The sequence below is a fragment of the Paraburkholderia sediminicola genome, from assembly GCF_902859805.1.
Taxonomy (GTDB): Bacteria; Pseudomonadota; Gammaproteobacteria; order Burkholderiales; family Burkholderiaceae; genus Paraburkholderia; species Paraburkholderia sediminicola.
Genome location: NZ_CADIKC010000012.1, coordinates 172,222 through 229,892 on the forward strand (window position 1 = coordinate 172,222; position 57,671 = coordinate 229,892).

A 57,671-nucleotide genomic window follows, 5' to 3' on the forward strand; every position below is an offset into this window, starting at 1 on the left:
GCAGCAACGTGCCCTGGAACACCATTGCACCGGTGATGTTGCCGAACGCCAGCGTGTCCTTGCCACGGCGAATCCACAGGATGCTGTTGACCTTCTCCGGCAACTCGGTGGCAATCGGAATGATCAGCAGCGACAGCAGCAACGGCGAGATGCCGAGTACCTGCGACACGCCCCGCACACCGTGGATGAAGCCTTCCGCGCCCCACACCAGCAAGGCAACCGCCAGCACCAGTTGCACCGCGATGGTCGCGAGATTGGTGGGCAAGCCAAGACGCGACAGCAGCATCCTGCCCGGCGCTTCGGTGCCGTGACCGGCGTCGACCAGTTCGTTCGATGCACGGAACGTCATCACCACATACGTGATGTACACACCGACCAGCGCCGCGCTGAACAGCCCCCGCACGATCATCTGTTCGTGCGGCACATACATTGCCGCAGCCGCCAGCACAAAGGCACACAGGAAGTAATTCAGATCGCGCGTGAAACCCGTGCGTTCCGGCGTAACCCAGCCGCCGGCGCCGCGCGAACCGAGAATCGCGAGCGTCATCAGGAAGGTGGAGAGGGTGGAGAGCATGAGCGGCGCGCCGAGAATCGCCCCGACGCCGATCTCCTGGTTGACCGCGCTATCGGTCGTGCCGCCCGCAATCGCGAGCAGCGGGACGAGGGTTTCGGGCAAGGCGGTGCCGACCGCAGCGAACAGCGAACCTGTCACACCTTCGGAGATTTTCAGACGCTCGCCGAGATGTTCGAGTGCATTGGTGAAGAGCTCGGCCGCCACCAGAATGACGACCAGCATGATCGCGAGTTCGAACAGAAGACCGGTCATGCGTGGCTCCCCGCAAATGCAAAGGGGAAGCGGCACAACGGACGGACAGGTGGGGAGACTGGCAGGGCACAACGATGTTTCACAGGGCAACTCCGCGGTCGGACGTAAATAACGAACCAATGACGCACCGCGACCCGTCCGACCAGAACGAAGCAGTGCGCCAATGGTCTCGCCAAACCGACCCGGTCGAACGCGCCATGACCCGCAGGCCAAGTATGTTGACGCGCTCTCCTTCAATGGATGAAGGAAGGCTACTCCCCAATGACCCGAGGATTCTAACGGGACGCACGGCTTTCAACAAGCTTGGGATCTGGCGCATGCGATGCTCCCGGTTTCACCGCGCCCGTCCGGCGCTGCGACGTCAGCCGGCGAGCGCGTGATCGCCCCACTGGTAAGATCACTCACCGTATACGACAGCAGTGAGTCCTCACATGAACTACCAGAATCGCCAGTGGTTTTACGTCAAGCGTCCCGAAGGGCGAGTTGGCGACGAGCATTACGAGTTGCGCGAAAGCGAGCTTGACGACAATTTGTCATCGAATGAAGTGTTGATCCGGGCGCGTATCGTCAGCGTCGATCCGTACATCCGGATCCAGCAGCACGAGCGCAATACTTACGACGTGCCGCATCCGCTCGGGATCGTGCAGCGGGCGGGCGTGGTGGGAGAAGTGGTGGCGTCGGCGAGTCCGCTTTTCAAGCAGGGCGACTGGGTGTCGGCCTATAGCGGCTGGCAACTTTACGCCAAGTGTCATCACAGCGAGCTGACCAAACTGAACCCCGACGCAGCGCCGGTTTCGACCGCGCTCGGCGTGCTCGGCATGCCCGGACGCACCGCGTGGTTCGGTTTGATGGAAGCAGGCAAGCCGCGTCCAGGCGACACGCTGGTCGTGTCCGGTGCGGCGGGTGCGGTCGGTTCGTTGGTCGCGCAGTTCGGCAAGCGTGCCGGGTGCCGCGTCATCGGGATCGCGGGCGGCCCGGACAAGTGCGCGTTTCTGACCGACACGCTGAAGCTCGACGGTGCGGTCGACTACCGGGCGCATCCCACACTTGAAGGCTTGCAATCAGCGCTGCAGGCAGCGACCGGTGGCGTCGACGTCTATTTCGACAACGTGGGCGGCATGGTCACCGATGCGGTGATCCCGCTCATCAAGCGCCGCGCGCGAATCGTCATCTGCGGCGCGATCGCTCAGTACAACGGCGGTCTCGACACGCCGGACCTCGCGCCGCGCTTCCTGCAGCACATGCTGTTTCAGCGCGCGACGATCCAGGGCATTCTCGCGCGCGACTTCACGCATCGGATGGACGAGATGCTGCAGATCGTCTCGCCGTGGGTGAAGAACGGCGAAATCGTGTACCAGGAGACGTACGTCGATGGTTTCGACGCGTTGCCGAACGCGCTCAATAGCCTGTTTGAAGGGAAGAACCTTGGGAAGCTGCTGGTCAGGGTGTGACCGGATGAAACTCGCCGGTGGGAGGCACCGCGGCGGCGCCCCAACGCAAATCGAGCCAGCGGGTCACATACCCCGCTGGCTCGACCTGTTCGATGAGTCAATCGCTGTGTGAAGCGATTGACATCACGGATCGCAGTGGATAACGCTGCTTACTTAACGGGCGCCAGGTAGGAGCCCGACAAGAACCGCTGCGAACGCGGAATCGTCGCGCTATACGCTTGAATGGCAGCGGCGAGCTGAGGGCGGATCAGGTTTCGGTTGGTATCGTAAATCGAATAGCCGTCGCCTTCGCCATTGCTCGGATCGCCGTTGCGCACGACATACCAGAACGCTTTCTGCACGGAGCCGTTGTTCATCAGCACTTTCAACTGGTTGAAGGCCGCGAGTTGTCCAGCGTCGGTGCCATCAGTCCCATTGTTGGTTTCCGTCAGCCAAAGCTTTTTAGGTCCGTTCGGAACAACGCTCGACATCGTATCGATAAACGCTTGCACCAGCATGACGTATTCGCTGCTGTTGAAGTAGGGATGGATATCGACCACGTCAACGGAAGCATTCAAGGGGCTGGCGGCACTCGCCGTGTTGTTTCCGATGGCTTTGATGTCATCGGTGGCCTGGATCAACATGCTCGAAGCAGGCGGTTTCCAACCATTGTTCGGGTAGGCCGAGTTGTAGAAGTAAGAGATTCCCTGAGTATGCAGGACGGTCCGGTAGCCGGACTGCGCCTTGGTGTTCAGGATTTTCCTGGTGTTCGTATAGAGCGTTTTCTCACGCGCCAGCATGTAGCCGGTGATGCCCTTCGCGTTCCCGTACGACGGATTGGACGCCGAGAAGCCCCAGTTGACTTCATTGAACAGCTCGATATCGGCGGTGAACGGCAAGACCACGTCCATCAGCGAGCTCATGTATTTCGAAAAGGCAGCATCACAGAAGTCGAGCCGCGGCGAAGATCCGCTCGGCGGACTCTGAGTAGCGGCACATTTGTAGGCGCTGGCAGGCGCGTACATGCCCACCTGGAAGAGAATCTTCATGCCGCGCGTCCGGGCGGCATTGAGAAGCGATTTGAGGAAGGCCACCTTGTTCGGATCCAGCGTGCTGCCATCGGCGAGCACCATGAAGTCCCAGGAAACACCAAGGCGAACCGTGCCGACGCCCAATCCGGTGATCAGGTCGAGGTCTTTCGAGCATTCGCTCAGCGCCGTTTGGTCCGCGCTCCACAGGTTGCAATTCACGTCCATGGCAAACCGGTCGGCGCCAGTGCCGTTCACCGGCGGTTGGAGCGCGACGAGTTGTGCGATGGGTGTAGTCGTCTGTGCGAGGGCCGACAGCGGCTGTCCACACAATATTGTAAGGAAGGCGAATAGTGCGAGTAGCTTGAGTTTCATTTCTCTACTATAAAAAATGCTCGTGCCCGGATTGAGTCCACCAACGTCAACCTCCCTAGCGAGGATGGAGACACCCATGCCCGATTCGCTATCGTGCGGGTTGTCGCAGGTGGAGTTCAGTTCCTTGCTCCCGTCAATGTACGGGCTTTCGAGCGTGACATTCTGCACTGCCCAAATCTGCCTATCGCGTGGTCCGTCGAGTCGCGTGTGAACAGCTTGTTCGACGCACCGCTCGTAAGGCAGATGTGGGTATTCGTGTGCAGCGTGAGATCCGTTAAATCGATATGGCTCTGATCAGCGATCTGCAGAACGTTACCGACCGTTCCGTCAATCGCCTTGCCCAGCCTTTCGCAGCACGACGCGGCCGTGGTTCGGGCTGTCGCCGTTCCCGGAGGTGCTGTCTCCGCTGACGCCGGCGGGGGTGTCGTTGGTGACCTCGCCCATGCCAGCGACGTTGGTGGCCGCATTGGCGACAGCACCAGGAGCGACGGCATCAGCGGCTACTGCAGGTGAATTGACGTCACCCGAGCCCTCGCCCCCGCAACCTGCGAGGGCCAGCGCTCCCGCAGCGAGTGCGAGGACGGTCAGAAATTTTCTGCGTCGAGACGGTTGATCGAATGAAATGTCGAGGTTTGGAAAGTATTCGCTGGAATTGGGCATCTCTGTATCAAGGCCGATCGAGCCCGGCCATTAAAACGAACAACGTTCGCGTCTTGAGGACGTCGCTACGCGAGGCACGCAACAACAGGAAGTACACCTAACGAGTGTTCCGCGCTTAAGGGACAGAGGGTCTGCCGGCAGAATGAACTGGGAGTGGCCAGGTCACATATAATCGTCTGACTTAATGTGACGTGACGTTAGTTCGATTGCATCCTTGAGTTCAGGCCAATAAATGGCGGCGGATCAACAGGTAAATTATGGTGACGGAATGGATTATCATTCCGAAAAAAGCATCTTTTACCGGTCTGGCCTGACGAAAAGCAATGATACATAAATGAAACAAAATTTTAAGCGCGAGTCGTAACCAAGCGTAACTAGCCGATTTGTGATATGGGAATTGTCGGCAATAATTTCCTGCCACCCGCTTATCGCCGCTCAGCAAGGGTTTACGGCTCTTAAGCGCAATCCGACAAAATGCTTCCCAGCATATTAAAAATAATTACCTAGCGGCTCTGAGAGCGTTCTTGACCTATATTAAAACATCACCAAATACATCAGACAAATACGATATAGTCCGACTATATTTAATTGGTGCCGCATCTTATTAAACCTCAGACAAATGCATCTGATCTACTTTTAATAGTTAAGGGTCGCATGCATTTAATCGGATCAACGGCTCACAATCGCGATGGAGTTAATCGATGCGTAAGACGTGTGTCAGGATTTTGATGGGATAGATTTTCAATAATTAATCTGCGATCCTAAATACAAGGCGCCAGACTCGCGCGATCGTGTTTGGATTCTTCGACTATCCGGCAGTTGAGATCCTCATGCCGAAACCAACAGAACAGAATGGAACGGAAGTCAGGCGACGGCGAGAAAGTTCGCGATGATGCGCGCGTTCGAAACGATGCGAAAAGCAGGAAATGTAGCGCGGGAGGTGACGGGGACATTCAGGGACAAAACTGGCGCCCCTGACAGGGGATTTTGTACTGAAGTATTCGGATTTGATGCAGACAGGTCATTAATTCATAACGACCTAAGTTGGTGCGCCCGGCTGGGATCGAACCAGCAACCCCTGCCTTCGGAGGGCAGTACTCTATCCATTGAGCTACGGGCGCTTCAACACGAAAGCGCGGCAACCTGAACAGGAGCGACGCCAAAGCGAGACCGAAAGGATACCCGGTTTCGGCCAAACCGTCCACCGGGCGGCCTATATGGCGGGATTGAGCGCCTCCTGCCCGCCATCCCGCCGACGCCGGCCGCAGCCCGCGATGCGGGTAAACGCCTGCTGAACACCTCGCCGCGCCCCTCGCCGCCGCCGAAATGTTGCGTCTATAATCGTCCGTGCCTGATTAAAGAACAAGAAGTTGCCGTCACGCTGTACCGCTCACATACCCACGGAGACGAGACAAGCATGAGCGAAGCACCACACGGAGCCCCAATCAAAACCCCCGGGCAGCTCATCGCCGCGATCATTGCCAGCTTTGCGGTACCGATCGTCATCATCGTTCTGCTAGTGATCTACGTCGATAATTCGACGCGCACGGGCGCAGGCACCGACAGTCTTTCCGACGCTGAGGTCAGCGCGCGCATCAAGCCGTTCGCGCAAGTCGACATTCGCGACGCCAATGCGCCGCGCGTCTACAAGACCGGCGAAGAGGTCTACAAGGCCGTTTGCTCCGCGTGTCACGCGTCGGGTGCGGCAGGCGCGCCGAAATTCACCAATACCGCCGACTGGGCGCCGCGCATCGCGCAGGGCTTCGACACGTTGTTGCACACGGCGCTGACCGGCAAGGGCGCGATGCCCGCGCGTGGCGGCACCAGCCCGGACGACTACAGCGACTTCGAAATCGCCCGCGCGGTGGCTTACATGGCGAACAATTCCGGCGCGAGCTTCCCTGAACCGGCACAGCCGGCAGCAGGTGCGGCAGCCGCCGCGTCTGGCGCTGCTGCCGCGGCGCCGGCAGGTGCTTCGGACGCTGGCGCCGCCCAAGCCGCTGCAGCAATGGCGGCCATGGCAAGCGTGCCGCAGGCGGCTGCGCCGGCTGCAGGCGGGGCACAAAGCGCGGACGCCTCGCAAGCCGGCAAGGCGTTGTATCAGCAGGTTTGCCAGGCGTGTCACGCGGCTGGCGTGCTGAACGCACCGAAGTTCGGCGACAAGGACGCATGGGCGCCGCGTCTGAAAGACTCGATGGACACGGTCTACAACTACGCGCTGCACGGCAAGGGTGCGATGCCGCCGAAAGGTGGCTCGACTGCCTCCGACGCGGACGTGAAAGCCGCGGTCGACTACATGGTGAGCGCCGTGAAATAAGGCGCCTCCGGCGGTTGCCGCAGGACAAAAAAATCCCTGCACCGTGGCAACACGGGCAGGGATTTTTTATGCGAAATGCGTTTTACGCGTCTTCGGGTCAGGCGTCTGCCGATACAGCCGCAGGGCGGCTGAACGCTTCGACAAATGCCAACGCCGGGGTGCTACGCGCCAGTGACGTCAAATGCGTGTGCAGGTCGGCAGGAGCGAGCCATGGATAGCTCAGCCCATCTTGCAACGCTTCGAGCAATTTGCCGTCGACGTCCGGCATGACGTCCATGCGCGCTATGTGGATATGGAACGCCGTGACGGCCGGCGTTGCGTCGAAAGTCCACCGATACACCCCGTGGCCGACGCGCAATGCGCCGGTTGCCCGTTCGCGCATCACCACCAGCCAGGGTAAGGCGTCGATCATGCCGTTGTCCACCGCGAGCGAATCGCACACGTAATAGGTACGGCACTTCGCGTACTGGGCGCCGAAATCGGTGACGAGCGTTTTGGCAATCGCATCGGTACCGACTGTGCGTGCCGGAAACGCGATATTCGAAGTAGCGAGCGAAATGGTGAGAACCGCATCCGGCGCGAAAGCCTCGGCGATGCGACTAGCACGCGTGTTGTCTTTCGCGTCGATGTAGGTTTCGAGCGCGCGGCGATAGTGCGCGAATGGGGGCGTGGGCATGCGAGCGGTCTCCGATTGACGGGCCGTGCCACTGTAGCGTGCGTGCGTCAAAAAACCCCCATGCACCTGCCGCGCACGGGGTCTTGCATCCACATCCACGCTCAAGGCTTCTGCAACAGCGCCTTCAAACTTGCAAGCCGGTCTTTCGGCGACATCGGCGCTTCTTCGGGCGTCGGCGGCGGGGCGTCGTCGAGCAGCATCTCGGGGATAAAGCGCGACGGCTCGCACACTACGGTTTCGCGCGCGCGCTTGCGCTTCTTGCACCAGTTCAGATGCAGGCTGCGCTGCGCCCGCGTGATCGCGACGTACATCAGACGACGCTCTTCCTCGATGCGTGCGTCGTCGATCGGCTCGTCGTCCGGGCCGCCACGGTGCGGCATGATGCCTTCTTCGACGCCCACCAGAAACACGTGCGGGTACTCCAGCCCTTTCGACGCGTGCACCGTCGAAAGCCGCACAGCGTCCGGATCTTCCTCGCGGCCTTCGAGCATCGACATCAGCGCGACGGTCTGGATCAGGCCGAGCAGGCTCTTGCCGGTATCGCCGAAGCCGTCGGCGGTGTCGTAGCCGGTTGCCTCGCTCTTCTCCGAACCTTCGGGCTCGGCCTTGGTGCCCTTGCGCTTCAACCATTCCATGAACTCGAGCACGTTCTGCCACTTGGACTGCGCCTGACGTTCGTCGAATGCGTCGTACAGATAGGCTTCGTAGTGAATCGCGTCCATCAGTTCGTCGAGCAAGGTCCCTGCGGCATCCTTCTCGGCGCGATCGGTGAGACGCTGCATGAAATCGCAGAACACGCGCATCGGTTCGATCTGACGCGGCGACAGGCGTGCCTCGATGCCGCCCATGTACACCGCTTCGAATAGCGACACCTTCGCCTGGCCCGCGAACGAACCGAGCGCTTCGAGCGTGGTATTACCGACGCCGCGGCGCGGCGTAGTGATCGCGCGGATGAACGCGGGGTCGTCGTTCGCGTTGGCGATCAGGCGCAGATACGCGCAGATATCCTTGATCTCGGCTTTGTCGAAAAACGACTGCCCGCCCGACAGCACATACGGAATCCGTTCACGACGCAGCACCTGTTCGAAGATGCGCGCCTGGAAGTTGCCGCGGTACAGGATCGCGTAGTCGCGGAAATTCGCACGCCGCTCGAACTTGTGCGCGGACAGGCGAAACACCACAGACTCCGCCTCGTGCTCTTCGTCGTTGCAAGGTGTGACGGTAATCGTGTCGCCCATGCCGTGTTCGGACCACAGCTTCTTTTCGAACAGCTTTGGGTTGTTCGCGATCACGTTGTTCGCGGCAGTCAGAATACGCACCGTCGAACGGTAGTTCTGCTCGAGTTTGATCAGATGCAGCTTCGGAAAATCCTTGCTGAGCTGCCCGAGGTTTTCGAGCGTCGCACCGCGCCAGCCGTAGATTGCCTGATCGTCGTCGCCGACCGCCGTAAACGCTGCGCGTTTGCCGGCCAGCAGTTTCACCAGCTCATACTGGCACGCGTTGGTGTCCTGATACTCGTCGATCAGCAGATAGCGCAGCTTGTTCTGCCAGCGGTCGCGCACCTGCTCGTTCTTCTCGAAGAGTTCGGCCGGCAGACGGATCAGATCGTCGAAATCGACCGCCTGATAGGCGTGCAGCGTCGCGACGTAATTGCGGTAGACGATTGCGGCCTGATGCTCGTCTTCGTTCGCGGCAATCGAAATCGCCTGTTCCGGCATGATCATGCCGTTCTTCCACAGCGAGATGATCGACTGAATCTTGCGGATGAAGCCTTTGTCCGTCGAGCCGACCTGCTCCTGGATCATGCCGAAGCAGTCGTCCGAATCCATGATCGAGAACTGCGGCTTCAAGCCGACGTGTTCCGCTTCCTGCCGCAGAATCTGCACGCCGAGCGAGTGAAAGGTGCAGACCGTCAACTGGTTGACGGGCACTTTGCGGCCTTCCTTGCCGGGCGTGGTGAGCGTCTTGCCCTCGAGCAGCTTGCCCACGCGCTCGCGCATTTCCAGCGCGGCCTTGTTCGTGAACGTGACGGCGGCAATGTGGCGCGGCTCGAAGCCTTTGGCCTCGATCAGGTGAGCGATTTTCTGCGTGATCACGCGCGTCTTGCCGCTTCCAGCGCCGGCGAGCACGAGACACGGGCCGTCAAGATAACGGACCGCTTCATTTTGAGCGGGGTTCAGGCCTGCGGACATCGTCAGTGGATGGGTAATGCGGTTGAGGGCGCTTGGGTGCGGAATCGCGAGACCGAAGGCCCGGGGGCATGCTGCGCGGGGCGGGCGGCTGGGACGCTCGCCTCGGTGTGAGGGGCATTCCGGCTCGCTGCGATCCGCGCGAGAGGAGCGATGTTAACACGGATGCCCCAAGCGGATGCCGTGACAGATTCGCTGTCGGTCCGCCGAGAAAGGGGCCGCGATCACAGCTCGTCCGCCGACAAAAACGGACGCTCGACCGGGCCGCCCCGAACGCCACGGCAATCGCCTTCCGGGCGCGCCCCAATGGGCACCGCCAGCAAGCGCCTGCGACGATGCCGACAGTCCGCCTTCGGGACATGCCACAATTACACCGTTGCGCGCCGTCGCCGCGGTGGCAAAGCGGCGCGCCGTTTTTGCAGGAAGACACGCATGTCCGCATCGCTGAAGATTGGATTGATGGGTTACGGTTTTGCTGGCGCGACCTTTCATGCGCCGGTGATCGAGCACTGCGGGCGAGCGAGCATCGCTGCCATCGCGACGAGCCAGCCCGAGCACGCGCTGGCCGATTACCCGCACGCGAAGGTGGTGGCCGATCTCGACGCCCTGCTCGCGCTCGAAGAAATCGACTGCGTCGTCATCGCGACGCCCAATGACACGCACTTCGACCTGGCGCGCCGCGCGCTGGAAGCGGGCAAGCACGTGGTGGTCGACAAACCGGTCACGCTCACCGCCGCCGACGCCCACACGCTCGCCAACATTGCGCTGGCTCGCAGCAAGCGGTTCATCCCCTTTCATAACCGCCGCTGGGACGGTGATTTTCTGACCGTGCGGGATCTGCTTGCCAGCAGAGAATTGGGACGCATCACGCAATACGAATCGCACTTCGACCGTTTCCGGCCGGAAGTTCGGCAGCGTTGGCGCGAGGAGGCTTCGCGCGGCGGCGGCTTGCTCTTCGATCTTGGACCGCACCTGATCGATCAGGCGCTGGCGCTGTTTGGCGCACCGCAGACCGTGTCCGCGACGGTTCGAACGCATCGCGATCAAGCCAGTGCGCCGGACTACGTCCATATCCAGCTGGGCTACGGCGAGTTCGAGGTCGTGTTGCATGCTAGCGCGTTGACTGCGCACGTCGCGCCGAGGTTTACGATTCACGGCACGCAGGGGAGCTACGTGAAATACGGGCTCGATACCCAGGAGGATCAGTTGAAGGCCGGCTTGCGGCCGGGCGATGACGGGTTCGGCGCCGGCAATGCGCCCGGTGTGCTGCGTGTGCTCGAAGAGGGTCAGGAAGTCGAGCGGGAGGTGCCCACGCGCAACGGCGACTACGTCGGCTTTTATATTGCCTTGGCTGATGCCATTCAGAACGGCACGAAATTTCCCGTCAGCGCTCAGGATGCCGTCGACGTGATGACGATCATCGAGCTTGCAGCCCGGAGCTCAGAAGAAGGTGTCCGGCTGCCGTTTGAACGTATTCGCTGACTTTTTCCTTTGCTACGGGGCGCTTTCCGGCCATTGGCGGCAGCGCGCGAACCATGCCGCCGCCAATGGCAAAAAGCCTGACAACCTCGAAAGGAACATAACGTTACAAATAACCCCGCCTCCGCGGTCAGCGTGAATCCCCGACAATCCGTTGCTACCCCAGTAGCACCACAAAACGACAACGACCTCCCGGAGAGTCCATGCCCCGAATCGTCCGCGCACTAGCAGCATGCGCATTGCTCAGTTCTCTCGCCGCCTGCGTGGTGGCTCCCCAGCAACCCGCGCCGGCGCCGCGCCCTAACCCGCAACAGATCGCGGATCAGCGCTTCAACCAGGTCAACGGCCGTATCGACAACCTGAGCCGTCGCATCGACGCTCGCGTCAACCAAGGCTACTACCCGCCTCCGCAAGGCGGCGCCCTGCATCACCGTCTGGACGTGATCCGTCAGGAAGCGCATGACATGGCAGCGCAACACGGCGGCGGCCTGTCCGGCGACGAACAGCGCGTGCTGAATCAGGAACTGGACAACGCGGCACACGCCATCGGCGAATAAGTCAGCGAATAAGTCGGCGCTTAATCGCGTCGGTTAGTCGGGCCGGTTCAGGCACCGAAGCAAAGAAGCGCGGGCATTACGTCCCGCGCTTTTTTTTGACTTTCGCGAACCCGCAGCGTCAACCCCCATGCCCCTTGCGGGCCTTTATTTGACAAGCCCCCGGCCCTCGCGTACATTCGCCGCACGCGTCGGGAGAGCGTGCTGGCCGCAGGAAATCGCAGGCCGCGCCGCCGAAGGGGCACACCCGCAAACTCTCAGGCAAAAGGACCGACTGCGTCGAAGAACCCGCGCCCAGGCAACATCAAGGCACCGGTTTTTCGCACTCTGGAGAGCGGCAGTAGCCGTCTGTGTCGCGTACGTCGAACGTACATCGAGCAGATTCTGGCAAGCTGCCCACCGAAGGGGCGCGCGTTTCACCGTAGCGATCACAGCTTCACCATCGCACGGCGGCGCAATCTCTCAGGTATCGAGGACAGAGGGGCCATGCAACGCAATCGCTCGCAGCCAGCAGGCCGCGAGGCGTAGCGCCGCGTGGCCTTTTTTGTTTCGCGAGACGCCTGAGGCCCCATGACCGAACTCAAACACACCCCGCTCAACGCCACCCATCGTGCGCTCAACGCCCGCATGGTCGATTTCGGCGGCTGGGACATGCCCGTCAACTACGGCTCGCAAATCGACGAACACCGCGCCGTGCGCACCGACGCCGGCATGTTCGACGTCTCGCATATGTGCGTCGTCGATTTCACCGGCGAACGCGTGCGCGCCTTCTTCGAACACGCGCTGGCCAATAACGTCGCCAAGCTGCAAACGCCGGGCCGTGCGCTCTATTCCTGTCTGCTGAACCCGAACGGCGGCGTGATCGACGATCTGATCGTCTATTACTTCAGCGAGACGCACTTCCGCCTGGTCGTCAACGCCGGCACCGCCGAGAAAGATGTCGACTGGTTCACCAAGCTCAATGCCGAAGGCAGCTACGGCCTGACCATCACGCCGCGCCGCGATCTGGCGATCGTCGCCGTGCAGGGCCCGAACGCCCGCAACAAAGTCTGGCAGGTCGCGCCGTCCAGCCGCACCTCGACCGAACTCCTCAAGCCGTTTAATGCAGCGATCGTCGACAACACGCCGTTTGGCGAATTGATGATTGCCCGCACCGGCTACACCGGCGAAGACGGCTTCGAAATCGTCCTGCCGGCCACGTCCGTCTGCGAATTCTGGGACGCATTGGTGCGTCAAGGCGTGCGCCCCGCAGGTCTTGGCGCGCGCGACACGCTGCGTCTCGAAGCCGGCATGAACCTGTACGGCCAGGATATGGACGACAACGTCTCGCCGCTCGACGCCGGTCTCGCATGGACCGTCGATCTGACCTCGCCGCGTGAATTTGTCGGCAAGGACAAACTCGAAGCCAACGGCTCGCAGGCCTCGTTCGTCGGTCTGATCCTGCTGAAGGAAAACGGCAAGGCGGCAGGCGTGCTGCGTGCTCACCAGAAAGTCGTCACGCCTCATGGCGAAGGCGAAATCACCAGCGGCACTTTTTCACCCACGATGCAGGAATCGATCGCCTTTGCGCGCGTGCCGAAAGGCGTGCAGCCGGGCGACACCGTTCACGTCCAGATTCGTGACAAAAACGTACCCGCAAGCGTGGTAAAACTGCCGTTCGTACGCAACGGCAAAGTGCTCGCAGTTTAAGCAGCCGGCGCGTGCGTCATATCTTTTAAGTTCATACCGAATAACACCGCATAGGAGCATCCGATGAGCATCCCGGCCGATCTGAAATACACCGAATCGCACGAGTGGGTCCGCACCGAAGCGGACGGCACGCTGACGGTCGGCATCACCGACCACGCGCAGGAAGCGCTCGGCGACATCGTCTTCTTCGAAGTCCAGGAACTGGGCAAGACCGTCAACGCCGGCGACACCGTCGCCGTGATCGAATCGGTGAAAGCCGCTTCCGATATCTACGCGCCGGTCTCGGGCGAAATCATCGAAGCGAACCCGGCCGTCGCGGACACGCCGGATGGCGTCAACAGCGCGCCGTACGAGAACTGGCTCTTCAAGATCAAGCCGGCTGCGGACGCATCGCAGGATCGCCTGATCGACGCGGACGCGTACGCCAAGTCCGTCGGCGCCTGATTCACCGCAAGTTGCACCATTACGTTTAAACCCGACAGGCGCGGCGCGTCCGATTCGACAGTCGAACGGACGCCCGCACCGCCAGGAACACCTCATGAAGCTCGAACACCCGGATCGTCTGATGAACCGCACTCCTCTCTCGCTCGCCGCGCTCGAAGTGCATGACGCCTTCGCTGAACGGCACATCGGCCCGGATTCGGCCGACCAGCAAGCGATGCTCGAAGCCCTCGGCTTCGCGTCGCGCGCCGCGCTGATCGACGCGGTCATTCCGAAGACGATCCGCCGCACCGAAACGCTGCCGCTCGGCCCCTTCGCCCAGCCGAAGAGCGAAGCCGAAGCGCTTGCCGCGCTGCGTGAGCTGGCGGACAAGAACCAGGTGTTCCGCTCGTATATCGGGCAGGGCTATTACAACGCGCATACGCCGACGGTGATCCTGCGTAACGTGCTGGAAAATCCGGCGTGGTACACAGCGTACACGCCGTATCAGCCGGAAATCTCGCAGGGTCGTCTGGAAGCGCTGCTGAACTTCCAGCAAATGATCGTCGACCTGACGGGTCTCGCGATCTCGAACGCCTCGCTGCTCGACGAAGCGACTGCCGCCGCCGAAGCGATGACGCTGCTGCAACGCGTCGGCAAGCCGAAGTCGAACGTGTTTTACGTCGCTGACGACGTGCTGCCGCAAACCATCGAAGTGGTGAAGACGCGCGCCACGCCGGTCGGCATCGAAGTGAAAGTGGGCCCGGCAGCGGACGCCGCGAACGCGAATGCGTTCGGCGTGCTGCTGCAATACCCGGGCGTAAACGGCGACGTGCGCGACTACCGCGCACTCGCTGAAGCAATCCATGCAGCAGGCGGCCACGTGGTGGTCGCTGCCGATCTGCTCGCGCTGACCGTTCTCACGCCGCCGGGCGAATGGGGCGCGGACGTGGCCGTCGGCAACACACAGCGTTTTGGCGTGCCGGTTGGTTTCGGCGGCCCGCACGCGGCTTACCTCGCCGTGCGCGATGAATTCAAGCGTCAGATGCCGGGCCGTCTGGTCGGCGTGACCGTCGATGCGCAAGGCAATCCGGCGCTGCGTCTCGCGCTGCAAACGCGTGAACAACATATCCGCCGCGAGAAGGCGACCTCGAACGTGTGTACCGCGCAAGCGCTGCTCGCGATCATGGCCAGCATGTACGCCGTCTATCACGGCCCGCACGGTCTGAAGACGATCGCGCTGCGCGTGAACCGTATCGCGGCGTTGCTCGCAGCCGGCGCGAAGAAGCTCGGTTACACGCTCGTCAACGATACGTTCTTCGACACGCTCACGTTCGAAACCGGCGCGCGCACCCAGGCGCTGCACGACGCGGCAACGGCGCGGCGCATCAATCTGCGCCGCGTGAGCGACTCGCGCGTCGGCATCTCGATCGACGAAACCACCACGCGCAGCGATCTGGCCGATCTGCTCGCAGCGTTCGCGCAAGCGGCGTTTGTCGACGAAGTCCCGCAGATCGACACCCTCGACGCGGAACTCCCCGCGGAAAACACGGTGCCTGCCGCGCTCGAGCGCACCAGCGCGTACCTCACGCACCACGTGTTCAACCGTCATCATTCTGAAACGGAAATGCTGCGCTACCTGCGCAGCCTCTCCGACAAGGATCTGGCACTCGACCGCTCGATGATCCCGCTCGGCTCCTGCACGATGAAGCTGAACGCGACCTCGGAAATGCTGCCGGTCACGTGGCCTGAATTCGGTCAGATTCACCCGTTCGCTCCGGCTGAGCAAACGGTCGGCTACCGCGAAATGATCGATCAGCTCGAACAGATGCTGGTCGCTGCCACCGGCTACGCAGCGGTGTCGTTGCAGCCGAACGCGGGCTCGCAAGGCGAGTACGCGGGTCTGTTGATCATTCACGCGTACCACGCATCGCGCGGCGAAGGTCATCGCAATGTCTGCCTGATTCCCGCTTCGGCGCACGGCACGAACCCGGCGTCCGCGCAGATGGCCGGCATGCAGGTGGTCGTGGTTGCTTGCGACGCGCAAGGCAACGTCGATATCGAAGACCTGAAACAGAAAGCCGAGCAACACGCCGACAAACTCGCGGCGATCATGATCACGTATCCGTCCACACATGGCGTGTTCGAAGCGAACGTCCGCGAAATCTGCGAGATCGTGCACGCTCACGGCGGCCAGGTTTATGTGGACGGCGCCAACATGAACGCCATGGTCGGCCTCTGTGCGCCAGGTCAGTTCGGCGGCGACGTCTCGCACCTGAACCTGCACAAGACCTTCTGTATTCCGCACGGCGGCGGTGGACCGGGCGTCGGTCCGGTTGCGGTCGGCGCGCATCTCGCGCAATTCCTGCCGAACCAGATTTCGTCGGGCTATGAGCGTGCGCCGAACGGGATCGGCGCTGTGTCGGGCGCACCGTACGGTTCCGCTTCGATCCTGCCGATTTCGTGGATGTACATCGCGATGATGGGCGCGAAGAACCTCACGGCTGCCACCGAAACCGCGATCCTCAACGCCAACTACGTCGCGAACAAACTCGCGCCGCATTACCCGGTGCTGTACTCGGGTCCGGGCGGACTGGTCGCGCACGAATGCATTCTCGATCTGCGTCCGATCAAGGACACCAGCGGCATCTCCGTCGACGACGTCGCCAAGCGCCTCGCCGACTACGGCTTCCACGCACCGACCATGAGCTTCCCGGTGCCGGGCACGCTGATGGTCGAGCCGACCGAATCGGAATCGAAGGAAGAACTCGACCGCTTTATCGAAGCGATGATCGCAATCCGCGAGGAAATCCGCGCTGTCGAAGACGGCCGCTCGGACCGCGAAGACAATCCGCTCAAGCATGCGCCGCATACGGCAGCGGTAGTCATCGCCAACGACTGGAAGCATGCGTATGCGCGCGAAACCGCGGCGTATCCGCTGCCCACGCTGATCGCGAAGAAGTACTGGCCGCCGGTCGGCCGTGCGGACAACGTGTACGGCGACCGCAATCTGTTCTGCTCCTGCGTGCCGATCGCCGACTACGAGTAAGCCGGCCCCCAAACCGCGCAGCGCCTGAAGGTTGTAAGCAGGCGTTGCGCGGTTCTGTCGCTTGTGTCCGCAAACGGCTAACATCACACACCGAATCAGCCTAACGAGGAGTTTCGCATGGCGCGAAAGGTGCGATTGATGCAAAGCCGGACCGAAATCAGGCGAACCCAAACATGGCAACAGGCTTGCACGCTATTGCTGGCTGGCGCAGCGGTGCTGCTGCCGCTACGGCAGGCGCAGGCCGCAATGAATTTTTGCGCGGCACCCGCGCTGCAAACCAGCGAGCGCACGAATGCCGATCCAGGCGTCAAGGCGCTGGTGAGCAATGTACTGGCACATCTGAACGACCCGCCGCATGCGCTGGCGAAACTGCATACCGAAGGCACGCTGCCGCACGAGGGTATTTACGATCAAAGCGTCGAGGCGGAGAAGGATCTGGATCTGCTGCGCGACGCTGCGCTCGCCTGGCGCGCAACCAGCGACGACCGTTATCTGAAGCTGGTCGACCGCTTGCTATATGCGTGGGTCACAACTTATCAACCCAGTTTCAATCCGATCGACGAAACCCATTTCGAAGGCCTGATTCTCGCCTACGACATGACCGCGAGCGCGTTGCCGGTGAAGACGCGCAATGCATCGATGGCGTTCCTGACGAAGCTCGCGAGCGGCTATATCGCGCAGATCGACGCGCAGCCGCGGCCGCTCAAGGGCACGTTCAGGAACAATTGGCAAAGCCACCGGATCAAGCTGATCTCGATGGCCGCGTTCACGCTGGATAACCGCAAGATGATCAACGCAGCGCAGCGCCTGTTCGACGAGCATATCGGCGACAACATTGCGCCGGACGGATCGACGTTCGACTTCGGCGAGCGCGACGCGCTGCACTACGTCACCTATGATCTGCAGCCGCTCGTGACCGCCGCGCTCGCCGCGCGCCGCCACAACCGTAACTGGTTGCCGGAGAAGGGGGCGAACGGCGCATCGCTGCAAGCCGCGCTGAACTGGCTCACGCCGTACGCGGATGGCAGCAAAACGCATGAAGAATTCGTGCATTCGAACGTTCCGTTCGATGCCAAACGTCGTGAGGCCGGTTTGCCCGGCTATTCGGGTCAATGGGATCCGAAAAACGCGACGGAACTGTTTCACCTGGCGGCGCGTCTTGACGGACGCTATACGCCGATCGCGCTGCAGCTCGCACCGACGCCGCCCGCATGGCTCGCCGTGTGCTTACCGCTGCCGGCGCGCTAAACTAACTTTTATCAGCAGGGAGCAGTAAATGGCAGTCAGCGTGTTCGACCTCTTTAAAATCGGCATTGGTCCGTCCAGTTCGCATACGGTCGGGCCGATGCGTGCGGCGCTGATGTTCGCGCAAGGGCTCGAACGCGACGGGCTGCTTGGCGCGACGGCATCGGTGAAAGTGGATCTGTATGGGTCGCTCGGTGCGACCGGCAAAGGTCACGGCACCGATCGCGGCGTGATGCTCGGCTTGATGGGCGATGCACCCGACACCGTCGATCCGGACACGATCGCGCAGCGGCTCGAAGCGGTAAAGGCGTCGCGCAAGCTCGCGTTGCTCGGCACGCACGACGTGCCGTTCGTCCAGAAAGATCACATTTCGTTTCTTCGCCAGGCGCTGTCCGAGCATCCGAACGGCCTGAAACTGCGCGCGTTCGATGCAGCAGGCGAGACGCTGCGCGAGTCGACGTATCTGTCGGTTGGCGGCGGTTTTGTCGTCACGGCGGGCGCGCCGAACACGAAGGTGCTGAGCGCCGTCGAACAATTGCCGCATTCGTTCCGCAGCGGCAACGAATTGCTCGCGCTGTGCAAATCGACCGGCAAGAGCATCGCGCAATTGATGTGGGAAAACGAACGCGTCTGGCACACCGAAGAAGAGACGCGTGCGGGCTTGCTGAAGATCTGGAACGTGATGCAATCGTGCGTGTCGCGCGGTTGCGGTATCAACAATCCGGATGCCGACGGTCATCTGCCCGGTCCGTTCCAGGTGAAGCGCCGCGCGCCGCAGTTGTATCGCGCGTTGTCGGGCAATCCTGAGCTGGCGCTGCGCGATCCGCTGTCCATGGTCGACTGGATCAATCTCTACGCCATCGCCGTGAATGAAGAAAACGCTGCGGGCGGCCGCGTGGTCACGGCGCCGACCAACGGCGCGGCCGGCATCATCCCGGCCGTGCTGCATTACTACACGCGCTTCATGCCAGGCTCGAACGAGCAGGGTGTGATCGACTTCCTGATGACGGCGGCGGCAATCGGCATTCTGTACAAGCTGAACGCGTCGATTTCAGGCGCGGAAGTGGGATGCCAGGGTGAAGTAGGCGTGGCCTGCTCGATGGCTGCGGGTGGGCTTGCTGCGGTGATGGGCGGCACGCCTGAGCAAGTCGAGAATGCGGCCGAGATCGGCATGGAACATAACCTCGGCCTGACCTGCGATCCGGTCGGCGGGATGGTGCAGATTCCGTGTATCGAGCGCAATGCCATGGGCTCGGTGAAAGCCGTGAATGCGGCGCGAATGGCGCTGCGCGGTGACGGCACCCATTACGTGTCGCTGGACTCTGTGATCAAGACGATGATGCAGACCGGCGCGGATATGAAGACGAAGTACAAGGAAACGTCTCGCGGTGGGTTGGCGGTGAATATTGTGGAGTGTTGAGAGCACAACGACCCGACCGCGCCGATCGAACCCATCGCAACACCTGGAGGCTTCATCGCAATGCCGCTCGCTTCTGAATCTCCTTCCACCGCCCAGACTACCGGCGCACGTCTTGTCGTCGACGCCTTGCTGACGCACGGCGTCGAGCGTGTTTTCTGCGTACCCGGCGAGAGCTTTCTCGCCGTGCTCGATTCGCTGCACGACGAAACAGACCGCATTCAGACCATCGTCTGCCGGCACGAAGCGGCGGCCGCGAACATGGCCGAAGCCGTCGGCAAATTGACGGGGCGTCCGGGCGTCGCGATCGTCACGCGCGGACCCGGCGCAACGCATGCATCGATCGGCGTGCACACCGCGTTTCAGGACTCCACGCCGATGATCCTGCTGATCGGCCAATGCGCGCGCGAGCATCTCGATCGCGAGGCCTTTCAGGAAATCGACTACCGGCGCATGTTTGGGCAGATGGCGAAATGGGTCGCGCAAATCGACGATCCGAAACGCATTCCCGAGTATCTGAGTCATGCGTTTCACACGGCGACGTCGGGACGCCCGGGGCCGGTCGTGTTGTCGTTACCGGAAGATGTGTTGAGCGACGCGTGCGACCTTGTGGCCGGCGCGCCCGCGTACAAGCGTGTGGCGGCGTCGCCGTCTGCGGCTCAGATGGACGAGTTGCGTCGATTGCTGGAAGGCGCGCAACGGCCGATGGTGATTGCCGGCGGCAGCGGTTGGACGCCTTCGGCTTGTGCCGACCTGCAACGCTTCGTCGAAAATTGGCAATTGCCGATCGGCCTCGCGTTCCGCTTTCAGGACACGCTCGATAATGAGCATCCGAACTACGCCGGTGATGTCGGCCTCGGTATCAATCCGGCGCTTGCACAACGTATCCGCGATGCAGACCTGCTGCTCACGCTCGGCCCGCGGCTAGGTGAAGCAACAACCAACGGCTACATGCTGCTCGACATCCCGAAGACAAAGCAAACGCTGGTGCACGTACATCAAGGCGCTGAAGAACTCGGCCGCGTCTACGCCGCGGATCTGCCGATCGTCTCCGGCATGCCGGAACTGGCAGCGTTGCTTGCGGCGTTGAAGCCTTCTTCCGACAAGCTCGCATGGGCCGGCGCCGCGGAAGAAGCGCATCGCGCGTATCTCGACTGGCGCAAGCCGCGCCCGATTCCCGGCGACGTGCAAATGGGTGAAGTGATCCAGCAATTGCGCGCGCATTTGCCGGAAGACGCGATCCTCACGAACGGCGCGGGCAACTACGCAACGTGGCTGCATCGGCATTTTTCGTATCGGCATTTCCGCTCGCAACTCGCGCCGACCAGTGGCGCGATGGGCTACGGTGTCCCAGCGGCGATTGCGGCGAAGTCGATGTATCCGCGACGGGCCGTCGTCGCATTAGCTGGCGACGGCTGCTTCATGATGTCCGCGCAGGAACTCGCGACGGCTATGCAGTACGACCTGCATGTGATTTTCATCGTCGTGAATAACAGTCACTTTGGCACGATCCGGATGCATCAGGAACGGCACTATCCGAATCGTGTGCATGGTACGGGTCTCACGAATCCGGACTTCGCGGCGTTCGCGAGGTCGTTCGGCGCGCATGGGGAGATCGTTGAGCGGACTGAAGATTTTCTGCCTGCACTGCAACGCTCGATCGAAGCCAAGCGTGCGGCAGTAATCGAGATCCGCATGCCGCAGGAGGCAAGCACGCCGGGCGCAACGTTGGAACAGATTCGCGAGCAGGGAAGGAAACTGCGAGGCGAGTGACGACATTGCGTTGTGACCTGCACGCATAGCGAAGCAACAAAGAAAAAGCCCTGCACCTCAAAAGAGCTGCAGGGCTTTTTTGTGCAGCGAGCGCCACGCGAAAACCGCGCGCGACGCTCAAATGCACATGCGAAAAACCGCTTACTTCCCGCCCACGCTTTGCAGCGTCGTCCACTTGCCGTCGACAACCTTGTACAGCGTGATGCCGCCGTTCTTCAGGTCGCCCTTGCCGTCGTACGCGAGGTTCGCTGCCGTCACTGCCGGCATCGAGGTCTTCGCGAGCAGCGGCAGGTACTTGGCCGGATCGGTCGAGTTAGCCTTCTTCATTGCGTCGAACATCGCCATTGCGCCGTCATAAGCGTACGGCGAGTACGTTTGCACGTCTTCGTTGAAGCGCTTCTTGTACTTCGCGACGTAGTCCTTGCCGCCCGGCATTTCTTCCAGCGGCAGGCCGGCGAGCGATGCCACCGTGCCGTTCGCTGCATCACCCGCGATCTGGATGAACGTCGGCGTGTGGACCATTTCGCCGCCCATCAGCGGTGCCTTGATGCCCAGTGCCTTCATCTGCTTGACCATCGGTGCCGCTTGCGAATCCGCGCCGCCGTAATAGATCAGGTCCGGGTTGACCGACTTCAGCTTGGTCAGGATCGACTTGAAGTCGACAGCCTTGTCGTTCGTGTATTCACGATCGACGATCGAGCCGCCCGCTGCCTTCGCTGCCTTTTCGAACTGATCAGCCAGACCCTGGCCGTAAGCCGTGCGGTCGTCGACGATCGCGATCTTCTTCACGCCCAGCGTCTTCACCGCGAACGTGCCGGCGACCGAACCTTGCTGCGTGTCGGACGTCATCATGCGGAACGTGGTCTTGAAGCCTTGTTGCGTGTACTCAGGCGCCGTCGCCATGGCGATTTCCGGGATGCCCGCGTTCGCGTAAATGCGCGAAGCCGGAATCGTGGTGCCCGAGTTGAAGTGGCCCAGCATGCCCTTGATGCCGTCATCCACGAGCTTTTGTGCAACGGTCGTGCCGGTGCGCGGGTCAGCCTGGTCGTCGGCCGAATCCAGCACGAAGCGAACCGGCTTGCCGCCGATCACCGGCTTGGTGGCGTTCATGTCTTCCACAGCCAGCGTGATGCCGTTCTGGAAGTCCTTACCGTAGTGCGCCTGTGCGCCCGTCATCGGACCGGCAAAGCCGATCTTCACGTCTTCGGTCGATTGAGCGTTGGCCGTCCCCGCCAGCGACATTGCCGCAACCAGCGCTGCGCCTGCCAGCTGTTTCATTTTGTGTTGCATAGCTTCTCCTTGGTACCAGGTGTGGATGGAGCGGTTTTTCGGGGTCGCCGTACCGCTTCCGTTTTATTGAAGTAATCGATGAGGTTCGCTCAACCGATCGTCATCAAATTCGCATTGCCGCCTGCTGCTGCCGTATTCACGCTGACCGAGCGTTCCGTCAACAGACGCTCGAGCGCATAGTCCTCCTCGCCGCTTTCCAGCGCGCGCGCCGCGACGCCCTGCACCGAAACGATCGGCCCCGCACGTTTCGCAACTTCCTTGACCAGCGCCAGCAGTTCGTCGCTATCGCCTTCGAACAGCACGGCGTCGAACGGCATATCGGCGCTCTTCTTCACGCTTGCGTAAGACTTCAACGCGGCGGGCAGCTGCGACACCAATTGTTCACCCGCCGCGCCTTCGAACAAGGCGCGATTTCCCGTAGCCAGCGCTGCGGCAAACTGCACGCGCGCACCGCTTGCCGTCGAGGCAATACACAGCACCGTACCGCGCGCACCCAGCGTGTAGGTGTTGCGCTCGCCCGTGGGCCCAGACAATACCGCAGTTGCGCCCGCCGGCACATGCGACAGATAACCGTCGCAGCGTGCGGCCAGCACCGGCTGCTGTTCGCTGATCAGCCAGTCGCGCAGCGCCGTCAAAGCCGTGGACGGATTATCCCCGTTCACGCCCGCCTGCGGCACATCAACGATCAGTGCATCGGCCAGCGACTTCGGCAACCCTGCCGGGCGCGTCGCCAGCAAACGCTGCAGATACAGCGCGCCACCTGCTTTCGGCCCCGTGCCCGACAAACCTTCACCACCGAACGGCTGAACACCCACCACCGCGCCGATCACATTGCGGTTCACGTAGATGTTGCCGACATGCGCGCGGCTGATCACGTGAGCGATCGTTTCGTCGATCCGCGTGTGAATGCCAAGCGTCAGGCCGTAGCCGGTCGTGCGAATCTGTTCAAGCAGTTTGTCCAGCTGGCTGCGGCGATAACGCACCACATGCAGCACCGGACCGAACACTTCACGCTTCAATTCGTCGATGCTCTCGAGTTCGATCAGCGTCGGCGGAACAAACGTGCCTTGTCCCGCGCCGTCCGGCATCGGCAGCTGCTCGACCTTGCGGCCTTTCTCGCGCATCGCCGCGACGTGCGCGTCGATACCGCGCTTCGCGTCAAGGTCGATCACCGGGCCGACGTCGATCGACAGCCGATCAGGATTGCCCACCGACAGTTCGCGCATCGCGCCCGTCAGCATTTCGAGCGTGCGGTCCGCCACATCTTCTTGTAGACAAAGAACGCGCAACGCGGAACACCGTTGACCGGCGGAGTCGAACGACGACTGCAGCACGTCCGCAACCACCTGCTCAGCCAGCGCCGACGAATCGACGATCATCGCGTTCTGGCCGCCGGTTTCGGCGATCAGCGGAATCGGCTTGCCTTCAGGGTCGAGGCGATTCGACAGCGTCTTGTTAATCAGACGCGCGACTTCAGTCGAACCGGTGAACATCACCGCACGGGTGCGCGGATCGGCCACCAGCACTGCGCCGACCGTTTCGCCATCGCCCGGCAGCAGTTGCACCGCGCCCGCCGGCACGCCGGCTTCGCGCAGAATACGCACGGCTTGCGCGGCGATCAGCGGCGTTTGTTCGGCCGGCTTCGCGAGCACAGTGTTACCAGCCGCCAACGCTGCGGCCACCTGGCCCATGAAAATCGCCAGCGGGAAGTTCCACGGACTGATACAGACCACCGGACCAAGCGGGCGGTGCGTGTCGTTTGAGAATTCGTTGCGGATCTGCGTCGAGTAGTAGCGCAGGAAATCGATCGCTTCACGGATTTCCGCCACCGCGTTCGCCAGCGACTTGCCGGCTTCGCGCACCACGAGACCCATCAGCGTGTGCATCTGCGCTTCAAGCAGATCGGCGGCGCGCGCGAGGCAATCGGCGCGGGCATCGACCGGCGTCGCTTGCCAGATCGGTGCGGCGGCGACTGCGTGAGCCATTGCGGCGCTCACATGTTCCGCGGTCGCTTCCACCACAGTACCGACGAGGTCGCGGTGATCGGCCGGGTTGCGCACATCACGCGCGACGCCCACGGCGATCTCGTTGTCTTCGAGCATCGGCGCGGCGCGCCACGGATGATGCGCGCTCGCCAGCAACGCCGACGACAGCGAGGCCAGACGATGTTCGTTCGACAGATCGAGGCCCATCGAATTGAGACGCTCGGCGCCGAACAGATTGCGCGGCAGCGGAATTTTCGCGTGCGGCGCGCCGAGCGGAACGATCTTCGAGGCTTCGTCGACCGGGTCGGCGATCAGGTCCGTAATCGCGACGTTTTCATCGGCGATGCGGTTCACGAACGAGGTGTTCGCGCCGTTTTCCAGCAGGCGGCGCACGAGGTACGCGAGCAGCGTTTCATGCGTGCCGACCGGCGCATACACGCGGCACGGACGATTCAGCTTGTCGCGGCCGGTGACTTCCTCATACAGCGGTTCGCCCATGCCGTGCAGGCATTGGAACTCGTACTGGCCGGGGTAGTAGTTATTGCCTGCGAGGTAATAGATCGCCGACAGCGTGTGCGCGTTGTGCGTGGCGAACTGCGGATAGACCGCGTCCGGCGCGCTCAGCAGCTTCTTCGCGCAGGCGAGGTAGGAGACGTCCGTGTAGATCTTGCGCGTGTAGACCGGATAGCCTTCGAGGCCGTCCACTTGTGCGCGCTTGATTTCCGTATCCCAGTACGCGCCCTTCACGAGGCGAACCATGATGCGGTGACGGCTGCGGCGTGCGAGATCGATCAGGTATTCGATCACGAACGGGCAGCGCTTCTGATACGCCTGCACCACGAAACCGATACCGTTCCAGCCGGCCAGTTCCGGATCGAAGCACAGCGCTTCGAGCAGATCGAGCGAGATTTCGAGGCGGTCGGCTTCTTCAGCGTCGATGTTCAGGCCGATGTCGTAGCGGCGCGCAAGAATCGCCAGCGAGCGCACGCGCGGCAGCAGCTCGCTCATCGTGCGTTCCTGTTGCGAGCGCGAGTAGCGCGCGTGCAGCGCGGAGAGCTTGATCGAGATGCCCGGGCCTTCGTAAATGCCGCGGCCGCCGGCCGCTTTGCCGATCGCGTGGATCGCCTGTTCGTACGAGGCGTAATAGCGTTGCGCGTCGGCTTCGGTGGTGGCCGCTTCGCCGAGCATGTCATACGAGTAGCGGAAGCCGCGTGCTTCGTACTTGCGGCTATTCGCCAGCGCTTCGGAGATGTTCTCGCCGGTGACGAACTGCTCGCCCATCAGGCGCATCGCCATGTCGACACCCTTGCGGATCAACGGCTCGCCGCCCTTGCCGATCAGACGCGTAAGCGCCGACGAGAGGCTCGCCTCGCTGTTGGTGCCCACCAGTTTGCCGGTGATCATCAAGCCCCACGTTGCGGCGTTGACGAACAGCGACGGCGCCTGGCCGACGTGCGACTTCCAGTCGCCCTTACTGATCTTGTCGCGGATCAGCGCGTCGCGCGTAGCGCGATCCGGGATGCGCAGCAGCGCTTCGGCGAGGCACATCAGCGCCACGCCTTCCTGGCTCGACAGCGAGAACTCGTGGATCAGCCCTTCGACGCCGCCGCCCTTGCTCTTGGTGCGCAGCGTTTCGACCAGCTTGCCGGCCATCGCCTGCACGTCGCCCGCGAGATTGGCCGGCAGACGCGCCTGACCCAGCAGGAACGGCACGCATTCCGGCTCGGGACGGCGATACGCAGCGGTAATCGCCGCACGCAGCACCGATTGCGGTTGCACGTTCTGCGCGAATTCGAGGAACGGATGCGACGCACCGTCTTCCTCCTGCTCCACCGCGGCGCCGTCAGCCAGATCGGCCGAGCCCGTGTGGCCCGACAATTCAGGTGGCAATTGGCCGTGCTCGATCTTTTCGAGGTACGCGAAGATCGCCTGCTTGATCAGCCAGTGCGGAGTGCGTTCGAGCCGGGTTGCGGCATCTTTCAGCCGGGAACGCAGGAGGTCGTCGACCTTGACGCCAAGGGTGGTGCTAGCCATGTTTCCTTCTTCGGATACCAGACGAATTCGCCAGGGAGAGACTAAAAGTTGGGCGAATCGTACGCCTCCAAATAAAAAGGTGCAACCATGCGTTGAGCATGGTTGCACCTTCTTGCAAGCCCTGTACGGCGGGGGTTTGCGCCGGATGGCGCTGCGCGTGGCGACAGCGGTTGCGATCAGTATTTTCCCTGGCGTGTTTCTTTTCGCTTTTACCCTTATCAGATTGTCCGGCGCGCCGTTATACAGAATATGGATGGTCGCGGCCGCAAGGCACGCACATAAAAACGGTACGGGGTTTTAGAGGACTGGCGAAATGGAAAAGTGGTTAGTGATATTGGGCATCTGGGCGATGTGCGCGACGTGCGGCGTGCTTTTCATCCGCGGCGCGACGCGCGGCCCGGGCAGACGCGAGACGGACGAAAGGCAGGTGCGTCCGGCTTCGCGCGCATCAGCTGGCGATGCGCGGGCAGCTTTGAACGATTGAGGGGCGAAGCCCGACGGTCAATGGTTGACATCAAGACGCCGTTCCCCGACTGACACCGCAAAGCAGATACGCGCCGCATGGCTCACGCCAGGCGGCGTGCCGACGCACGCGTCAATGCCGTGGAATGGGGTCGTGCTGCGCGCAGGTGTCGTCGGGTGAAACGAGCTGGTCGTGCAGACGGCAAAGCCGGCTGTCCGCCACGCTCGCGCCAAACCCGGAACTGAACACGGCGAGACCCGGAATGCTCTGCTCCAGTGAATGCCGATCTTCGGCGCGATACCGGCAGTTTGCACAGCGCGGCGCGCACGCATCGAAGCGTGCGTGGGCCGTGCCGGCGATGCGGACCGCCTCGCTCATCACGAGCCCTGCCCCAAGCTATTCCAGTACGGTGCGAACACGTGCGCGGACAGCGCGTAGCCGATGGCGATATTGACGACTACGCCCGCCGTAAAAGCCAGGAACGGCTTCAGTCCGGTGGCCGAAAGCGCGCGCAGGCGTGTGGTCAACCCAATGCTCAGGAAACAGAAGGTGAACGCCCATGTGCGTAGCGCGGTAATCGGCGCGACGAATTCGGGCGTGACGACCTTGCGGTAGTCGGCCAACGAGTAGTGGCTGGCGATCCACGTCACCAGCGCCGACGCGATCACGAAGCCAATCACGAACTTGGGAAAACGCGCCCAGATTTCACCGGCGTTGGCCTTGGCTTTGACGCCGCTGTCCTGCGACTCCCAGCGCGTCGTCGCGACGATGGCGAGCACGAACGCCCAGATACCGATCCAGATATCACGGCCGACCACCTTCATCAGCGTGAACGCCTGCAACGATGCCTCGGGGGCGCCCGCAATCGCACCGCCCGCATGCTTCGCGAAGTCGCCGTAGGCTTGCGCGGCGGCAATACCCGCGGCGTCGGCGAATTCGGATGTGCCGATCCATGCGCCCGCCACTGCGGTCGAGAGTCCCAGCGAGCGCGACGCAAAGGGCAACACGAAAATCATCACGATCGCCCACAGGACCACCAGCGTAATTGCCACCGACGCCTGTTCACGTTTGGCGCGCACCGCACCGGCAATCGCGATCGCCGCCGACACGCCGCACACCGCGCCGCCCACGCCCAGCACGGCCGCGAAACGCCGCTCGAGACCGAGCGCCTTGGCGACAAGGAAGATCACGAAGAATGTCACGAGTGAGACGATGGTGGCCTGCCCGACGGCAACCGGCCCCGCCCATACCAGCAAGGTGAACGGCAGCGTCGCGCCGAGCAACACGATGCCGACCTTGATATAAAACTCCACGCGCAAGCCCGCTGAAAACCACTCGGGCAACGTGAACACGTTGGAAATCAGGAGGCCTAGCGCCAGCGCCACCAGCGGCGGCTCGAGGTTGTACTTCGACGCATTGACCCACGCACCCAGCGTGAAAATCAGCGCCGACGCGATGAACAGAATCGCGAACGAGCCCACGAAAACGCCGACCCGCTGCTTCAACGCGGCAAGGCTCACACCGAACAGCACGGCGAACACGACGAACAGCGCGACGTAGTTCGGCAGATGCTTGCCGATGTCCTGCGCGGCCTGCCCCACGCTCGCCCATTTGGCCGGCGCGACCGCCAGCCACTTGATGCTGCTGCCCGAGGCGAACAGCGCCCAGGCAATCACGATCACCAGCAGGCCGATCCAGACGGCCCACCAGTCTTCAGTTGAAAAGAGCCCGCCGCCGTGTGCGCTATGGTCACTGCGCGGTTTGCCGGGCGCGGCGCCGGTCGGCAACGTCTGGTTGGTATCGCTCATCGCAAATGCCCCGAGGAAGTTGAGGTGCATCGGCGCGGGATATTTGAGTTTTGCCTGAAGGTGCGCCGATTCGGCGAAATATAGGCGAGCGATGGCGCAAAACGAAACGACCATTCGCTCTATGAATATGACTTAAAGGAGTAATGCCGCGAAGTTGTCGCAAAGCGGCCGGCTGCGGGCGTCAGATGTCGAGGGGATCGACTTCGAGATTCCAGCGCAGCACGCCTTTCAGGCCGCGCAGCATCGGTTGCCAGGCGCGCAACGTGGCCTGCAGCGCCGCCCGCGACGCGCTTTCGATCAGCAATTGCGCCCGGTGCACGTGCATCACCTTGACGATGGTGAGCGGCACGGCGTCATAAACCGTCACGCGCGCGGCGGCCGGGATCTCCGTCAGCGCGGCGGCGGCCTGTTGCAGGAAAGCGAGCGCGGCTTCGAGCGTGCGACCTTCCGCGCGCAGCAAAGCCTGATAGGCGAACGGCGGCAGATGAGCGTCGCGGCGCTCGGCCAGCGTCGAATTGGCGAAGCCGACGTAGTCGTGCCGCCCCAACGCGTGATACAGCGCATGGCGCGGGTAGCGCGTCTGCACCAGCACTTCGCCCGGCAAACCGGCGCGGCCCGCGCGGCCGCTCACTTGCATCAATTGCGCGAAGAGGCGTTCGCTCGCGCGGAAGTCGTGCGAAAACAAGGCGGTGTCGGCGTTCAGCACGCCGACCAGCGACACCCGCTGGAAGTCGTGGCCCTTCGCGATCATCTGCGTGCCGACGAGGATATCGACCTCGCCCGCGTGGACATCAGAGAACAGCGCCTGTGCGCTGCCTTTACGGCGCGTGCTGTCGGCGTCGATGCGCAGCACGCGGGCGCCGGGCACCGCGGTCGCCAGCGTTTCTTCGACGCGTTGTGTGCCGCGTCCCATCGGTGCGATGTCGACATTGCCGCACTCCGGGCACGAGCGCGGAATGCGCGATTCCCAGCCGCAGTGGTGGCAGCGTAACGCGCGCTCGGGTTTATGCAACACGACGTAGGCGCTGCAACGTGGACAACCGGCCACCCAGCCGCAGGCGTCGCAGGAAAGCTGTGGCGCGTAGCCGCGCCGGTTCAGGAACACGAGACTTTGCTCGCCGCGCTCGAGCCGCGCCTTCAACGCCGCGATCAGCGGCCCGGACAAACCTTCCACCGAGGCGCGCCCGCGCCGCCGCTCTTCTTCGAGATCGATCAGCCTGACAGTCGGCAGAACAGCCTCGGCAACGGCGCGGCGCGACAGCGTGAGACGCTTGTAGCGCCCCTGATCCGCCTGCCACCAGCTTTCCAACGACGGCGTAGCCGAACCGAGCACGACCGGCAAACCGAGTTGCTTGCCGCGATAGATCGCCAGATCGCGCGCCGAATAGCGCAAGCCTTCCTGTTGCTTGTAGGCCGGATCGTGCTCCTCGTCGACGACGATGATCGCGAGTTTCGGCAAGGAGGCCAGCACCGCCAGTCGCGTACCGAGCACGATGCGAGCGCGCCCGGTATGCGCGGCGAACCAGTTGCGGGCGCGTTCGCCTTCTGCGAGGCCGCTGTGCAGCGTGACGATCGAGGTGCCTTCGAGCGCGGCAAAGCGCGCACGGAAGGCCGACTCGAACTGCGGCGTCAGATTAATTTCAGGGACGAGGACGAGGGCCTGCGCGTCGGGCTTCGCCGCCAGAATCTCAGCGAGCGCGCGCAGATATACCTCGGTTTTACCGCTGCCCGTCACCCCGTGCAGCAGGAAGGGAGCGAAGCCGTTCGCGTCGCGGATCGCTTCGACCGCAGTCGCCTGTTCGTCGGTAAGCGTGGGTAGGATCGGTGCGGGTGTATCCGGTGATGCAGGGCCAGCGAGCACCTCGGCGGCCTCGATTACTTCCAGCGCGACCCAGCCTTCGGCTTGCCATGCGTCCAGCGTTGCGATGGCTTTGGGATGAAGCGCGCGAGCGTCGGCGGCGCTCAGAAATTCGGCCTCCGCGAGGGCTTGGGCAAGCTTGCGCAATGCGCTTGCTCGCGCCGGCAATTTTTCCGGCAACGCGGCGCGGCCCTCGGCGGTCAGGCTGTAACGCTCCTCAGGCGCGAACAGGCGCGACCAGCGCGCGGCGTCACGCAGGGCTTGCGGCAAAGCCGGCAGTGCCACTTCACCGAGGCCGCGCTGATAGTAGTCGGCAGCGAAGGCTGCGAGCCGTAGCCATTCGGTCGACACAGGCGGGCAGGCGGTACAGACTTGGGTGACCGCTCGCAGGCGATCAGCAGGTACGTCACTGTGAGCGGTCACTTCGCAGACGAGACCCACCACGTGACGCTTGCCGAACGGCACGCTCACCATCATGCCCGGCGCGACACTTTCGGGCGTGTCGCAACGGTAGTCGAACAAAGTCGGCAACGGATGATCCAGCGCGACGCGGACGAACACGTCACTCACGCGGCGGTGTGAATCAGGTGAATGCATGCGGCAAGACGCCGCGTCACGGTGCACATTGGGCAAACGGCAGGCCCATCGAAGTTAAAGTAAAACTTCAATTTCGGCGCTAAGTTTTGGATTCGGCTGAACAATTGCAATCGGTCCGCTTGCCTGTGGATAACTTTGTTGAGAACTTCGTTCAGATGGGCCGGGAACCGCGCCGCAGCGGCCTTCTGTGGGTTTCCGCACATTTTGTCGTGAACCCTTGAAACCCTTGCCAGACAAGGCTTAGATCAAATGCGCCTGCAATGTGCAAGGGCTGGGGCACGACGAAAGCTTCTACCGCGCCGCAGCGTGATCAATGTGCATAAGTCAAGTCTTGACTTTCGCAGGACCGCCATCTGACGGCCTGCCAACTACAAATATTCCCTTAGAGCGAGAGCCCAGTTCGCCGCATTGCAGCAAAAATGGCAACGTTTCCGGCGTCAGCTTGGTGCATGCGCGCCGCTTCGAATCGCGCGGCTATGACGATGAACTTCATCCACGAGTTCAGCAACATTCTCCGGCGGCGTGAACTGCGAAATGCCGTGGCCGAGGTTGAAAACGTGACCCGGATGATTGCCGAAGTTGTCGAGCACGGCGCGTGCTTCCATGCGGATCGCGGCCGGCGGAGCAAATAGCACTGACGGATCGATATTGCCTTGCAGCGCCACCTTGCTACCTACGCGCTCGCGTGCCTTGCTCAGATTCACGGTCCAGTCGAGGCCTACCGCATCCACGCCGATATCCGCGATCTCGTCGAGCCATAACCCGCCGCCCTTCGTGAAGGTGATCACGGGCACTTTTTCTCCGTCGTGATCGCGTTTCAGTTGGCTCACGACCTGCTGGATGTACTGCAACGAGAAGCGTTGGTAGACGCCGTCCGCGAGCGCCCCGCCCCACGTGTCGAAGATCATCACGGCTTGCGCGCCGGCTTCGATCTGCGCATTCAGGTACGCCGCAACCGACTTCGCGTTGACGTCGAGGATTCTGTGCATCAGGTCAGGACGTGCGTACAGCATCGATTTGACCGTGCGGAAGTCCGCTGAACCGCTGCCTTCCACCATGTAGCACGCCAGTGTCCACGGGCTGCCGGAAAATCCGATCAGCGGCACGCGCTGACGGCCTTGCGCGTCGGTAAGCGCGGTGCGGATTTCGCGCACCGCGTCGGTCACGTAGCGCAGCGTAGCGTCGATATCGGGGACGGCGAGGCGCGCCACATCGTCTTCCTTGCGCACCGGGCGAGCGAATTTCGGGCCCTCGCCGGCGACGAACTCGAGACCCAGGCCCATGGCGTCAGGCACGGTGAGGATGTCGGAGAACAGGATCGCGGCGTCGAGCGGATAGCGCTCGAGCGGCTGCAGCGTGACTTCCGTTGCGTACGCCGGGTTCTTTGCCAGACCGAGGAAACTGCCCGCGCGACCCCGCGTGGCGTTGTATTCCGGCAGGTAGCGGCCAGCCTGCCGCATCAGCCAGATCGGCGTGTAGTCGGTCGGCTGGCGCAGCAGCGCGCGCAGGAAAGTGTCGTTCAGGAGTTTATGGGCCACGTTGCGTACGACTGAAGGCAAAGGAGCATTTTACCGGACCCGGCTCGCCGCATCGCGCTTGATGCGGGCAATAACTGTGGCGCACCTTGATTGCAGACGGCTATTTTGCTGCCCGGTGCGGCGCCATGACTCAGCTGAACGGCCAATGTTCAAGCGTGATTTGCCGGGCTATCATCCGACGGCCTTACCAAACAATTACGCACAAAGTTACGCATAAGCAAGGAGACTCGATGAACAAGGCAGCACTCGCACTACTCGGCGTTCTGACCGGTGTTTTGATGCACGCAGGCGTGGCTCAGGCGCAGACCGCACCCCCCGCCGCGGGGCCCTCACGGCTTGACGAAATCCTCGCGCGCGGCACGCTGCGCGCCTGTACGACCGGCGATTACAAGCCCTACTCGTTCTACAAGGCAGACGGCCAGTTCGAAGGCATCGATATCGACATGACCGAGTCGCTCGCCAAATCGCTCGGGGTGAAGGCGGAATTCGTCAAGACGTCGTGGTCAAACCTGATGAACGACTTCGTGGCGAAATGCGACGTTGGCGTGGGCGGTGTTTCGCCGACGCTCGAACGCCAGAAGCGCGCGTTTTTCACGCAGGCGTACATGATCGACGGCAAGACGCCAATCGTTCGGTGTGACGACGTCAGCAAGTATCAAACCGTGGCGCAGATCGATCAGCCGGCGACCCGTGTGATCGTCAATCCGGGCGGCACCAACGAGCGTTTCGCGAAGCAGTATTTCCCGCACGCGAACCTGACCGTCTATCCGGATAACGTGACGATCTTCAAACAGATCCTCGCCGGCAAGGCTGACGTGATGGTGACGGACGCGTCGGAGACCTTGCTGCAACAAAAGCTGAATCCAGGCCTTTGCTCGGTGCATCCGGACAAGCCTTTCCAGTACGGAGAGAAGGCCTGGCTGTTGCCGCGGGGTGATGTGGCGTTCCAGCAATACGTCGATCAGTGGTTGCACCTTGCGCGAGCGACCGGCGAATATCAGGCGATCTCGGATAAGTGGCTGAAGTAAGCTGGACAGTCCGGCCTGCGCCCCGCTCAATCGGAAAAAGCAAGCGGTTCGGTTGTTTAATAGGTCCGCATGGCCGGCGCAATCATGTAACCGGACCCCAAGGTACTACGCAAAACTCGAACAATGCGGTTGAACAGGGTCCAACGAACCGGTCGTTTGCACTTCTGCCGCACATGCGCGGGCTGTTGCAGTGCAGCGCCCGTGCTCACCCAGGAATCGAGGGACTTCGTAACGCTGGAAAAGCACCTGTATTACAGCCGATCAGTGGGGAAAAAGATGCGCATGCAACTATTTCATGCGGAATCGACTGAACAGTTTACGCCGCGGTATGCATCGCGAATAGCATCAATCAGGCGTATGAAATTGCGTAACAGTCATCGGTAAAACTTACGTTTAAAACGTTTCGGATTGGAAATAAGTCCCGCAACGCCTTATCTGGCGGGCGTTACAACCTGAAACACTTTGTTACCGCGCTCGTAGGCTAATTCGCCCACAATGCCCTCAACGGTTTCAACACGGATGTGGCTGGGTGCGTGGTGTGAGCGGATACGATGCACTTGCCGGTCGGCGTTTGCCGAAGCCCTGTGAAGGGGCATCCCTGCTGGGGCCGTAGTCGACGCAGGGTCGTCGTCTACGTTGGTTCCATCTTTGGTCTCCTCGCGCTAACCCCGTAGCGTGTGGTTTTTAGCGGGCTCCAGGCCCGCTTTTTTTTCGTCTGGTCAAACGTTTGCGAGCTTGCCGACGGGTCGATTTGCGGCTTTTCAGCGGCGAATTTTCTCGCTCGCGGGTTCACTCCATAGCAAACGGTTTTCCCCAAATGCCGGCCGGCGCCGCGCGAAGAGTCGCGCGGCGCCGAACCCGCCTGGCCATCAGGCTGTCTTGTCTGCCTGCACCTTCAATTCGCTCATCATCCGTTCGCGCATGACGAATTTCTGCACCTTGCCGGTCACCGTCATCGGCAATTCGTCGACGAAGCGGATGTACTTCGGTATCTTGTAGTGCGCGATCTGGCCCTGGCAGAACTGCTGGATTTCCTCCGCTGTGGTCTGCTCTCCTGAGCGCAATACGATCCAGGCACACACTTCCTCGCCGTACTTCGCGTCGGGCACGCCGAAGACCTGCACGCTCTGGATTTTCGGGTGGCGGAACAAAAACTCTTCGATCTCGCGCGGGTAGATGTTTTCGCCGCCGCGAATCAGCATGTCCTTCAGGCGGCCGACGATGTTGCAATAGCCTTCGGCATCGATCGTCGCCAGATCGCCGGTATGCATCCAGCCGTCGACGATGCTCTCCTGCGTCTTCGCTTCGTCCCCCCAATAGCCCTGCATCACCGAATAACCCTTGGTGCACAGTTCGCCCGTTTCGCCGACCGGCACGATCGCGCCGAGCGGATCGACGATCTTCACCTCCAGATGCGGCTGGATACGGCCGACCGTCGTGGTGCGTTTGTCGAGTGGATCAGTAGTCGAACTCTGGAAGGACACCGGGCTGGTCTCCGTCATGCCGTATGCGATCGTGATCTCGTTCAGATGCATCTTCGAGACGACCTTCTTCATCGTCTCGATCGGGCACGGCGAACCCGCCATGATTCCGGTGCGCAGACGCAAGAAGTCATAAGTGGCGAAGTTCGGATGATCGAGTTCGGCGATGAACATGGTCGGCACCCCGTGCAGCGCCGTGCACTGCTCTTCGGCGACGGCCGCGAGAGTCGCGGCCGGATCGAAGCCTTCACCCGGGAACACCATATTCGCGCCGACCGATACGCAGGCCAGCACCGCCAGCACCATGCCGAAGCAGTGATAGAGCGGGACGGGAATGCACAGGCCGTCCTGCTCCGATAAACGCATTGCCATCGCGATATAGCGCGCGTTGTTGACAACGTTCCTGTGAGTCAGCGTCGCGCCCTTCGGATTGCCGGTCGTGCCGCTGGTGAACTGAATGTTGATCGGGTCGTGGGAGGAAAGCGTCGCGCCGATGGCATCGAGCCTGGCGACGTCGAGTGTTGCGCGGCCCTGCTCGATCACATCGGAGAAGGTCAGCATGCCGGGCGTTTCCGTGTCGCACATACGGATCACGTAGCGCAGATCGGGCAGGCGCGCGGCGCGCAGTTCGCCCGGCGCCTGGGTCGCCAGTTCCGGCGCGAGCTCCTGCAGCATCTCGAGGTACATCGACGTCTTGAAACGCTCTGCGGCGATGATCGCCTTGCAGCCCACCTTGTTCAAGGCGTACTCGAGTTCGGCGAGCCGGTAAGCCGGGTTGATGTTGACGAGTACGGCGCCGATGCGCGCCGTCGCGAACTGGGTAAGCAGCCACTCCACCCGGTTCGGCGACCAGATGCCGACGCGGTCGCCCTTCACGATGCCGAGTGCGAGAAGACCAGCCGCCAGCACGTCGATTTCCTCGGCAAACTCCTTCCACGTCCAGCGGATTCCCTGCTCGCGAAACACCACGGCTGGGCGCTCCGGGAAACGCGCCGCTGTGTCACGCAGAAACTGGCCTACCGGCGCTTCGCTCAACGGAATCTCGGTCGACCCGCGAACATACGACAGATCGTCTTTGGGTTCGATGAGTGCGCCTTCGCCTGACATGTGGGTTGCCATGGTGTTGTCTCCGTGAGCGGAACGTCGCCCAGTCTATTGAAATGAAATTGAAATCGATTGTGCCACCGGCGCGTGTCCGTACGGCATCAAGTCTTACCCGCAGCGCATTGGCGGCTGCAGGGCTCACTTCGACTGCTGATCGCCTGATACGAATGCACAATTTTGCTGACCTTTCCGTAAACGTCAAGTTAAGGTCAAAAAAAAGCAGCCACGAAGGCTGCTTTCTCTCTGATACGTGATGCTTAGTTCTGACCGCGCAGCTTGCGCAGACGCTGGATCGCAGCGAGCTGAGCCGTCGCGTACGCCAGTTCCGCTTGCGCGGTGGCGTATTCGAGGTTCGAACCCGTGTTCTGCAGCGCTTCTTCTGCGCGTTTGCGTGCATCTTCGGCCTTGGCTTCGTCGAGATCCTTGCCGCGGATCGCGGTGTCGGCGAGAACCGTCACAGCGCCAGGCTGGATTTCGAGGATACCGCCGGCGACGAACACAAACTCTTCTTCGCCGTTTTCAGCTTCGATGCGCACCGCACCCGGACGAATCCGCGTGATGAGCGGCGTGTGGCCCGGCAGAATGCCGAGTTCACCTGCTTCGCCCGGCAGCGCGACGAACTTCGCCTGGCCCGAGAAGATCTGCTCTTCCGCGCTGACGACGTCTACTTTAATGGTTGCCATATCGACTCCTGTGCCGACCAGAGTTGGCGCTTCAGCGCTTACTCTGGTCCCATGCAAGGCTTTGAGCGTAGTAAGAGGCGCCGGTTTTACGTTCCAATACCGCTTGAGTATCGATACGCGCGAGGCCGGCGCCCGCTTCGTTACACCCGACCTTTACTGGATCTTCTTGGCCTTTTCGAAGGCTTCGTCGATCGTGCCGACCATGTAGAACGCTTGTTCCGGCAGGTGGTCGCACTCGCCTTCAACGATCATCTTGAAGCCACGAATCGTTTCCTTCAGCGGCACGTACTTGCCCGGCGAACCCGTGAACACTTCAGCGACGTGGAACGGCTGCGACAGGAAACGCTGGATCTTACGAGCGCGCGCCACGGCGAGCTTGTCTTCCGGCGCCAGTTCGTCCATGCCCAGAATCGCGATAATGTCGCGCAATTCCTTGTAGCGCTGCAGCGTTTGCTGCACGCCGCGCGTGATTGCGTAGTGCTCTTCGCCGATCACGTTCGGGTCGATCTGACGCGAGGTCGAATCGAGCGGGTCCACTGCCGGGTAGATACCCAGCGAAGCGATGTCACGCGACAACACGACGGTTGCGTCCAGGTGGCCGAAAGTCGTAGCCGGCGACGGGTCGGTCAAGTCATCCGCAGGGACGTACACGGCCTGAACCGACGTGATCGAGCCAGTCTTGGTCGACGTAATACGCTCTTGCAGCTTACCCATTTCTTCAGCCAGCGTCGGCTGATAGCCCACTGCCGACGGCATACGGCCGAGCAGTGCCGACACTTCCGTGCCTGCCAGCGTGAAACGGTAGATGTTGTCGACGAAGAACAGCACGTCGAGGCCTTCGTCACGGAAGTGCTCAGCCATCGTCAGACCGGTCAGCGCGACGCGCAGACGGTTGCCCGGCGGCTCGTTCATCTGGCCGTACACCAGCGCGACCTTGTCGAGAACGTTCGAGTCCTTCATTTCGTGATAGAAGTCGTTCCCTTCGCGGGTACGCTCGCCAACACCGGCGAACACGGAGTAACCACCGTGTTCCTTAGCGATGTTGTTGATCAGTTCCATCATGTTCACGGTCTTGCCCACACCGGCGCCACCGAACAGGCCAACCTTACCGCCCTTGGCGAACGGGCAGATCAGGTCGATAACCTTGATGCCGGTTTCGAGCAGTTCCGTCGACGGCGACAGTTCGTCGAACGCCGGAGCCTTCTGGTGAATACCGCGAACCACGTCCGAGTTGATCGGGCCGGCTTCGTCGATCGGGCGACCCAGCACGTCCATGATCCGGCCGAGGGTCGGCTTGCCGACCGGCACGCTGATCGGCTTGCCGGTGTTCTTCACCGTCGTACCGCGGCGCAGACCGTCCGAGGCACCCAGACAGATGGTGCGGACGACGCCGTCGCCCAGCTGCTGCTGGACTTCGAGGGTCAGTTCCGAACCTTCGAGAATGAGCGCGTCGTAAATCTTCGGCATGGATTCACGCGGAAATTCCACGTCGATCACCGCGCCGATGCACTGTACGATCTTGCCTTCTACCAAAGCAGTAGTACTCATCGCTTTTCCTTTAGATACTCAATTCTTCACTCGCGCAAAGGCGCAGTTTCGATGGGGGTGCGCCGCGAAGGGCGCACACGAAGCAGCCTGCCTGACCGTCAAGGTCAGACTGCCGCCGCGCCACCGACGATTTCCGACAGTTCTTTCGTGATCGCGGCCTGACGGCTCTTGTTGTACACGAGCTGCAGTTCGTTGATGACCGTCTTCGCGTTGTCCGAAGCGGCCTTCATCGCGACCATTCGTGCCGACTGCTCCGATGCCATGTTTTCCGCGACGGCCTGATAGACCAGCGCTTCGACATAACGCACCAGCAGTTCGTCCACCACTGCCTGTGCATCCGGCTCGTAGATGTAGTCCCACTGCGTGCTCGGCGTCGTGCCGTCTTCGTCCTTGCGCTCGAACTGGTCTGCCGACAGCGGCAGCAGTTGCTCGATCACCGGCTCCTGCTTCATCGTGTTGACGAAGCGCGTGTACGCGAGGTACACCGCCGAAACCTTGCCTTCCGAGTACAGGTCGAGCTGCACCTTCACCGCGCCGATCAGCTTTTCCAGATGCGGCGTGTCGCCCAGGTGCACGACATTCGACACCACCTTGGCGCGCAGACGATTCAGGAAACCCAGACCCTTGGTGCCGATCGCAGTTGCTTCGATCGTCTTGCCCTGGCCTTCCAGTTCCTTGAACTTCTGCAGCGACGCACGCAGCACGTTGGTGTTCATCCCGCCGCACAGACCTTTATCGGTCGTGACGAGGATGATGCCGGCCGTTTTCGCGCCTTCGTTCGACACCATGAACGGGTGACGATACTCCGGGTTCGCACGGCTCATGTGCGCAGCGATATCGCGGACCTTGTCGGCATACGGGCGAGCAGCACGCATGCGCTCCTGAGCGCGGCGCATCTTCGATGCGGCCACCATCTCCATCGCTTTCGTGATCTTGCGCGTGTTTTGCACGCTCTTGATCTTGCCGCGAATTTCCTTCATTCCAGCCATTGCTTGCTCCTTGATCGAAGCAGCGCGGGTTCAGTTGCCTGCGGCCCGCGCCGCTTCAAGGTCCGTTTATGCCTTGCGGATCACTCGCGGATCAATAAGCGCCGGACTTCTTGAAGTCTTTGAGAGCCGTATGCAGCAGGGCTTCGTCGTCCTTCGAGAGTTCCTTGGTATCTTCGATGCGCTTGATCAGGTCAGCGTGCTTCGACTTCAGGTAATCGCGCAGGCCCTTTTCGAACGGCAGCACTTGCGCGACTTCGAGGTCGTCGAGGTAACCGTTGTTCGCAGCGAACAGCGCGACAGCCAGCTCCCACACTTGCAGCGGCTGATACTGCGGCTGCTTCAGCAGTTCCGTCACGCGGCGGCCGCGCTCCAGTTGCTTGCGGGTTGCTTCGTCGAGGTCCGATGCGAACTGCGCAAACGCCGCGAGTTCACGGTACTGCGCCAGGTCGGTACGGATACCGCCCGACAGCTTCTTCACGACCTTGGTTTGAGCCGCACCACCCACGCGCGAGACCGACACACCGGCGTTAATTGCCGGGCGGATACCTGCGTTGAAGAGGTCGGTTTCCAGGAAGATCTGGCCGTCGGTAATCGAGATCACGTTCGTCGGAACGAATGCGGTCACGTCGCCTGCTTGCGTTTCAATGACCGGCAGCGCCGTCAGCGAACCGCTCTTGCCTTTCACTTCACCATTCGTGAACTTCTCGACGTACTCTTCCGAGACGCGAGCAGCACGTTCCAGCAGACGCGAGTGCAGATAGAACACGTCACCCGGGTAAGCTTCACGGCCCGGCGGGCGGCGCAGCAGCAGCGAGATCTGACGGTATGCCCAAGCTTGCTTGGTCAAGTCGTCATAAACGATCAGGGCGTCTTGACCGCGGTCGCGGAAGTATTCGCCCATCGTGCAGCCGGCGTACGGTGCGAGGTATTGCATCGCAGCCGATTCCGAAGCCGAAGCGGCCACGACGATCGTGTATTCCAGCGCGCCGGTTTCTTCCAGCTTGCGGACCACGTTCATGATCGACGAAGCCTTCTGGCCGATCGCGACGTAGATACAGAAGAGGTTCTTGCCCTTCTGGTTGATGATCGCGTCGACTGCGACTGCGGTCTTGCCGCACTGGCGGTCGCCGATGATCAGCTCACGCTGGCCACGGCCAACCGGCACCATCGCGTCGATCGACTTCAGACCGGTTTGGACCGGTTCCGAAACCGACTTACGCCAGATCACGCCCGGAGCAATCTTTTCGATTGCGTCGGTCTTCTTCGCGTTGATCGGGCCTTTGCCGTCGATCGGGTTGCCGAGTGCATCGACCACGCGGCCGAGCAGTTCCGGACCCACCGGCACTTCGAGAATGCGACCCGTCGTCTTGACGATGTCGCCTTCCGAAATGTGTTCGTACTCACCCAGAATCACGGCGCCGACCGAGTCGCGCTCGAGGTTCAGTGCGAGACCGAAGGTGTTGCCCGGGAATTCGAGCATTTCGCCCTGCATCACTTCCGACAGGCCGTGGATACGCACGATACCGTCGGTCACGGAGATCACGGTGCCCTGGTTGCGAACGTCTGCGCTCGCTTCAAGGCCCTGGATCCGGCTCTTGATCAGCTCGCTGATCTCAGAGGGATTGAGTTGCATTATTCGCTCCTGATAGTCAATTCTGTTGCGTGCCAGCTGCTAAAGCGCCTCGGGCGCTTCAGGCCGTCAGAGCCGTCTGCATGCTGGCAAGCCGCGCGCGGACCGAGGTATCGAGCACTTCGTCGCCGACCGTCACGCGCACGCCGCCGATCAGCGACGAGTCGACTTCGACCGTCGGCTTCAGCTTGCGCTTGAATTTGCGTTCGAGACCTGCGACGAGTTCGTTCAACTGCGCGCCTTCGAGCGGGAATGCGCTGACGATCAGCACATCTGCCGCCCCTTCGCGGGCGTTCTTCAACTCTTCGAACTGCGTGGCGATTTCCGGCAGCAATTGCAGGCGATGGTTATCGACCAGCATTTGCACCAGATTCTTCGCTTGCGCATTGTCCTTGAGCGGCGACTTGACCGCGGACAGCAGCAGATCGCTGACCTGTGCGCGGCTCACTTTCGGGCTCGAGGCGATCGACAGCACTTCGGGCAGACGCGCAACCTGTGCCAGCTCCTGCACGAGCGTGGACCAGGCGGCGATGTCACCAGCTTCGGCCACGCCAAACAGCGCTTCTGCGTACGGACGGGCGATGGTTGCAAGTTCGGCCATGATCAGAGCTCGGCTTTCAGTTGATTCAGCAGGTCAGCGTGAGCTGCCTGGTCGACTTCGCGCTTCAGGATCTGTTCAGCGCCCTTCACTGCGAGTGCAGCAACTTCGCCGCGCAGCGTTTCGCGGGCTTTCACGACTTGCTGTTCCGCGTCGGCCTTCGCTTGCGCGATGATGCGAGCGGCTTCAGCTTGTGCTTGAGCCTTGATTTCGTCGGCGACTGTCACTGCGCGCTTTTCTGCGTCAGCAATACGTTGCTGACCGTCGTTGCGTGCCTGAGCCAGTTCCTGGTCGACGCGCTTGTGGGCGGCTTCGAGTTCAGCCTTGCCCTTTTCAGCGGCAGACAAACCGTCAGCAATCTTCTTTGAGCGCTCGTCGAGGGCGTTGATCAACGGCGGCCACACGAACTTCATCGTGAACCACGCGAGGATCAGGAACACGACCATTTGCGCAAACAGGGTTGCGTTGAGATTCACGGTGTTTCCTTAAACGTTGCTAGTTCGGAAAGTGAAACGGCAAGGCGCTCATCGATTCTGTATTCGATCAGCGCCCAAGTGCCCGTTCCGCCCTGCGCCTTTACCAGTTATAGCTCAGGCGCAAACTTCCGAGGAACCTCAGCCTGCCAGCTTCGACAGCAGCGGGTTCGCGAACGCGAACAGCATTGCCACACCAACGCCAATCAGGAACGCAGCATCGATCAGACCAGCCAGCAGGAACATCTTGGTTTGCAGCGGGTTCATCAGTTCCGGTTGACGAGCACATGCTTCGATGTACTTGCCACCCATCAGGCCGATACCGATACAGGCGCCGATTGCACCCAGGCCGATGATGATGCCGATACCGATGGCGGTCAGACCCTGGATGTTGGCGATGAAAGCTTGCATGATCACTCCTTTGTGAAAAGTCTTTTAGAACTGGTTGGAACTGGGATTTAATAAAAACAAAACTAAAACAATTCGTCGTTCGACACGCCGTGATTAGTGGCTGTCGTGTGCCTGTCCGATGTACACCAGCGTCAGCATCATGAAAATGAACGCTTGCAGCAGAACGATCAGGATGTGGAAGATCGCCCAGACCGTGCCTGCGATGACGTGGCCGATAAAGCCGAGCACTGACGCGTCCGCGCCGAAACCCCACATGCTGCCGAGGAGAGCAATCAGCAGGAACAACAGCTCACCCGCGTACATGTTGCCGAACAGCCGCATGCCGAGCGAAACCGTCTTTGCGACGAACTCGATAATGTTCAATGCAAGGTTCGGGATCCACAGCAGCGGATGCGCGCCGAACGGAGCGGACAGCAGTTCATGCACGAAGCCGCCTGCGCCCTTGATCTTGAAGTTGTAGTAAATCATCAGCGCGAACACGCCGAGTGCGATACCGAGCGTACCGTTCAGGTCGGCTGTCGGCACGATGCGATGGTGGGGGATGGCTTCCGACAGGCCCAGCCAGCCGATCACGCGGCCCGGCAGGTCGACGGGGATGAAGTCGAGCGAGTTCATCAGCGCGACCCAGACGAACACGGTCAGTGCCAGCGGTGCGATGAAGGTGCGCGAGCCGTGGATCATCGACTTCGATTGATCTTCGACCATCTCGACCAGCATTTCGATCGCGCACTGGAAACGACCCGGCACGCCGGACGTTGCCTTGCGAGCCGCCAGATGCAGGATGGCGATCGTGGCCAGACCGCAAACGATCGACCAGAAAAGGGTGTCCAGATTCCACACGTGAATGTCGAAAATCGACGTCTGGTGCGCGGTGGAAAAGTTCTGCAAGTGGTGCGCGATGTACTCGGACGGATCCAGAGCGCGCGTGCCTTCGCTAGCTGCCATATCGTTAATGCCACCCAAATTGTCGAAAATCGTCTTAGGCCGTTCCCGCCGCAATTCTGTATTGCGGGAACACGCCGGGTGCGGATCGCGTCATATCCGCACTCCTTACGCCAGCGCTGCGCGCCAGCCTGAATTTTGTGTTGCTACTCTCTGCTCCTACCTTAGCGCCACGCGAGGGCGATCCAGTATGTCTTGAGCGCGATGAGGTAGGTCACGAGCAGCGGCACCCAGCGTACGTCGTGATACCAGAAAGCGATGGCTACAAACATCGCGATCGTTGTCCCCATCTTGAGCGCTTCGCCGATCATCCAGCTCATCACTGTTTCGGCGCCGCTCAGCGTTCTAAGTCGTGCCGCGAACAGCGCGCCCGGCACCCAGCAGATCGCTCCCCCCAGGAACGCGGACAGCGCAGCAGCGCCCGGCGGCTTGTAGAACAGCCACCACACCAGCGTAGCACCCAGGGACAAAACCATTTGCGCCGCCACGACCTTGAAAGGCGTGACACGCGATGGACGACTCACGTTCGGACCAAACAGCTTTTCAGCCTCGGCCCGCGTGAGCGGAACGATATTGTTATCTTGTTGCTCGACATCCCACGCATCGTCAGTTGTAACGTGCTGACCGGTGGACGCAACGGAAACGGTGCGTTCAGCGCGGTGGTCGTCACGCCCATTCTTCGGCGCTTGATTCGACGTTTTAACCGCCATCGCAGTGTTCCGAAAGTCTTGTTCCAGCCCGCGAGCTTACGCTGCGCTTACGGGGTTGCCGTGCAATTAAATCCGGGCGATTGTAAGCGATAGTTGCAGGCAATTCAAGACTTTAGGCCGTTCAATAACCAGCATGAAAACGGCCTTCACGATGCGGGAACGCGATCTCGGACGATGCGTACACGGCAAATGTAAGGCGGTCGGGGGGTGGCAAAACATGCGCGATGAATCAGGTCGTTTGAAGTGCACGGATGCGTCGTTTCGACGTTGCTGCGGACGTCTCAAAAATGCAACAGACGATGTTTTTTGCCACCTTTGGTAGACATGAAGCACGGCGCCGGGTAAGTGCAGCGGCGGCGCAGGCCTAGTCCTTCTTATGGCGACCAAACATCATCGGAGGTTCATCTCTGTACGGACGGTCGACGCAACGTGCGCTCAGGCGCCTCCCCCGTCATGCCGATGCCCCCCTGCCCTTGCACCTTAACAATCCCCGCATCGGCATCCAACACCCGCTGCTGAATCCCAGAACGTGAAAGGACGGAGCATGCAGAACCCGTTGCAATGCCGCAGCAACATGACTAAACCTGCGCGAGCAGCTCAAATCTGCAGCACAACCCGGCCACGTCTGCATCACCACGAAAATATCCGCGCAGGCAGATACATCGTCATCCTTATTATTAAACGCAGCCCATAGTTAGGTATCCAACTGATATCCAAGCGGATTATCGATCGAACAGGGAGACCATCAAACTAGCGATGCGAGGGACAAATACGACTGCTGCCCCATCGCTTCCGCCGAAAAACACACCAGACGCACCAAACAGCTCGCGAGCGAGAACCGGGAACGACACCCCCTCACCAGCCCGCAAGCCTCAACGTTCAACCTGCCACGATCAGGCCGTAGCGTTACCACGCAACCTGACAAGAATCCCCTCCAACGCGTCCAGATCGCCGAAGTCCACCAGCACCTGGCCGCGGCCGCGTCGGCCGAGCTTGATCTTTACCGTTGCGGCGAGCAGATCGGACAATTCCTCTTCAAGCCGTCGCGTATCGCGACCGCCGTCCTGATTCGCTCGCGCCTTGACCGCAGGCGCAACCTTGGTCGTCGTCGTCACCAGCTTTTCGGTTTCGCGTACCGACATGCGTTTGTTGACGACCTGGTTGGCCAACGTGATCTGCGTCGCGGCGTCGACGGCCAGCAGCGCGCGCGCATGCCCCATATCGAGATCGCCGGCCAGCAGCATCGTCTGCACCGGCGACGCCAGGTTCAGCAATCGCAGCAAGTTCGATACAGCACTACGTGAACGGCCAACCGATTCAGCTGCCTGTTCGTGTGTGAAATTGAATTCGTCGAGCAGGCGCTGAATACCCTGCGCTTCTTCCAGCGGATTCAGATCTTCGCGCTGAATATTCTCAATCAGCGCCATTGCGGCGGCGGCCTGGTCCGGCACGTCCCTCACCAGCACCGGCACCTCATTGAGACCGGCGATGCGTGCCGCACGAAAGCGCCGCTCGCCGGCGATGATCTCGTACTTATCCGCCGATACCGGCCGCACGAGGATAGGCTGCATGAGCCCCTGTGCACGGATGCTGGCGGCCAATTCCTGCAACGCGCCTTCGTCCATGCGCGTGCGCGGCTGGTACTTGCCGGCCTGCAGCTTGCTGAGCGGCAGCACGTTCGGCGCACCCTCGATCACGACGGCCTCGGTAATATCCGCACTGCCACCCAGCAATGCTTCCAGACCCCGGCCCAACCCTTTCTTTCTTGCTACTGCGTTCATCGTGCTTCCTCGATCCGCTTAGGACGCCTGGGGCGCGTCATTCAATGTGCGCACCCGCTCAATCATCTCTGCACCGAACTGCACATACGCCTGCGCACCGCGCGAGGCCTTATCGAACACGACACCCGGCAACCCATAGCTAGGCGCCTCGGCAAGGCGCACGTTGCGCGGAATCACCACATCGAACACCTTGTCGCCAAAGTGCTCTTTCAGTTGATCCGAGACTTGCTGTTGCAAGGTGATGCGCGGATCGAACATCACGCGCAACAGGCCAATCACCTTCAGGTCGCGATTCAGGTTCGCGTGCACCTGCTTGATCGTGTTGACCAGGTCGGACAGTCCCTCAAGCGCGAAGTACTCGCATTGCATCGGGATCACCACGCCATGGGCGGCGCACAGACCATTGAGTGTCAACAGCGACAGGGCCGGCGGGCAGTCGATCAGCACGAATTCATATTCGCTTTCGACCTCCGCCAAGGCAACTTTCAGCTGACGCTCGCGATGCTGCACGCTGACCAGTTCGACTTCGGCACCCGCCAGTTCACGGTTCGCGGGCAGCACGTCGTAGCCGACGGCTTCCGGACGCACTCGCGCATCCGCTACGGATACACCGTCCACCAGCACTTCGTAGACAGTATTCGCACACGCAGCCTTGTCGACACCGCTGCCCATCGTGGCGTTGCCCTGCGGGTCCAGATCGATGAGAAGGACTCGCTGTCCCTGCGCTGCCAGGCTCGCGGCCAGATTGACTGCCGTCGTCGTCTTGCCGACGCCGCCCTTCTGGTTCGCAACGCAGAAGATTTTTGCCATCGTTGGTGTGTCCCTTTTGCTGCTTGAATAAAGTAGAAAGCGCTCGTGGTATGCGGTGCATGCCTGGCACCTACTGGTGGTGGCTCTCAGCGGCCCTCAGCTGCCGCATCCACCCGCACCTTGATCAGATGCCGCTCCGCCTCGAGCGACGGCACGTTCAGCCGGATAATCTGTTCCACGTGGGCACCCGCTGGCAGTCGCTCGATCTCACCATCCGGACGCACACCCTTCATCGCCCAGATCGCACCCTGCTCCGCAACGAGATGACGGGCCAGTGTAACGAAATCCGCGAGTTCTGCGAATGCGCGCGACACGATTACGTCGAACTTTGCCGGTACTTCGGCGCCCGGCTGCAAAGACTCGACGCGGCCCGTAACGACCGACAGATTCGCAAGGCCGAGTTCGGCCTTGGCCTGTGCCTGAAAAGCTGTCTTCTTGTGCACGATGTCGTTCACAGTGACGGTCCACTCAGGCAGGACGATCGCCAGCACGATACCGGGCAAGCCGCCACCGGAGCCCACGTCCAGCACCGAAGACGCACCGCGCGTAGCGAGATGGGGCACGATCGAGAGCGAATCCAGAATGTGCTGGATCAGCATCTGCCGCGGATCGCGAATCGCCGTCAGGTTGTAGACGGCATTCCATTTGGACAGCAGCGCAACGTAGTCGAGCAGTTTGCCGAGTTGCGCCTCGCTGAGATCGAGGCCGAGTTCGCGAACGCCGTCCGCTAACAGCGGCGCCAACGCCTCACTACTACTTCCCTTCTGACTCACCGTCATTGCACCACCGGCGTGCTGTCAGCGCCGGGTTCGGCGGGTTTCGTCGAACGGCGTCCCAAGCCACGCTTCAGGTGAACCATCAGCAAGGAGATCGCCGCCGGCGTAATGCCGGAGATACGCGACGCCTGCCCGATGGTTTCAGGGCGGAATTGCGTCAGCTTCTGACGCGCTTCAAACGACAGCCCCCTAACCTCGGCGTAGTCCAACCCCTCCGGCAAACGCGTGCTTTCGTGCGACTCATTCCGCTCGATCTCATCGGCCTGGCGGTCGATATAGCCTTGATACTTGATGCCGATCTCGATCTGTTCCTTGATCTGGGCGAGCAGAACGTCGTCTTCGGCCAGCGTCTCAGGTGCAGCACACGCACCGTCGCGCAAACCGCAGACGCCGTCATACGTCAGGCCCGGACGGCGCAGCAGATCCGCCAGACTGTACTCGTGGTCGATCGGCTTGCCGAGCAATGCCGTCGCTTCTTCGGCCGGCAGCGTCTTGGGGTTGACCCACGTCGTGCGCAGGCGCTCTGTTTCACGTGAAACAGCGTCGCGCTTACGGCTGAATGCGTCCCAGCGGAGGTCATCGACCACGCCGAGTTCGCGACCGATCTCCGTCAGACGCATATCGGCATTGTCTTCGCGCAGGCTCAGACGGTATTCAGCACGGCTCGTGAACATGCGATACGGCTCGGACACGCCTTGCGTCACGAGATCGTCGACCAGCACGCCCAGGTAGGCCTGATCGCGGCGCGGGCACCATGCATCCTTGCCCTGCACGTGCAAGCCGGCGTTGATACCCGCCAGCAAACCTTGTGCAGCCGCTTCCTCGTACCCGGTCGTGCCATTGATCTGGCCCGCAAAGAACAGCCCGTTGATCACCTTGGTTTCCAGCGACGCCTTCAACCCACGCGGATCGAAGTAGTCGTATTCGATCGCATAGCCTGGTCGCAGAATATGCGCGTGCTCCAGACCACGCATAGAACGCACGAGTTCCAGTTGCACGTCGAACGGCAGGCTGGTGGAAATCCCGTTGGGATAGAACTCGTTCGTCGTTAGCCCTTCTGGCTCGAGGAAGATCTGATGCGATTCCTTTGACGCGAAACGATGAATCTTGTCCTCGATCGACGGGCAGTAGCGCGGCCCCACCCCTTCGATCACGCCTGTGTACATCGGCGAACGGTCGAGACCACCGCGGATAATGTCGTGCGTGCGCTCATTCGTATGCGTAACCCAGCACGGCACTTGACGCGGATGCTGCTCCACGCGCCCCAGGAACGAGAAAACCGGCACCGGATCCAGATCGCCCGGCTGTTCTTCGAGCTTCGAAAAGTCGATCGTCCGACCGTCGATGCGCGGTGGCGTCCCGGTCTTCAAGCGGCCTTGCGGCAGCTTCAACTCCTTAAGACGACCGGACAGCGACACCGCCGCCGGATCGCCAGCACGGCCACCGGTGTAGTTGTTCAAACCCACGTGAATCTTGCCGTCGAGGAACGTCCCGGCCGTCAGCACGACTGCGCGCGAGCGGAAACGAATTCCCACCTGCGTCACCGCGCCGACCACCCGGTCGCCTTCCACCATCAGATCGTCGACCGCTTGCTGGAACAGCCACAGGTTCGGCTGATTCTCCAGCCGATGCCGGATTGCCTGCTTGTACAGCAGACGGTCCGCCTGCGCGCGCGTCGCGCGAACGGCAGGCCCCTTCGACGAATTGAGAATGCGGAACTGGATCCCGCCCTCGTCCGTCGCAGCCGCCATCGCTCCGCCGAGCGCATCGACTTCCTTCACCAGATGGCCTTTGCCAATACCGCCGATGGACGGATTGCAGCTCATCTGACCGAGGGTTTCGATGTTGTGCGTCAGCAGGAGCGTCGTATTGCCCATGCGTGCCGAGGCCAAGGCGGCCTCAGTGCCCGCATGACCGCCGCCGACGACGATTACGTCAAATTCTGTGGGAAAAAGCATCGCGGATCTCACGCCAGATCGTCGCGTGAGCCTTTCAAAGGAAAATGTATGGGCGAATTATAACGGGTTCGGTTTAGGCCCGAATTTCGGCCGAATGGCCAGGCAAGAAAAAAGCGGTGTGTTTCACGTGAAACACACCGCTTTGAACCGCAGCGATCTGAACAAAAACGGCGCATTAAGCCACTTTCTTGGCCAACCCCAGATACGTCTCGATCACGCGCGGATTTTGCGCAAGATCGGCGGCCGGCCCTTCCAGCGCCAGCTCACCCGTTTCAAGCACATAGCCGTAGTCGGAGATCTGCAGCGCGGCACGCGCATTCTGCTCGATCAGCAGTGTCGCCACACCCGTCTGCCGCAGAGCACTAATAATGTGGAAAATTTCTTTCACGATCAACGGCGCGAGACCTAGGCTCGGCTCATCGAGCATCAACAGATCGGGCTTGCCCATCAACGCACGGCCCACCGCGAGCATCTGCCGTTCGCCACCGGACAAAGTCCCGGCCGCCTGCTTCCGTCGCTCCTTCAAGCGAGGAAAAAGCGCAAAGACCGGTTCGAGCTGATCGAGAAAATTGCGCTCCCCTGCCCGCTTGCGCCGATATGCGCCGAGGACGAGATTGTCTTCAACGCTCATCGACGCAAACAGCTCGCGCTTTTCCGGCACCAGGCACATGCCTCGTGCGACCCGCTTTTCAACCGGCACCGCGCTAACGTCTTCACCCTGATAGAGCACCGCTCCCTTCGCATGCCCCGTCGTCGGCAATGCGCCCATGATGGCGTTCAGCAACGTAGACTTGCCCGCGCCGTTCGGCCCAATCACCGAGACGATCTGACCAGGCCGCACCTTGATGGCCGCGCCGTGTAGCGCTTCGACCTTGCCATAGCGGACCGACAAACCGTTCACGTCAAGAATCGGCGCAGCATCATTCATCGTGTTCTCCATCACTCCACCCCGCCCAGATACGCTTCGAGCACAGCCGGGTCCTGCTGGACATCCTGCGGCAAGCCTTCCGCGATACGCGTGCCGAACTCCATCACCACCAGCCGATCCGTGAGATTCATCACGAAATCCATATCGTGTTCGACCAGCAGCACGCTCATGCCTTCGGCTTTGAGGCGGCGCAGCAAATCGGCCAATTGCAGTTTTTCCTGGTACCGCAAACCAGCGGCGGGCTCGTCGAGCAGCAGCAGGGTCGGGTCACAGCACAACGCGCGAGCAATTTCAAGAATCCGCTGCTGCCCCAGCGCCAGGCTACCCGCCTCGTCGTACATATGCTGTTCGAGTCCGACGCGACGAATCTGGCGAGCCGCTTCAGCCATCAGGCGCGCTTCTTCCGCGCCGTTCAGACGTGCAACGCTGCGCCAGACTCCCGCCTGGCCGCGCAAATGCGCACCGATCGCAACGTTCTCCAGTACCGTCATCCCCGGCAGCAGCTTGACGTGCTGGAACGTGCGGCCAATGCCGCGCTTGACGATTTCACGTGAACTGAGCGAATCGATGCGCTCGCCACAAAACGTGATTTCGCCGCTCGTCGCCTGCAGCACGCCCGTGACCAGATTGAAGGTGGTCGATTTGCCGGCGCCGTTCGGGCCGATCAAACCGATAATCTGTCCTGCTTTCACCTCAAAGCTGACGTCGTTCACTGCGACCAGCCCACCGAACTGCTTGCGCGCCTTGTTCACCGTCAACAGGTTTTCGCCCGCCGTCGGCTTGCTGCGCTGCGGCAACGGCTCCGCATGATCCGACAGATGCGCGCGCGGGCCCTTCGGGAAAAAGCGCGCGACGAACGGCCAGACGCCTTGGCGAGCGTATTGCAGCAACAGCACCATCAAGATGCCGAACACAATGACTTCGAAGTTGCCGTTCTCGCCGAGCAGCTTCGGCAGCAACGTTTGCAGATAATCCTGCAACACAGTCAGGATCGCCGCACCGAGCACCGCGCCCCAGACATGCGACACGCCACCCACCACCGCCATAAACAGAAACTCGATGCCGTGGTTCAGACCAAAGGGCGTTGGATTCACCGCGCGTTGCAGGTGTGCGTACAGGAACCCTGAAATCGACGCCAACACCGCGGCGTAGACAAAGATCACCACACGCATCCAGCCGGTATTGACGCCCATCGCTTCGGCCATCATGCCGCCGCCGCGCAAAGCGCGGATCGCCCGCCCAGGCCGGCTATTAAGCAGGTTTTGAACAGAAATCACCGCGCCGAGCACCACCACCCAGATCAGGTAATAGATGTGGCGGCCAGACTCCAGGTTGATACCAAAAACATTCAGCACCGGAATCCCATTGATGCCGTCGTACTTGCCGAGCATCTCCAGATTGCCGAACAGATAGAACAGCGCGAGGCCCCACGCGATCGTGCCGAGCGGCAGAAAGTGACCCGATAGCCGCATCGTCACGAGCCCCAGCATCAGCGCGATCAGCGCCGTCACCACCACGCCCGCGATCAGCGCGAGCCACGGCGACACACCGTACGCCGTCGTCAGATACGCAGTCGCATAGGCGCCGATGCCGACGAACGCCGCCTGCCCGAAGCTCGTCATCCCGCCGATACCCGTCAGCAGCACGAGACCGATCGCGACGATCGAATACAGGCCGATGTAGTTGAGCAGCGTCACCCAGTACTCGGGCACATGAATCGGATGCGGCAGCACCGGCAACGCGAACAGCACCACGAGGAACAACCAGAAGAACTTGTTTTGCATGATCCGTTTCATCGTGTCACTCCTCTTCCTCTTCCGAGTGCGGGCTGGCCAGACTCCGCCACAACAGCACCGGGATGATCAGCGTGAACACGATCACTTCCTTATAGGCGCTCGCCCAGAACGACGAATACGACTCCAGAAGACCGACGAGGATCGACCCCGCGGCTGCCAGCGGATAGCTGACCAGGCCGCCGATAATCGCCCCCACAAAGCCCTTCAAACCGATCAGGAAGCCCGAGTCGTAGTAGATGGTGGTCAAGGGTGCGACAAGGATGCCGCACAGCGCACCGAGGCCTGCTGCGAGCGTGAACGCGAGGCGCCCTGCCTGCGTCGTGCCGATCCCGACGAGCCGCGCACCGAGCCGGTTCACGGATGTCGCGCGCAAAGCCTTGCCGGAGATCGAGCGATCGAAGTACAGGTACAGTGCGCCGATCAGCACCACTGCCGTGCCGACCACCCACAGGCTTTGCCCGGAAATCGACAGCGTGCCGAGGTTGAAGGTCGCATCGGAGAAAGCCGTGGTGCGCGAGCCTTCCGCACCGAACATCACGAGCCCGAGGCCGACCATCGCAAAGTGCACCGCCACCGCGACGATCAACAGCAGCAGCGTGGTCGCCTCCGCGATCGGCTCGTACGCAAGCCGATAGACGAACGGCCCCATCGGAATCACGATCAGCAGCGTGAGCGCGATCTGCGCGATCATCGGCAGCGGATGCAGGAAAACACCCTGCGTGAGCGCATACACCGCGATCGGAAACAGCAGATATTTGCCGACTAGCATCACCAGCGTGCGCGCCGCGTGCCGGCGTCGTTCGGGATGCCGCACCAGCCCCGCTATCTCGACGACAAAGCATGCCGCGCCCATCGCCATTAACAACCAGCACGTGGCCGGAAATTTTTGTGTCTGCAGTGCGGCGAGCGTCAGCGCGCCGTACGAAACAAACTCGCCCTGCGGGATGAAGATCACCCGCGTCACGGAGAACACCAGCACTAGCGCAAGCGCGAGCAGCGCGTAGATCGCGCCGGTGGTGATGCCGTCCTGTGCGAGGATCGCCGCAATTGATAGATCCATACTTCCTCGTCCTGAAGCGTCGAAATCAAAACCGGGAACAGTCGTGGCGGCAGAACTCGCGGCCGGCCACTAACCAGCGATGCCTGAAAAAGCGACCGCCGCGCCGGAATACGGCGCAGCGGTCGTTGCCATTGTCATCGAACAGAATGGCAATGCGGCGTCGTGCGCCGCATGCTGCGCGAGAGGCGCGTATCGTTTTTGTTGTTAGTCGTTCAGCAGCTTCCACTTGCCGTCGACGATCTGCACGATCACGCGCGCGCGCTTGTCGAGGCCGTTGTGGTCGGTCGTCGTGGTGTTCATGATGCCGTGCGAGACCGGCAGTTCCTTGATGTTTTCAAGCGCGCTGCGCAGTGCTACCCGGAACGCTTCGCTGCCCGGTTGAGCGGTCTTCAGCGCGACCGGAATCGCCGCTTGCAGCATCTGGCCGGCATCCCATGCATGACCGCCGAAGGTCGCCACCGAGCCCGCGCCATACGCTTTCTCGTACGCATTCTTGTAGGCTTCCGACGACTTCTTCACCGGATTCGAATCCGGCAGTTGATCGGCCACGAGGATCGGACCGGCCGGCAGGAGTTCGCCTTCGCAATCCTTGCCGCACACGCGCAGGAAGTCGTTATTGGCGACGCCGTGCGTCTGGTAGACCTTGCCCTTGTAGCCGCGCTCCTTGAGCGTCTTGGCCGGCAGCGCCGACGGCGTACCCGCGCCTGCGATCAGCACCGCATCCGGGTTCGCGCCCATCGTCTTCAACACCTGGCCGGTCACCGAGGCATCGGTACGGTTAAAGCGTTCGTTGGAGACGATCTTCAGATGATGCGCCGCAGCCGCCGCAGTGAAGACGTTGTTCCAGCCGTCGCCGTACGCATCCGCGAAGCCGATGAAGCCAACCGTCTTCACGCCATGACGCTCCATGTAGTCTGCGATTGCGTCAGCCATCAGGCTGTCGTTTTGCGGCGGTTTGAAGGCCCATGCGCGCTTGGCGTCCATCGGCGAAATGATCGCGGCCGATGCCGCCAGCGAGATCATCGGCGTCTTGCCTTCGGCCGCTGCGTCGAGCATCGCCAGCGAATTCGGCGTGACGGTTGAACCGACGATGGCGTCGACGTGGTCTTCGTCGATCAGCTTGCGCGTGTTTTGCACGGCCTTGCCCGTGTCCGATCCATCATCGAGGATGATGTATTGCACGGTCTTGCCGCCGATCTCTTTCGGCAGCAGCGCGATCGTATTCTTTTCAGGAATCCCGAGCGATGCAGCCGGCCCGGTGGTGGACAGCGTGACGCCGATTTTCACCTGCGCGAAGGCTGCGCCCGCGCCGCACATCAACGCCATTGCGATACCGGTGCGTACCCATTGCTTTGTCTTTTTCATGCAAGTCTCCAAACGCTTTGAAGCGCGTATCTGTAATCCGGCGCACGGGCCGGGTGTCTGAATCTAGTTATAGGGTTCAGGCATGCCAAGCATGGTTTTCCCTGCTCAGCATCAACGCCGTCGCCGTTCTGGTGCAACTCCCCTGCTGCGAACCACTACTGCGATTTCTAATGCACGAAACACTAACATGTTAGTAGTATTGCGTTCTGCATCATTCACGGTCAATAGACTGTCGCCCGAATGCGGGTTTGTCCTGAAACGGGCCGCTTAGGCCGCGCTTTGACCGCGCTTTCATCTCCGATGTTTCGTTTGTCCAACACACTTGAAGCGCCGCCGCTCGTCAAATGCGGGCAATAAAAAAGACGCGGCAACTGCACGCGTCTTTTTTGAGTGGATTCCGTATCGCTTCGCCTTCGCTCAGTCGCCGGACAGCTTCCACTTGCCGCCGGCGATCTCCACCATCACACGCGCCCGCTGGTCGAGACCAGCGTGGTCGTTCGCGCTCATGTTGAAGATGCCGTGGGAAGCAGGCATGTCCTTGGTATTTTCGAGTGCCGCACGCAGCGCTTCGCGGAATGCAGGCGTGCCCGGCTGGCCTTTCTTCAGCGCAAGCGGGATCGCGCGTTGCAACAGCAAGCCTGCATCCCAAGCGTGACCGCCGAATGTCGAGACCGAACCGGCGCCGTACGCAGCTTCATACGCACGCTTGTATGCGAGCGCGGACTTCTTCACCGGGTTCGAATCGGGCAACTGGTCAGCGACCAGCAACGGACCGGCCGGCAGATAGGTGCCTTCGCAATCCTTGCCGCACACGCGCAGGAAGTCGTTATTGGCGACACCGTGCGTCTGGTAGTACTTGCCCTTGTAGCCACGTTCCTTGAGGGTCTTCTGCGGCAACGCGGCCGGCGTGCCCGCACCGGCGATCAGCACCGCATCAGGGTTCTGCGACATGATCTTCAGCACCTGACCGGTCACCGAAGCATCGTTGCGCGCGAAGCGTTCGTTCGCGACGATCCTGATCTTCGCGAGATCGGCGGCCTTGCCGAATTCCTTGAACCAGCTCTCGCCGTACGCATCTGCAAAGCCGATGAACGCGACCGTCTTCACACCGTGATTCGACATATGCTGCGCGATCGCGGTGGCCATCAGAATGTCGTTTTGCGGCGTCTTGAAGACCCACGCGCGTTTCGCATCCATCGGTTCCACGATGCTTGCCGCAGCGGCCATGGAGATCATTGGCGTGGTGCTTTCAGCGGCGACGTCGATCATGGCCAGCGAATTCGGCACAACGGTCGAGCCGATCAACGCATCCACATGATCTTCGCTGGTGAGCCTGCGTGCGTTCTTGACGGCCTGGGTCGAATCCGTGGCGTCGTCGAGTACGATGTAGTCGATTTTCTGCCCTGCTACTTCTTTAGGCAGCAGCGCGATCGTGTTCTTTTCCGGAATACCAAGCGACGCAGCCGGCCCCGTTGCCGACACCGTGACGCCGATTTTCACATCCGCGAATGCGTGGCCACTCCATGCCGCGGATACCCCTGTGGCGACCAATGCCGCGCTCATCCAACGCAATGCCGACTTCATCCCGCTCCTCTGTCTACCCCGTTATTCATTTGAATTCAAATCCGCAGATTCGATTCACCGACCGCTTGGTCGGTGAATGGCAAGTTTAGCGGACGAAAGCCCCGCGCTGCAAGCATTTTGCAGGGTAAGGGCAGATGAAATTGGGGGTGGCTCGGTGAATAAAAAAGGGTCACCGAATTAGCGGAGGAATTGAATGGCGAATAACGAAAAGTACAAATAAAAAGCGCTGTTGGATATCAATCCAACAGCGCTTTCGTCTGGGCACTGAGTGCCTCATTGTCTCCTCGTTCTCCACCTGCAAAATTCGTGGTGCATCAGAACTGCATGAAGATTAAACGAGCACCCTCCCCCTTACAACTAGCAATTACCCTAGTGGTGCACTGCGGCACAAATATGGGGCACGTTTTGTGCTGATTTAGCGCGAGGGCCGGCCCGCGCGCAACGCAGGATCCGGCCGTGCCGACTTCATGAGTCGCCGAATTATATCGGACGCCAAAGCAATTTGAAATTCAGTGCCGCTTCAGGCCCGCAACGGCCGCACTCTCGCGATGATCTCACCGACAATACCGCGTCGGAACGCCAGCACGCAGGCAATGAAAATCACGCCCGTCACGATGGTCACGGATTCGCCTAGCGAGCGGAACCATTCGACGCCTGTCGACGAAGCCAGCGCCGTGCCGATATCGCCGAGCCGGTCTTCGAGCGCAACGATCAGCGCCGCACCGAGCAGCGGCCCGAACAGCGTCCCCATGCCGCCCACAAGCGTCATCAGGATCACGAGACCGGACATGGTCCAGTACGCGTCGCTCAGCGTCTCGAAGCCCTGCACCAGTACCTTGAGCGAGCCCGCCAGACCGGCGATCCCGGCAGACAGAATGAACGCCAGCAGTTTGAAGCGATCGGTATCGTAACCGAGCGACACAGCGCGCGGCTCGTTCTCCTTGATCGCCACCAGCACCTGTCCGAACGGCGAGTGCACGATCCGCACGATCAGCAGGAATGCCAGCACCATCACGGCCAGCACGACAAAGTACAGCGTCACGTCCGACGACAGATCCAGCAAGCCGAACAGCTTGCCGCGCGGCACGCCTTGCAGGCCGTCCTCGCCGTGCGTGAACGGCGCCTGCAGGAACACGAAGTAGACCATCTGCGCGAGCGCCAGCGTCACCATCGCAAAGTAGATGCCTTGCCGGCGGATCGCGAACAGGCCGACCACCAGCCCAAGCAACGTTGCCGTGGCGGTGCCCGCCACCACGCCGAGCTCCGGAGAGAAGCCGAGCGTCTGCATCGCATAACCGGTGACGTAACCGGCCGAG

At 61.4% G+C, this 57,671-nt stretch carries 42 protein-coding genes, 1 tRNA gene and 3 riboswitches (2 of these 46 only partly in view); of the genes, 11 read left to right on the forward strand and 32 right to left on the reverse strand.

The window, feature by feature from the left end; genetic code table 11:
- Positions 1-826, reverse strand: partial view of a sodium:calcium antiporter gene (locus R8871_RS32040; protein ID WP_175054042.1) — the 5' portion only. The gene continues 185 nt to the left of window position 1, outside the view; only the first 826 of its 1,011 coding nucleotides appear in the window; it begins with the start codon at positions 824-826; its stop codon lies off the left edge, out of view.
- Between the two features lie 100 nt (positions 827-926).
- Positions 927-1,098: riboswitch (yybP-ykoY riboswitch) on the reverse strand.
- Between the two features lie 159 nt (positions 1,099-1,257).
- On the opposite strand from R8871_RS32040, the gene R8871_RS32045 reads away from it, so the two are divergent.
- A complete protein-coding gene (locus R8871_RS32045) occupies positions 1,258-2,277 on the forward strand; it encodes an NADP-dependent oxidoreductase (RefSeq protein ID WP_175054043.1) in 1,020 nt (339 codons plus the stop codon).
- A gap of 149 nt (positions 2,278-2,426) precedes the next feature.
- Here the strand turns inward: R8871_RS32045 and R8871_RS32050 are convergent, their stop codons facing one another.
- The 3 genes from R8871_RS32050 to R8871_RS32060 all read right to left on the reverse strand — a co-directional run bounded on the left by R8871_RS32050 (position 2,427) and on the right by R8871_RS32060 (position 5,440).
- Positions 2,427-3,827 carry a glycosyl hydrolase gene (locus tag R8871_RS32050; protein ID WP_246287907.1) on the reverse strand — a complete coding sequence of 467 codons (1,401 nt, stop codon included), beginning with the start codon at positions 3,825-3,827 and terminating at the stop codon, positions 2,427-2,429.
- Between the two features lie 159 nt (positions 3,828-3,986).
- On the reverse strand, positions 3,987-4,319 hold the full coding sequence (locus R8871_RS32055) for a hypothetical protein (RefSeq protein WP_175054044.1): 333 nt from the start codon (positions 4,317-4,319) through the stop codon (positions 3,987-3,989).
- 1,045 nt (positions 4,320-5,364) lie between these two features.
- A tRNA-Arg gene (locus R8871_RS32060) sits at positions 5,365-5,440 on the reverse strand.
- 296 nt (positions 5,441-5,736) lie between these two features.
- Here R8871_RS32060 and R8871_RS32065 point away from each other — a divergent pair.
- Entirely contained in the window at positions 5,737-6,636 is a 900-nt protein-coding gene (locus R8871_RS32065) for a c-type cytochrome (RefSeq protein ID WP_175054045.1), read from the forward strand.
- A gap of 97 nt (positions 6,637-6,733) precedes the next feature.
- Here R8871_RS32065 and R8871_RS32070 read toward each other — a convergent pair whose 3' ends face one another.
- Positions 6,734-7,312 carry a hypothetical protein gene (locus R8871_RS32070; RefSeq protein WP_175054046.1) on the reverse strand — a complete coding sequence of 193 codons (579 nt, stop codon included), beginning with the start codon at positions 7,310-7,312 and terminating at the stop codon, positions 6,734-6,736.
- A gap of 101 nt (positions 7,313-7,413) precedes the next feature.
- Positions 7,414-9,504 (reverse strand): UvrD-helicase domain-containing protein, encoded by a 2,091-nt coding sequence (locus R8871_RS32075; RefSeq protein ID WP_175054047.1) that lies wholly within the window; start codon positions 9,502-9,504, stop codon positions 7,414-7,416.
- A 429-nt stretch (positions 9,505-9,933) separates the two neighbouring features.
- Here R8871_RS32075 and R8871_RS32080 point away from each other — a divergent pair, with 429 nt between their 5' ends.
- From R8871_RS32080 to R8871_RS32115, 8 genes are all read left to right on the forward strand, one after another.
- Positions 9,934-10,983, forward strand: a complete 1,050-nt coding sequence (locus R8871_RS32080) for an oxidoreductase (protein ID WP_175054048.1) — start codon at positions 9,934-9,936, stop codon at positions 10,981-10,983.
- A 200-nt stretch (positions 10,984-11,183) separates the two neighbouring features.
- Positions 11,184-11,537 (forward strand): hypothetical protein, encoded by a 354-nt coding sequence (locus tag R8871_RS32085; protein ID WP_175054049.1) that lies wholly within the window; start codon positions 11,184-11,186, stop codon positions 11,535-11,537.
- 179 nt (positions 11,538-11,716) lie between these two features.
- Positions 11,717-11,817, forward strand: a riboswitch (glycine riboswitch).
- 34 nt (positions 11,818-11,851) lie between these two features.
- Positions 11,852-12,023: riboswitch (glycine riboswitch) on the forward strand.
- Positions 12,024-12,104: 81 nt separating this feature from the next.
- Positions 12,105-13,223 carry a glycine cleavage system aminomethyltransferase GcvT gene (gene gcvT / locus R8871_RS32090; RefSeq protein WP_175054050.1) on the forward strand — a complete coding sequence of 373 codons (1,119 nt, stop codon included), beginning with the start codon at positions 12,105-12,107 and terminating at the stop codon, positions 13,221-13,223.
- 63 nt (positions 13,224-13,286) lie between these two features.
- Positions 13,287-13,667 carry a glycine cleavage system protein GcvH gene (gcvH, locus tag R8871_RS32095; protein WP_063497688.1) on the forward strand — a complete coding sequence of 127 codons (381 nt, stop codon included), beginning with the start codon at positions 13,287-13,289 and terminating at the stop codon, positions 13,665-13,667.
- 94 nt (positions 13,668-13,761) lie between these two features.
- Complete coding sequence (gcvP, locus tag R8871_RS32100) at positions 13,762-16,692, forward strand: aminomethyl-transferring glycine dehydrogenase (RefSeq protein ID WP_175054051.1); 2,931 nt, start codon at positions 13,762-13,764, stop codon at positions 16,690-16,692.
- A 117-nt stretch (positions 16,693-16,809) separates the two neighbouring features.
- Positions 16,810-17,940 (forward strand): alginate lyase family protein, encoded by a 1,131-nt coding sequence (locus R8871_RS32105; protein WP_175054052.1) that lies wholly within the window; start codon positions 16,810-16,812, stop codon positions 17,938-17,940.
- 28 nt (positions 17,941-17,968) lie between these two features.
- A complete protein-coding gene (locus tag R8871_RS32110) occupies positions 17,969-19,357 on the forward strand; it encodes an L-serine ammonia-lyase (RefSeq protein ID WP_175054053.1) in 1,389 nt (462 codons plus the stop codon).
- A gap of 60 nt (positions 19,358-19,417) precedes the next feature.
- Positions 19,418-21,127 (forward strand): thiamine pyrophosphate-binding protein, encoded by a 1,710-nt coding sequence (locus R8871_RS32115; protein WP_175054054.1) that lies wholly within the window; start codon positions 19,418-19,420, stop codon positions 21,125-21,127.
- Positions 21,128-21,268: 141 nt separating this feature from the next.
- On the opposite strand, the gene R8871_RS32120 is transcribed toward R8871_RS32115, so the two are convergent.
- The 6 genes from R8871_RS32120 to hemE form a co-directional block, all read right to left on the reverse strand.
- Entirely contained in the window at positions 21,269-22,417 is a 1,149-nt protein-coding gene (locus R8871_RS32120; RefSeq protein WP_093634480.1) for a branched-chain amino acid ABC transporter substrate-binding protein, read from the reverse strand.
- A gap of 89 nt (positions 22,418-22,506) precedes the next feature.
- The gene (gene putA / locus R8871_RS32125; RefSeq protein ID WP_175054055.1) at positions 22,507-26,436 is read right to left on the reverse strand and encodes a trifunctional transcriptional regulator/proline dehydrogenase/L-glutamate gamma-semialdehyde dehydrogenase; all 3,930 of its coding nucleotides are present in this window, start codon (positions 26,434-26,436) and stop codon (positions 22,507-22,509) included.
- Between the two features lie 595 nt (positions 26,437-27,031).
- Positions 27,032-27,277: a hypothetical protein gene (locus R8871_RS32130; RefSeq protein ID WP_175054056.1), complete on the reverse strand. Its 246-nt coding sequence runs from the start codon at positions 27,275-27,277 to the stop codon at positions 27,032-27,034.
- The gene (locus R8871_RS32135) at positions 27,277-28,707 is read right to left on the reverse strand and encodes a YeiH family protein (protein WP_175054057.1); all 1,431 of its coding nucleotides are present in this window, start codon (positions 28,705-28,707) and stop codon (positions 27,277-27,279) included. The genes R8871_RS32130 and R8871_RS32135 overlap by 1 nt, the downstream gene beginning before the upstream one ends.
- Positions 28,708-28,888: 181 nt before the next feature.
- The gene (locus R8871_RS32140) at positions 28,889-31,162 is read right to left on the reverse strand and encodes a primosomal protein N' (RefSeq protein ID WP_175054058.1); all 2,274 of its coding nucleotides are present in this window, start codon (positions 31,160-31,162) and stop codon (positions 28,889-28,891) included.
- A gap of 437 nt (positions 31,163-31,599) precedes the next feature.
- Positions 31,600-32,700, reverse strand: a complete 1,101-nt coding sequence (hemE, locus tag R8871_RS32145) for a uroporphyrinogen decarboxylase (protein ID WP_175054059.1) — start codon at positions 32,698-32,700, stop codon at positions 31,600-31,602.
- Positions 32,701-32,930: 230 nt separating this feature from the next.
- Between hemE and R8871_RS32150 the strand changes: the two genes are divergently transcribed.
- Positions 32,931-33,728 carry a transporter substrate-binding domain-containing protein gene (locus tag R8871_RS32150; protein WP_175054060.1) on the forward strand — a complete coding sequence of 266 codons (798 nt, stop codon included), beginning with the start codon at positions 32,931-32,933 and terminating at the stop codon, positions 33,726-33,728.
- An 869-nt stretch (positions 33,729-34,597) separates the two neighbouring features.
- On the opposite strand, the gene R8871_RS32155 is transcribed toward R8871_RS32150, so the two are convergent.
- The 20 genes from R8871_RS32155 to R8871_RS32250 all read right to left on the reverse strand — a co-directional run.
- Positions 34,598-36,328 (reverse strand): AMP-binding protein, encoded by a 1,731-nt coding sequence (locus R8871_RS32155; RefSeq protein WP_175054061.1) that lies wholly within the window; start codon positions 36,326-36,328, stop codon positions 34,598-34,600.
- A 242-nt stretch (positions 36,329-36,570) separates the two neighbouring features.
- The gene (locus R8871_RS32160; protein ID WP_012434800.1) at positions 36,571-36,996 is read right to left on the reverse strand and encodes a F0F1 ATP synthase subunit epsilon; all 426 of its coding nucleotides are present in this window, start codon (positions 36,994-36,996) and stop codon (positions 36,571-36,573) included.
- A gap of 153 nt (positions 36,997-37,149) precedes the next feature.
- On the reverse strand, positions 37,150-38,544 hold the full coding sequence (gene atpD / locus R8871_RS32165) for a F0F1 ATP synthase subunit beta (RefSeq protein ID WP_175054062.1): 1,395 nt from the start codon (positions 38,542-38,544) through the stop codon (positions 37,150-37,152).
- A 104-nt stretch (positions 38,545-38,648) separates the two neighbouring features.
- Positions 38,649-39,533, reverse strand: a complete 885-nt coding sequence (gene atpG / locus R8871_RS32170; protein WP_115781412.1) for a F0F1 ATP synthase subunit gamma — start codon at positions 39,531-39,533, stop codon at positions 38,649-38,651.
- A 91-nt stretch (positions 39,534-39,624) separates the two neighbouring features.
- Entirely contained in the window at positions 39,625-41,166 is a 1,542-nt protein-coding gene (atpA, locus tag R8871_RS32175; protein ID WP_054038572.1) for a F0F1 ATP synthase subunit alpha, read from the reverse strand.
- Positions 41,167-41,224: 58 nt separating this feature from the next.
- Positions 41,225-41,764 carry a F0F1 ATP synthase subunit delta gene (locus R8871_RS32180; protein ID WP_054038574.1) on the reverse strand — a complete coding sequence of 180 codons (540 nt, stop codon included), beginning with the start codon at positions 41,762-41,764 and terminating at the stop codon, positions 41,225-41,227.
- A 2-nt stretch (positions 41,765-41,766) separates the two neighbouring features.
- Positions 41,767-42,237 carry a F0F1 ATP synthase subunit B gene (locus R8871_RS32185; RefSeq protein WP_054038575.1) on the reverse strand — a complete coding sequence of 157 codons (471 nt, stop codon included), beginning with the start codon at positions 42,235-42,237 and terminating at the stop codon, positions 41,767-41,769.
- Between the two features lie 138 nt (positions 42,238-42,375).
- On the reverse strand, positions 42,376-42,645 hold the full coding sequence (gene atpE / locus R8871_RS32190; RefSeq protein ID WP_007180033.1) for a F0F1 ATP synthase subunit C: 270 nt from the start codon (positions 42,643-42,645) through the stop codon (positions 42,376-42,378).
- A gap of 93 nt (positions 42,646-42,738) precedes the next feature.
- Positions 42,739-43,590 carry a F0F1 ATP synthase subunit A gene (atpB, locus tag R8871_RS32195; protein WP_054038577.1) on the reverse strand — a complete coding sequence of 284 codons (852 nt, stop codon included), beginning with the start codon at positions 43,588-43,590 and terminating at the stop codon, positions 42,739-42,741.
- A gap of 161 nt (positions 43,591-43,751) precedes the next feature.
- Positions 43,752-44,297: an ATP synthase subunit I gene (locus R8871_RS32200; RefSeq protein ID WP_175054063.1), complete on the reverse strand. Its 546-nt coding sequence runs from the start codon at positions 44,295-44,297 to the stop codon at positions 43,752-43,754.
- Between the two features lie 893 nt (positions 44,298-45,190).
- Positions 45,191-46,078, reverse strand: a complete 888-nt coding sequence (locus tag R8871_RS32205; RefSeq protein ID WP_093634488.1) for a ParB/RepB/Spo0J family partition protein — start codon at positions 46,076-46,078, stop codon at positions 45,191-45,193.
- 18 nt (positions 46,079-46,096) lie between these two features.
- Positions 46,097-46,888: a ParA family protein gene (locus tag R8871_RS32210; RefSeq protein WP_175054064.1), complete on the reverse strand. Its 792-nt coding sequence runs from the start codon at positions 46,886-46,888 to the stop codon at positions 46,097-46,099.
- Between the two features lie 86 nt (positions 46,889-46,974).
- Positions 46,975-47,667 (reverse strand): 16S rRNA (guanine(527)-N(7))-methyltransferase RsmG, encoded by a 693-nt coding sequence (gene rsmG, locus R8871_RS32215; RefSeq protein WP_175054065.1) that lies wholly within the window; start codon positions 47,665-47,667, stop codon positions 46,975-46,977.
- Positions 47,664-49,622, reverse strand: a complete 1,959-nt coding sequence (gene mnmG / locus R8871_RS32220; RefSeq protein ID WP_175054066.1) for a tRNA uridine-5-carboxymethylaminomethyl(34) synthesis enzyme MnmG — start codon at positions 49,620-49,622, stop codon at positions 47,664-47,666. Before mnmG ends, rsmG begins: the two co-directional genes overlap by 4 nt.
- Positions 49,623-49,797: 175 nt before the next feature.
- Positions 49,798-50,550: an ABC transporter ATP-binding protein gene (locus R8871_RS32225; protein ID WP_175054067.1), complete on the reverse strand. Its 753-nt coding sequence runs from the start codon at positions 50,548-50,550 to the stop codon at positions 49,798-49,800.
- Positions 50,551-50,561: 11 nt separating this feature from the next.
- Entirely contained in the window at positions 50,562-52,346 is a 1,785-nt protein-coding gene (locus R8871_RS32230; protein ID WP_054038590.1) for a branched-chain amino acid ABC transporter ATP-binding protein/permease, read from the reverse strand.
- Between the two features lie 4 nt (positions 52,347-52,350).
- Positions 52,351-53,406 carry a branched-chain amino acid ABC transporter permease gene (locus R8871_RS32235; protein WP_175054068.1) on the reverse strand — a complete coding sequence of 352 codons (1,056 nt, stop codon included), beginning with the start codon at positions 53,404-53,406 and terminating at the stop codon, positions 52,351-52,353.
- 204 nt (positions 53,407-53,610) lie between these two features.
- Positions 53,611-54,771, reverse strand: a complete 1,161-nt coding sequence (locus tag R8871_RS32240; RefSeq protein ID WP_175054069.1) for an ABC transporter substrate-binding protein — start codon at positions 54,769-54,771, stop codon at positions 53,611-53,613.
- A 417-nt stretch (positions 54,772-55,188) separates the two neighbouring features.
- Positions 55,189-56,355, reverse strand: coding sequence for an ABC transporter substrate-binding protein (locus R8871_RS32245; RefSeq protein ID WP_175054070.1), 1,167 nt, complete (start codon positions 56,353-56,355; stop codon positions 55,189-55,191).
- Between the two features lie 520 nt (positions 56,356-56,875).
- On the reverse strand, positions 56,876-57,671 hold the 3' portion of the coding sequence (locus tag R8871_RS32250) for a branched-chain amino acid ABC transporter permease (RefSeq protein WP_154558734.1). Its footprint extends 176 nt past the window's final position; the window shows 796 of its 972 coding nt (coding positions 177-972); the start codon falls outside the window, past its right edge; it ends in the stop codon at positions 56,876-56,878.

What these genes read in the sequence shown, in the direction of transcription:
- R8871_RS32045 (WP_175054043.1), top strand. Translation starts at nt 1,258, where the DNA reads ATGAACTACCAGAATCGCCAGTGGTTTTACGTCAAGCGTCCCGAAGGG.
- R8871_RS32200 (WP_175054063.1), bottom strand. Translation starts at nt 44,297, where the DNA reads ATGGCGGTTAAAACGTCGAATCAAGCGCCGAAGAATGGGCGTGACGAC.
- mnmG (WP_175054066.1), bottom strand. Translation starts at nt 49,622, where the DNA reads ATGCTTTTTCCCACAGAATTTGACGTAATCGTCGTCGGCGGCGGTCAT.
- R8871_RS32155 (WP_175054061.1), bottom strand. Translation starts at nt 36,328, where the DNA reads ATGGCAACCCACATGTCAGGCGAAGGCGCACTCATCGAACCCAAAGAC.
- atpD (WP_175054062.1), bottom strand. Translation starts at nt 38,544, where the DNA reads ATGAGTACTACTGCTTTGGTAGAAGGCAAGATCGTACAGTGCATCGGC.
- R8871_RS32120 (WP_093634480.1), bottom strand. Translation starts at nt 22,417, where the DNA reads ATGCAACACAAAATGAAACAGCTGGCAGGCGCAGCGCTGGTTGCGGCA.
- R8871_RS32140 (WP_175054058.1), bottom strand. Translation starts at nt 31,162, where the DNA reads ATGCATTCACCTGATTCACACCGCCGCGTGAGTGACGTGTTCGTCCGC.
- atpE (WP_007180033.1), bottom strand. Translation starts at nt 42,645, where the DNA reads ATGCAAGCTTTCATCGCCAACATCCAGGGTCTGACCGCCATCGGTATC.
- atpB (WP_054038577.1), bottom strand. Translation starts at nt 43,590, where the DNA reads ATGGCAGCTAGCGAAGGCACGCGCGCTCTGGATCCGTCCGAGTACATC.
- R8871_RS32075 (WP_175054047.1), bottom strand. Translation starts at nt 9,504, where the DNA reads ATGTCCGCAGGCCTGAACCCCGCTCAAAATGAAGCGGTCCGTTATCTT.
- R8871_RS32245 (WP_175054070.1), bottom strand. Translation starts at nt 56,355, where the DNA reads ATGAAGTCGGCATTGCGTTGGATGAGCGCGGCATTGGTCGCCACAGGG.
- R8871_RS32135 (WP_175054057.1), bottom strand. Translation starts at nt 28,707, where the DNA reads ATGAGCGATACCAACCAGACGTTGCCGACCGGCGCCGCGCCCGGCAAA.
- R8871_RS32240 (WP_175054069.1), bottom strand. Translation starts at nt 54,771, where the DNA reads ATGAAAAAGACAAAGCAATGGGTACGCACCGGTATCGCAATGGCGTTG.
- gcvP (WP_175054051.1), top strand. Translation starts at nt 13,762, where the DNA reads ATGAAGCTCGAACACCCGGATCGTCTGATGAACCGCACTCCTCTCTCG.
- R8871_RS32205 (WP_093634488.1), bottom strand. Translation starts at nt 46,078, where the DNA reads ATGAACGCAGTAGCAAGAAAGAAAGGGTTGGGCCGGGGTCTGGAAGCA.
- atpA (WP_054038572.1), bottom strand. Translation starts at nt 41,166, where the DNA reads ATGCAACTCAATCCCTCTGAGATCAGCGAGCTGATCAAGAGCCGGATC.
- R8871_RS32230 (WP_054038590.1), bottom strand. Translation starts at nt 52,346, where the DNA reads ATGAAACGGATCATGCAAAACAAGTTCTTCTGGTTGTTCCTCGTGGTG.
- R8871_RS32115 (WP_175054054.1), top strand. Translation starts at nt 19,418, where the DNA reads ATGCCGCTCGCTTCTGAATCTCCTTCCACCGCCCAGACTACCGGCGCA.
- R8871_RS32130 (WP_175054056.1), bottom strand. Translation starts at nt 27,277, where the DNA reads ATGAGCGAGGCGGTCCGCATCGCCGGCACGGCCCACGCACGCTTCGAT.
- R8871_RS32105 (WP_175054052.1), top strand. Translation starts at nt 16,810, where the DNA reads ATGGCGCGAAAGGTGCGATTGATGCAAAGCCGGACCGAAATCAGGCGA.
- R8871_RS32235 (WP_175054068.1), bottom strand. Translation starts at nt 53,406, where the DNA reads ATGGATCTATCAATTGCGGCGATCCTCGCACAGGACGGCATCACCACC.
- R8871_RS32080 (WP_175054048.1), top strand. Translation starts at nt 9,934, where the DNA reads ATGTCCGCATCGCTGAAGATTGGATTGATGGGTTACGGTTTTGCTGGC.
- R8871_RS32055 (WP_175054044.1), bottom strand. Translation starts at nt 4,319, where the DNA reads ATGCCCAATTCCAGCGAATACTTTCCAAACCTCGACATTTCATTCGAT.
- putA (WP_175054055.1), bottom strand. Translation starts at nt 26,436, where the DNA reads ATGGCTAGCACCACCCTTGGCGTCAAGGTCGACGACCTCCTGCGTTCC.
- R8871_RS32210 (WP_175054064.1), bottom strand. Translation starts at nt 46,888, where the DNA reads ATGGCAAAAATCTTCTGCGTTGCGAACCAGAAGGGCGGCGTCGGCAAG.
- R8871_RS32150 (WP_175054060.1), top strand. Translation starts at nt 32,931, where the DNA reads ATGAACAAGGCAGCACTCGCACTACTCGGCGTTCTGACCGGTGTTTTG.
- R8871_RS32070 (WP_175054046.1), bottom strand. Translation starts at nt 7,312, where the DNA reads ATGCCCACGCCCCCATTCGCGCACTATCGCCGCGCGCTCGAAACCTAC.
- atpG (WP_115781412.1), bottom strand. Translation starts at nt 39,533, where the DNA reads ATGGCTGGAATGAAGGAAATTCGCGGCAAGATCAAGAGCGTGCAAAAC.
- R8871_RS32180 (WP_054038574.1), bottom strand. Translation starts at nt 41,764, where the DNA reads ATGGCCGAACTTGCAACCATCGCCCGTCCGTACGCAGAAGCGCTGTTT.
- rsmG (WP_175054065.1), bottom strand. Translation starts at nt 47,667, where the DNA reads ATGACGGTGAGTCAGAAGGGAAGTAGTAGTGAGGCGTTGGCGCCGCTG.
- R8871_RS32160 (WP_012434800.1), bottom strand. Translation starts at nt 36,996, where the DNA reads ATGGCAACCATTAAAGTAGACGTCGTCAGCGCGGAAGAGCAGATCTTC.
- R8871_RS32085 (WP_175054049.1), top strand. Translation starts at nt 11,184, where the DNA reads ATGCCCCGAATCGTCCGCGCACTAGCAGCATGCGCATTGCTCAGTTCT.
- R8871_RS32110 (WP_175054053.1), top strand. Translation starts at nt 17,969, where the DNA reads ATGGCAGTCAGCGTGTTCGACCTCTTTAAAATCGGCATTGGTCCGTCC.
- gcvH (WP_063497688.1), top strand. Translation starts at nt 13,287, where the DNA reads ATGAGCATCCCGGCCGATCTGAAATACACCGAATCGCACGAGTGGGTC.
- R8871_RS32225 (WP_175054067.1), bottom strand. Translation starts at nt 50,550, where the DNA reads ATGAATGATGCTGCGCCGATTCTTGACGTGAACGGTTTGTCGGTCCGC.
- gcvT (WP_175054050.1), top strand. Translation starts at nt 12,105, where the DNA reads ATGACCGAACTCAAACACACCCCGCTCAACGCCACCCATCGTGCGCTC.
- R8871_RS32065 (WP_175054045.1), top strand. Translation starts at nt 5,737, where the DNA reads ATGAGCGAAGCACCACACGGAGCCCCAATCAAAACCCCCGGGCAGCTC.